General features: G+C 43.2%; 60 protein-coding genes and 1 pseudogene (1 of these 61 only partly in view). 30 read left to right on the forward strand and 31 right to left on the reverse strand.

Annotation, left to right across the window (positions count from 1 at the left end):
* Positions 1-406, forward strand: partial view of an NO-inducible flavohemoprotein gene (hmpA, locus tag J7384_RS11190; protein WP_209114027.1) — the 3' portion only. Its footprint begins 821 nt before the window's first position; only the last 406 of its 1,227 coding nucleotides appear in the window; its start codon lies beyond the left edge, outside the window; it ends in the stop codon at positions 404-406.
* 14 nt (positions 407-420) lie between these two features.
* On the opposite strand, the gene J7384_RS11195 is transcribed toward hmpA, so the two are convergent.
* Positions 421-1,128: an ABC transporter permease gene (locus J7384_RS11195; RefSeq protein WP_209114029.1), complete on the reverse strand. Its 708-nt coding sequence runs from the start codon at positions 1,126-1,128 to the stop codon at positions 421-423.
* 75 nt (positions 1,129-1,203) lie between these two features.
* Here J7384_RS11195 and J7384_RS11200 point away from each other — a divergent pair.
* The 3 genes and pseudogenes from J7384_RS11200 to J7384_RS11210 form a co-directional block, all read left to right on the forward strand.
* A pseudogene (locus tag J7384_RS11200) lies at positions 1,204-1,416 on the forward strand (YjbQ family protein); the annotation flags it as partial.
* 397 nt (positions 1,417-1,813) lie between these two features.
* Positions 1,814-3,166 (forward strand): hypothetical protein, encoded by a 1,353-nt coding sequence (locus tag J7384_RS11205; RefSeq protein ID WP_209114033.1) that lies wholly within the window; start codon positions 1,814-1,816, stop codon positions 3,164-3,166.
* Positions 3,167-3,294: 128 nt separating this feature from the next.
* A complete protein-coding gene (locus J7384_RS11210; protein ID WP_348523865.1) occupies positions 3,295-3,552 on the forward strand; it encodes a YjbQ family protein in 258 nt (85 codons plus the stop codon).
* On the opposite strand, the gene J7384_RS11215 is transcribed toward J7384_RS11210, so the two are convergent.
* The 7 genes from J7384_RS11215 to rpmE all read right to left on the reverse strand — a co-directional run bounded on the left by J7384_RS11215 (position 3,545) and on the right by rpmE (position 9,654).
* On the reverse strand, positions 3,545-4,024 hold the full coding sequence (locus tag J7384_RS11215) for a hypothetical protein (RefSeq protein ID WP_209114037.1): 480 nt from the start codon (positions 4,022-4,024) through the stop codon (positions 3,545-3,547). The genes J7384_RS11210 and J7384_RS11215 overlap by 8 nt on opposite strands.
* 194 nt (positions 4,025-4,218) lie before the next feature.
* Entirely contained in the window at positions 4,219-5,364 is a 1,146-nt protein-coding gene (gene alr, locus J7384_RS11220; protein WP_209114039.1) for an alanine racemase, read from the reverse strand.
* A 3-nt stretch (positions 5,365-5,367) separates the two neighbouring features.
* Positions 5,368-6,780, reverse strand: coding sequence for a replicative DNA helicase (dnaB, locus tag J7384_RS11225; protein ID WP_209114040.1), 1,413 nt, complete (start codon positions 6,778-6,780; stop codon positions 5,368-5,370).
* A 207-nt stretch (positions 6,781-6,987) separates the two neighbouring features.
* On the reverse strand, positions 6,988-7,971 hold the full coding sequence (locus tag J7384_RS11230) for a DUF4097 family beta strand repeat-containing protein (protein WP_209114042.1): 984 nt from the start codon (positions 7,969-7,971) through the stop codon (positions 6,988-6,990).
* Positions 7,972-8,036: 65 nt separating this feature from the next.
* Positions 8,037-8,639, reverse strand: a complete 603-nt coding sequence (locus J7384_RS11235) for a hypothetical protein (protein WP_209114044.1) — start codon at positions 8,637-8,639, stop codon at positions 8,037-8,039.
* Positions 8,632-9,207, reverse strand: coding sequence for a sigma-70 family RNA polymerase sigma factor (locus J7384_RS11240; protein ID WP_209114046.1), 576 nt, complete (start codon positions 9,205-9,207; stop codon positions 8,632-8,634). The genes J7384_RS11235 and J7384_RS11240 overlap by 8 nt, the downstream gene beginning before the upstream one ends.
* Positions 9,208-9,441: 234 nt before the next feature.
* Positions 9,442-9,654, reverse strand: a complete 213-nt coding sequence (gene rpmE, locus J7384_RS11245; RefSeq protein ID WP_209114048.1) for a 50S ribosomal protein L31 — start codon at positions 9,652-9,654, stop codon at positions 9,442-9,444.
* Positions 9,655-9,860: 206 nt separating this feature from the next.
* On the opposite strand from rpmE, the gene priA reads away from it, so the two are divergent.
* Positions 9,861-12,164: a primosomal protein N' gene (gene priA, locus J7384_RS11250; protein WP_209114050.1), complete on the forward strand. Its 2,304-nt coding sequence runs from the start codon at positions 9,861-9,863 to the stop codon at positions 12,162-12,164.
* A 53-nt stretch (positions 12,165-12,217) separates the two neighbouring features.
* On the opposite strand, the gene J7384_RS11255 is transcribed toward priA, so the two are convergent.
* The 3 genes from J7384_RS11255 to J7384_RS11265 all read right to left on the reverse strand — a co-directional run bounded on the left by J7384_RS11255 (position 12,218) and on the right by J7384_RS11265 (position 14,553).
* A complete protein-coding gene (locus tag J7384_RS11255) occupies positions 12,218-13,126 on the reverse strand; it encodes a sterol desaturase family protein (protein ID WP_209114052.1) in 909 nt (302 codons plus the stop codon).
* Between the two features lie 11 nt (positions 13,127-13,137).
* Complete coding sequence (locus J7384_RS11260; RefSeq protein WP_209114054.1) at positions 13,138-13,830, reverse strand: hypothetical protein; 693 nt, start codon at positions 13,828-13,830, stop codon at positions 13,138-13,140.
* 138 nt (positions 13,831-13,968) lie between these two features.
* Positions 13,969-14,553, reverse strand: a complete 585-nt coding sequence (locus tag J7384_RS11265) for a TetR/AcrR family transcriptional regulator (RefSeq protein WP_209114056.1) — start codon at positions 14,551-14,553, stop codon at positions 13,969-13,971.
* A gap of 101 nt (positions 14,554-14,654) precedes the next feature.
* Here J7384_RS11265 and J7384_RS11270 point away from each other — a divergent pair, with 101 nt between their 5' ends.
* From J7384_RS11270 to J7384_RS11290, 5 genes are all read left to right on the forward strand, one after another.
* Complete coding sequence (locus tag J7384_RS11270; protein ID WP_209114058.1) at positions 14,655-14,891, forward strand: hypothetical protein; 237 nt, start codon at positions 14,655-14,657, stop codon at positions 14,889-14,891.
* 195 nt (positions 14,892-15,086) lie between these two features.
* Positions 15,087-15,641: an SPOR domain-containing protein gene (locus J7384_RS11275; RefSeq protein ID WP_209114060.1), complete on the forward strand. Its 555-nt coding sequence runs from the start codon at positions 15,087-15,089 to the stop codon at positions 15,639-15,641.
* 170 nt (positions 15,642-15,811) lie between these two features.
* The gene (hslV, locus tag J7384_RS11280; protein ID WP_209114062.1) at positions 15,812-16,330 is read left to right on the forward strand and encodes an ATP-dependent protease subunit HslV; all 519 of its coding nucleotides are present in this window, start codon (positions 15,812-15,814) and stop codon (positions 16,328-16,330) included.
* 18 nt (positions 16,331-16,348) lie between these two features.
* On the forward strand, positions 16,349-17,677 hold the full coding sequence (gene hslU / locus J7384_RS11285) for an ATP-dependent protease ATPase subunit HslU (protein ID WP_209114064.1): 1,329 nt from the start codon (positions 16,349-16,351) through the stop codon (positions 17,675-17,677).
* A 31-nt stretch (positions 17,678-17,708) separates the two neighbouring features.
* On the forward strand, positions 17,709-18,113 hold the full coding sequence (locus tag J7384_RS11290) for a gamma-butyrobetaine hydroxylase-like domain-containing protein (protein WP_209114066.1): 405 nt from the start codon (positions 17,709-17,711) through the stop codon (positions 18,111-18,113).
* Between the two features lie 17 nt (positions 18,114-18,130).
* On the opposite strand, the gene J7384_RS11295 is transcribed toward J7384_RS11290, so the two are convergent.
* Complete coding sequence (locus J7384_RS11295) at positions 18,131-18,370, reverse strand: hypothetical protein (protein WP_209114068.1); 240 nt, start codon at positions 18,368-18,370, stop codon at positions 18,131-18,133.
* 184 nt (positions 18,371-18,554) lie between these two features.
* On the opposite strand from J7384_RS11295, the gene J7384_RS11300 reads away from it, so the two are divergent.
* The 3 genes from J7384_RS11300 to J7384_RS11310 all read left to right on the forward strand — a co-directional run bounded on the left by J7384_RS11300 (position 18,555) and on the right by J7384_RS11310 (position 19,902).
* Complete coding sequence (locus J7384_RS11300) at positions 18,555-18,815, forward strand: helix-turn-helix domain-containing protein (protein WP_209114070.1); 261 nt, start codon at positions 18,555-18,557, stop codon at positions 18,813-18,815.
* 18 nt (positions 18,816-18,833) lie between these two features.
* Positions 18,834-19,547, forward strand: a complete 714-nt coding sequence (locus J7384_RS11305) for a hypothetical protein (RefSeq protein ID WP_209114072.1) — start codon at positions 18,834-18,836, stop codon at positions 19,545-19,547.
* 169 nt (positions 19,548-19,716) lie between these two features.
* A complete protein-coding gene (locus J7384_RS11310) occupies positions 19,717-19,902 on the forward strand; it encodes a hypothetical protein (protein ID WP_209114074.1) in 186 nt (61 codons plus the stop codon).
* Positions 19,903-19,964: 62 nt separating this feature from the next.
* Here the strand turns inward: J7384_RS11310 and J7384_RS11315 are convergent, their stop codons facing one another.
* From J7384_RS11315 to J7384_RS11330, 4 genes are all read right to left on the reverse strand, one after another.
* Positions 19,965-21,824 carry a methyl-accepting chemotaxis protein gene (locus J7384_RS11315; protein WP_209114075.1) on the reverse strand — a complete coding sequence of 620 codons (1,860 nt, stop codon included), beginning with the start codon at positions 21,822-21,824 and terminating at the stop codon, positions 19,965-19,967.
* Positions 21,825-21,961: 137 nt separating this feature from the next.
* Positions 21,962-23,302 carry a diguanylate cyclase gene (locus J7384_RS11320; protein WP_209114077.1) on the reverse strand — a complete coding sequence of 447 codons (1,341 nt, stop codon included), beginning with the start codon at positions 23,300-23,302 and terminating at the stop codon, positions 21,962-21,964.
* The gene (locus tag J7384_RS11325; protein WP_209114079.1) at positions 23,292-24,236 is read right to left on the reverse strand and encodes a cytochrome c peroxidase; all 945 of its coding nucleotides are present in this window, start codon (positions 24,234-24,236) and stop codon (positions 23,292-23,294) included. The genes J7384_RS11320 and J7384_RS11325 overlap by 11 nt, the downstream gene beginning before the upstream one ends.
* Positions 24,237-24,328: 92 nt before the next feature.
* Positions 24,329-26,329 carry an EAL domain-containing protein gene (locus J7384_RS11330; protein ID WP_209114081.1) on the reverse strand — a complete coding sequence of 667 codons (2,001 nt, stop codon included), beginning with the start codon at positions 26,327-26,329 and terminating at the stop codon, positions 24,329-24,331.
* Between the two features lie 151 nt (positions 26,330-26,480).
* On the opposite strand from J7384_RS11330, the gene rraA reads away from it, so the two are divergent.
* Positions 26,481-26,966, forward strand: a complete 486-nt coding sequence (gene rraA / locus J7384_RS11335; protein WP_209114082.1) for a ribonuclease E activity regulator RraA — start codon at positions 26,481-26,483, stop codon at positions 26,964-26,966.
* A 30-nt stretch (positions 26,967-26,996) separates the two neighbouring features.
* On the opposite strand, the gene J7384_RS11340 is transcribed toward rraA, so the two are convergent.
* A complete protein-coding gene (locus J7384_RS11340; protein WP_209114084.1) occupies positions 26,997-29,114 on the reverse strand; it encodes a GGDEF domain-containing phosphodiesterase in 2,118 nt (705 codons plus the stop codon).
* Positions 29,115-29,190: 76 nt separating this feature from the next.
* Positions 29,191-30,432 (reverse strand): imidazolonepropionase, encoded by a 1,242-nt coding sequence (gene hutI / locus J7384_RS11345; RefSeq protein WP_209114086.1) that lies wholly within the window; start codon positions 30,430-30,432, stop codon positions 29,191-29,193.
* Between the two features lie 162 nt (positions 30,433-30,594).
* Between hutI and hutC the strand changes: the two genes are divergently transcribed.
* From hutC to J7384_RS11385, 8 genes are all read left to right on the forward strand, one after another.
* A complete protein-coding gene (gene hutC / locus J7384_RS11350; RefSeq protein ID WP_209114088.1) occupies positions 30,595-31,302 on the forward strand; it encodes a histidine utilization repressor in 708 nt (235 codons plus the stop codon).
* 5 nt (positions 31,303-31,307) lie between these two features.
* The gene (gene hutU, locus J7384_RS11355) at positions 31,308-33,026 is read left to right on the forward strand and encodes a urocanate hydratase (RefSeq protein WP_209114090.1); all 1,719 of its coding nucleotides are present in this window, start codon (positions 31,308-31,310) and stop codon (positions 33,024-33,026) included.
* Positions 33,027-33,031: 5 nt separating this feature from the next.
* Positions 33,032-34,570: a histidine ammonia-lyase gene (gene hutH, locus J7384_RS11360; protein WP_209114222.1), complete on the forward strand. Its 1,539-nt coding sequence runs from the start codon at positions 33,032-33,034 to the stop codon at positions 34,568-34,570.
* Positions 34,571-34,877: 307 nt separating this feature from the next.
* A complete protein-coding gene (locus tag J7384_RS11365; RefSeq protein WP_209114092.1) occupies positions 34,878-35,570 on the forward strand; it encodes a helix-turn-helix transcriptional regulator in 693 nt (230 codons plus the stop codon).
* A 157-nt stretch (positions 35,571-35,727) separates the two neighbouring features.
* Positions 35,728-35,949: a hypothetical protein gene (locus tag J7384_RS11370; RefSeq protein WP_209114094.1), complete on the forward strand. Its 222-nt coding sequence runs from the start codon at positions 35,728-35,730 to the stop codon at positions 35,947-35,949.
* A 66-nt stretch (positions 35,950-36,015) separates the two neighbouring features.
* Positions 36,016-36,468 (forward strand): NfeD family protein, encoded by a 453-nt coding sequence (locus tag J7384_RS11375; protein WP_209114096.1) that lies wholly within the window; start codon positions 36,016-36,018, stop codon positions 36,466-36,468.
* Positions 36,469-36,540: 72 nt separating this feature from the next.
* Entirely contained in the window at positions 36,541-37,464 is a 924-nt protein-coding gene (locus J7384_RS11380) for a slipin family protein (RefSeq protein WP_209114098.1), read from the forward strand.
* Positions 37,464-38,408, forward strand: coding sequence for a stomatin-like protein (locus J7384_RS11385; RefSeq protein WP_247741759.1), 945 nt, complete (start codon positions 37,464-37,466; stop codon positions 38,406-38,408). The genes J7384_RS11380 and J7384_RS11385 overlap by 1 nt, the downstream gene beginning before the upstream one ends.
* Positions 38,409-38,480: 72 nt before the next feature.
* Here J7384_RS11385 and J7384_RS11390 read toward each other — a convergent pair whose 3' ends face one another.
* The 5 genes from J7384_RS11390 to J7384_RS11410 form a co-directional block, all read right to left on the reverse strand.
* On the reverse strand, positions 38,481-38,744 hold the full coding sequence (locus J7384_RS11390; protein WP_209114100.1) for a GrxA family glutaredoxin: 264 nt from the start codon (positions 38,742-38,744) through the stop codon (positions 38,481-38,483).
* A gap of 272 nt (positions 38,745-39,016) precedes the next feature.
* Positions 39,017-39,265 carry a hypothetical protein gene (locus J7384_RS11395; protein WP_209114102.1) on the reverse strand — a complete coding sequence of 83 codons (249 nt, stop codon included), beginning with the start codon at positions 39,263-39,265 and terminating at the stop codon, positions 39,017-39,019.
* Positions 39,265-40,116, reverse strand: coding sequence for an NAD(P)H-binding protein (locus J7384_RS11400; RefSeq protein ID WP_209114104.1), 852 nt, complete (start codon positions 40,114-40,116; stop codon positions 39,265-39,267). The genes J7384_RS11395 and J7384_RS11400 overlap by 1 nt, the downstream gene beginning before the upstream one ends.
* A 24-nt stretch (positions 40,117-40,140) precedes the next feature.
* On the reverse strand, positions 40,141-40,656 hold the full coding sequence (locus J7384_RS11405; RefSeq protein WP_209114106.1) for a nuclear transport factor 2 family protein: 516 nt from the start codon (positions 40,654-40,656) through the stop codon (positions 40,141-40,143).
* A 39-nt stretch (positions 40,657-40,695) separates the two neighbouring features.
* Entirely contained in the window at positions 40,696-41,592 is an 897-nt protein-coding gene (locus J7384_RS11410) for a bifunctional GNAT family N-acetyltransferase/hotdog fold thioesterase (RefSeq protein ID WP_209114108.1), read from the reverse strand.
* Positions 41,593-41,883: 291 nt separating this feature from the next.
* On the opposite strand from J7384_RS11410, the gene J7384_RS11415 reads away from it, so the two are divergent.
* The gene (locus tag J7384_RS11415; protein ID WP_209114110.1) at positions 41,884-42,369 is read left to right on the forward strand and encodes a hypothetical protein; all 486 of its coding nucleotides are present in this window, start codon (positions 41,884-41,886) and stop codon (positions 42,367-42,369) included.
* Positions 42,370-42,466: 97 nt separating this feature from the next.
* Here J7384_RS11415 and J7384_RS11420 read toward each other — a convergent pair whose 3' ends face one another.
* From J7384_RS11420 to J7384_RS11435, 4 genes are all read right to left on the reverse strand, one after another.
* The gene (locus J7384_RS11420) at positions 42,467-43,636 is read right to left on the reverse strand and encodes a hydroxymethylglutaryl-CoA reductase (protein WP_209114112.1); all 1,170 of its coding nucleotides are present in this window, start codon (positions 43,634-43,636) and stop codon (positions 42,467-42,469) included.
* A 334-nt stretch (positions 43,637-43,970) separates the two neighbouring features.
* Positions 43,971-44,408 (reverse strand): D-aminoacyl-tRNA deacylase, encoded by a 438-nt coding sequence (gene dtd, locus J7384_RS11425; protein ID WP_209114114.1) that lies wholly within the window; start codon positions 44,406-44,408, stop codon positions 43,971-43,973.
* Positions 44,409-44,464: 56 nt separating this feature from the next.
* Positions 44,465-45,424 carry a prolyl aminopeptidase gene (pip, locus tag J7384_RS11430; RefSeq protein WP_209114116.1) on the reverse strand — a complete coding sequence of 320 codons (960 nt, stop codon included), beginning with the start codon at positions 45,422-45,424 and terminating at the stop codon, positions 44,465-44,467.
* Positions 45,425-45,470: 46 nt separating this feature from the next.
* Positions 45,471-46,370 (reverse strand): virulence factor BrkB family protein, encoded by a 900-nt coding sequence (locus J7384_RS11435; protein WP_209114118.1) that lies wholly within the window; start codon positions 46,368-46,370, stop codon positions 45,471-45,473.
* Positions 46,371-46,453: 83 nt separating this feature from the next.
* On the opposite strand from J7384_RS11435, the gene J7384_RS11440 reads away from it, so the two are divergent.
* On the forward strand, positions 46,454-46,678 hold the full coding sequence (locus J7384_RS11440; protein WP_209114120.1) for a hypothetical protein: 225 nt from the start codon (positions 46,454-46,456) through the stop codon (positions 46,676-46,678).
* The gene (locus tag J7384_RS11445; protein ID WP_247741760.1) at positions 46,675-47,325 is read left to right on the forward strand and encodes a DUF2959 domain-containing protein; all 651 of its coding nucleotides are present in this window, start codon (positions 46,675-46,677) and stop codon (positions 47,323-47,325) included. Before J7384_RS11440 ends, J7384_RS11445 begins: the two co-directional genes overlap by 4 nt.
* Positions 47,326-47,363: 38 nt before the next feature.
* Here J7384_RS11445 and J7384_RS11450 read toward each other — a convergent pair whose 3' ends face one another.
* From J7384_RS11450 to mpl, 4 genes are all read right to left on the reverse strand, one after another.
* Positions 47,364-47,525, reverse strand: a complete 162-nt coding sequence (locus tag J7384_RS11450) for a hypothetical protein (protein WP_209114123.1) — start codon at positions 47,523-47,525, stop codon at positions 47,364-47,366.
* A 374-nt stretch (positions 47,526-47,899) separates the two neighbouring features.
* Positions 47,900-51,169, reverse strand: coding sequence for an amidohydrolase family protein (locus J7384_RS11455; RefSeq protein WP_209114124.1), 3,270 nt, complete (start codon positions 51,167-51,169; stop codon positions 47,900-47,902).
* Between the two features lie 204 nt (positions 51,170-51,373).
* The gene (locus tag J7384_RS11460) at positions 51,374-52,033 is read right to left on the reverse strand and encodes a flavin prenyltransferase UbiX (RefSeq protein WP_209114126.1); all 660 of its coding nucleotides are present in this window, start codon (positions 52,031-52,033) and stop codon (positions 51,374-51,376) included.
* Positions 52,034-52,095: 62 nt separating this feature from the next.
* A complete protein-coding gene (gene mpl, locus J7384_RS11465; protein WP_209114128.1) occupies positions 52,096-53,502 on the reverse strand; it encodes a UDP-N-acetylmuramate:L-alanyl-gamma-D-glutamyl-meso-diaminopimelate ligase in 1,407 nt (468 codons plus the stop codon).
* A 160-nt stretch (positions 53,503-53,662) separates the two neighbouring features.
* Between mpl and J7384_RS19705 the strand changes: the two genes are divergently transcribed.
* The 5 genes from J7384_RS19705 to J7384_RS11490 are packed head-to-tail and all read left to right on the forward strand — an operon-like array spanning position 53,663 to position 57,438.
* A complete protein-coding gene (locus J7384_RS19705) occupies positions 53,663-54,481 on the forward strand; it encodes an MOSC domain-containing protein (RefSeq protein WP_209114130.1) in 819 nt (272 codons plus the stop codon).
* Between the two features lie 34 nt (positions 54,482-54,515).
* Complete coding sequence (locus tag J7384_RS11475; protein ID WP_209114132.1) at positions 54,516-54,776, forward strand: 2Fe-2S iron-sulfur cluster-binding protein; 261 nt, start codon at positions 54,516-54,518, stop codon at positions 54,774-54,776.
* 3 nt (positions 54,777-54,779) lie between these two features.
* Positions 54,780-55,535 (forward strand): 5-oxoprolinase subunit PxpA, encoded by a 756-nt coding sequence (locus J7384_RS11480; RefSeq protein ID WP_209114134.1) that lies wholly within the window; start codon positions 54,780-54,782, stop codon positions 55,533-55,535.
* A 12-nt stretch (positions 55,536-55,547) separates the two neighbouring features.
* The gene (pxpB, locus tag J7384_RS11485; protein ID WP_209114136.1) at positions 55,548-56,330 is read left to right on the forward strand and encodes a 5-oxoprolinase subunit PxpB; all 783 of its coding nucleotides are present in this window, start codon (positions 55,548-55,550) and stop codon (positions 56,328-56,330) included.
* On the forward strand, positions 56,323-57,438 hold the full coding sequence (locus J7384_RS11490) for a hypothetical protein (RefSeq protein WP_209114138.1): 1,116 nt from the start codon (positions 56,323-56,325) through the stop codon (positions 57,436-57,438). The genes pxpB and J7384_RS11490 overlap by 8 nt, the downstream gene beginning before the upstream one ends.
* Positions 57,439-57,551 lie beyond the last annotated feature (113 nt).

Raw genomic sequence — 57,551 nt, forward strand, 5'->3', positions numbered from 1 at the left:
TGCTGGTGTTGGTGTTACGCCAATGCAAGCAATGCTTGAACAACTCAACGCAGAAGCCAACAAAACCGGTGATGATAAACCTCAAGTTCACTACTTACACGCCTGCGTAAACAGTAAGCAACACAGCTTTAAAGGGCGCAGCTTAGAGATTTGTCAGCAGCAGCAATGGCCGCTACACACTTGGTATCAAGAAGCTGACACAATTGAGCAACAAAGCGATCAATACGAGCGTGTTTACCAAGGTTTTATCGACTTTGAACAGGCAAAACTACCACTGCAAAGCGGCCATTTCTACCTGTGTGGTCCCATCGGGTTTATGCGTTTTGCAAAACAAGCACTACTGACACTTGGCGTAGATGGACAGCGCATTCACTACGAAGTATTTGGCCCGCACGCAGATTTATAATCGCTGCACTACTATCAGCAAGGAGGCTGTTCTGTGCGATTTCGGCTGAGCAGCGATAACATGATCGCAGCGCCTAAGCCAGTAGTACCGAGCACCATTGTCATGATCATAATTTGATAGCGCACAGCTATTAACGGCGACACACCAGAGAGAATTTGTCCGGTCATCATCCCCGGTAAGGCGACTAAGCCCACCGCGAGCAAGCCGTTTATTTGTGGGATCATAGCAGCGTGAAATGCGGTTAACCTCGCTTTATCATAGGGCTTTTCATCAGTTAACTCTGAATGAAAGCGTTCAGCCGCTAAACTAATCGCATTCATGGTATTAGCCAAATACATACCTGCGAGCGGGATCAGTAACTGTGGCTCAAACCAAACATCTACCCGCAAAACCAATAACAAAGAAATCACCAAATGTAAGCCCACAGATATCACTAGTGCTGTTACCGCTGGCACTAAGTAACCGCGGTAGTGACGAACAGGCCGAATCGCAATCCAAGCAGCTACCACTAACATCAAGGAAACAATGATTAAACTCAGCCACGGTGAAGGCTTGGCAAAAATACTAACCAAGACATAACCAACGGCAATTAGCTGCACCGCCATCCGTCCAGAAGCATAAAATACCTCGCTCGGTTTGCCTTGCCAACGCCAATAAATGGCAGCCACCAAGACAACGGGAATTGCACACCAAGCCAAGTCGAACCATGAAATAGTTGTCATCGTTTTGCTCTATCAATCAACCTGATATAGTTGAGTTATAATTTAATTAAACCTTATTTCAGAACAAAAAAAACGATGTGGCAACAAAAAACCATTCAGCTGAACGCGCGTAGCCGTGGCTTTCACTTAATCACTGACGAAATCGAACGAGCTCTACCTGAGTTAGCTGAAGTGGGTATTGGGATATTACACCTGTTTATTCAACATTCGTCGGCATCACTGACCATCAATGAAAATGCCGATCCAACCGTGCGCAACGATATGGAAAAACACTTTAATCAGTTTGTTGGGAGTAGTAAGACCTAGGCTTTACAAACTTATACTTTTCTCTCTCTCGCCAATAAAATACAAGGTCTTGCCGAGTCCTCTTTAACTACTGTTCAAGCGCTTTAACCTACTGCTCTTGCTAGAATAATTTTTGATCGTAAACGTCATTGTTACTTTGGCATTTAACTCACTTACAAAGGCTACTGTTAGAGAGCTCTAACCGCTTCTCTATGCTCGCAACAAAATGACCTTTTCTGAAAGTGCGTAGGGACTGATATATTAAACTCTTCAGGAAATCTTTTGGCGCTTATTCTTTGCCTAGACACAAAGTTTACAACTTATTTGTGTCTAGAAAAGTCGGGACGATTCAGGTAGCTTATAGTGTTAATATACTTTATTCATTGGATGGAGATAAGTCGTGATAAAAGGACTATTAATGTTTGTAGGCGTTAGCCTACTTATCAACACCTCCCAAGCTGAAACGCAAAATCACGCCGAATTTCTCGAATTCTACCCAGATTGTGGTTTTGAGATTGTTGATACTGTAAAGCACTCAGGAATGATTCGAAGCGATTTTACAAAAAGTCCGAAGTTTTACATATCCGAAAAAATGAAAAAACTTCACCAAGATATTCTATCGAAAGCAGAGAAAAATGGTATTCACTTTCTCGTTGTAAAAAGCAGAAAACTATCACCGGCTTACGACGAATCAATGCGGTTTAATGTGACTGTCGAATATTTAAAAACTTGCAGTGATCCTCACAAACGCGGTGGAAAGGCAGCTAAGTTTGACGCCCTAGGGCAAAAGCTTGCAACATTTGGACAAATCAAAGTAGGAAAAAACAAAACTATCACTTTCGATCTTCCTCACTCAATTGTTCGCACTGAACTTAGCGACAATTTTACGGTCTCGCTTGACGGTGGATTATATGGAATTAAACTAGGCACGACGATAGACGAGGTAGTCAAGACTTTCGGTACACCTTCATTTTGGTCAAGCAATCAAGAAGGTATGGAAATCGTTGCATACGGTAGACGTCACTGGTTAACATTTGAAAATAGCGTATTGATCGCCGCTAAATTTGGTACAAGTATTTTCGACGTAGAGTTGATGAACCATTTAGACTTTGACGAACGATTTGATGATCGCAAATGGAAAGTAGAAAACTCAGTACAGCGTGATGATGCCCTACCCAATACTGATAAAAGTTCAATTCCCATGTTTAACAATCAGTCTCAGTCTCTACTCCTTGATACTGAAGTTATGCTAGAAAACAGGCAAGAAGAAAAAAATCGCAGAGTTATTGGATTTGAATTGAAAACCAATCACGCAAATTCATTTTCTTTCGATAATACTCAATTATCTCAATCAAACAATCAAGATTACCTCTTTAAAACCCTATCTAGCATAGGAGAATCTGCCGAAATTGACGTGAAACCATTACTTCAATCTGTTCTGGGTAAAACGCCAAAGAAAAATGGACAGCAGTTTTTACTCATAGATGGGAATACCTTAGTAAAAGCCTCAGCGAATTCTGTGACAAAAATTTTGCTTTCTTCAGGTTATGTCGATGGGGCTTCCCCAACCTGGCATTTTGGTCCATTTTACGCAGGTCAATCTTTGGATGACGCACTAGCTGTTGCAGGAGATAGTGCATTACATATGTTAGATGTCATTGAAATTGAACACAACCGATTCACCATGAAACTGTTCGCCTCTGAAGAAGCAAACGGCGTACAAATATATGCAATGGAAGTTTCAATTTATTAATTTTAACAAAGTCACTACTCAAGGCTACGTTGTGCTTTTAACATAGCCTTTCCCTTTTGTTCGAGGCATGCCATATAGCGTCGAATTGATAGTAGAAATGCTTTAAATTGCTTGTTTTCAATCTACTAGTGAGTACTAACCAGATACCATCTCAAATCAAAACCAGTACCTTAGGTTCAAGTATTAGTATTCCAATCACCAAAGGCTGTCTTAACTTGGGTACCTGGCAAGGGATTTATTTGGGAGAACATCGAGATTACGGCTGCAGTCGCACTCTGATCGCGACCATTCAAGGGCAAAAACGAAAAACTCACTGCATCTGTAAAAGGTCGATAACAGCTAGTCATAGTCGAAAGAGCTTATTTTATTGGTTAGAAATTATTTGACCTGACAGTTATTAAAAAATTGTTGAATGTTCAAACAAACTGTCTCTATTTCTTCTTCTAGGTAAGTATCGTCATCTTCAACTAGGTCATGTCTAATTCTGACGAATTTTGCGTCAGATACTTCTTGAGTTAACTTTACAAAATAGGGATCACCACTCCCCTCAAGGCAACTACCAACTGGCAAATATCCCATTCCCACAACAGCTACACCAGGATAATACTCGAACAACTCATCTATCATATCCTGAGGAGTTTTCCATTTTAACATCACGCCCATCTCTGATTCGTCATACTGCTCACTTAAAAACAAATAACTTCCGATAAGTTTAAAGTCTGTTATTAATTTTACAAACCATGATGGCAATATCATCTCGCCTAACTTATTTGTTAATAAATCGACGTCATCTTGTGATGCTTGTACTCCGCTTAAACTATTTATGAACTGCTGAGACAACTTGATATTATTATTCATCGGCACTTTTCGCTTAAGGTTAAACGATATAGATTAGCAGAAACGATCTTCACCTCAATACCTTTACTAGTTCGTTATACGTTTTGAGGTGGAGCTAATTGTTTTCTAACTTAGGCGAACTAAGCGCATATAGCCCTTGTTATTAATGCGGCTACATACAAAACGCGCTAGCATAGTAAGGTCGACTAGCTCAGCTAGTTAGTAAGCATTTGTACTCTGCGGGTGATATTACAAAGTAGTTCATAAGGAATGGTACCGGCGTGCTCGGCAATTTCTTCAACAGGTAAGCCTTGACCCCAAAGGGTGGCGACATCACCGAGTTGATCATTGGCGTTTGGTCCTAAATCAACGGTGATCATATCCATTGAAACTCGGCCCACTAATGGCACTCGGCGGCCATTTAACAACACTGGCGTGCCGTTGCCCGCGTGACGTGGATAACCGTCGCCATAACCGATGGCAATTACACCAATATGGGTATCTTGTTGCGCCTGCCACGCCGCGCCATAACCAACGGTTTCCCCCGCTTTCACCTGACGGATGGCAATCACACTGGCTTTTAAGGTCATCACAGGTTTAATAGCTAATTCGGTGGCATTTTGCTTGAGCATAGGTGACACACCGTAAAGCATTAAGCCCGGCCTTAACCATTGATAATGACTGTTAGGCCACGCGCAAATACCTGCCGAGTTTGCCATGCTGCGCTCTTCAGCAAGGCCAGCGGTCAGCTGATCAAATTGAGCAATTTGCTCGCCGCTAAATTGGTTGTCGGTATCATCGGCACAGCCCATATGGCTCATCAAGACAATCGGTTTTTGCACGTTTGGCTGCGCGCTCAAGGTTTGATAAAAATGCTGAAATTGCTCGGGTGCGATACCCAAGCGATGCATACCGGTATCAATTTTGAGCCATACCTTTAATGGCTCATCGAGCTTGGCCTGACAAATCGCATCGAGCTGAGCTTGGTTGTGTACTATGGTTTGTAGGTTGTTAACCGCGAGAATATTAATTTCTTCAGGGGCAAAAAAGCCTTCGAGCAAAACAATCGGTTTAGTGACACCTTCAGCGCGCAAACTAAGTGCCTCATCAATACGAGCAACGCCAAAGGCATCCGCCTGTGGCAGTGCTTTAGCTATGGTTGCCATACCATGGCCGTAACCATTGGCCTTGAGTACCGCCAACACTTTTGAATGTGGCGCGAGTTTTTTTATGGTGGCAAAGTTGCTATTGAGTGCATCTCGGTCGATAACCGCAGTCGCAGTTGTGACTTTAGTCTCACACTCAGGCTCAGCAGATAAACTCGTTGCATTATCTGACTTGACGATAGCAGTCACGGTCATGGCTTAATCTTCTTCCAAGACATGCGGACCTGCGTAGTTATCAAAGCGCGAGAATTGACCTTGGAACGTCAACGGCACTCGACCAATAGGGCCGTTACGCTGTTTACCAATAATGATTTCAGCCATGCCTTTAAATTCAGAATTATCGTGATAAACCTCATCGCGATAAATAAACATAATCAAATCAGCATCTTGCTCAATCGAGCCCGATTCCCTCAAGTCTGAGTTTACTGGGCGTTTGTCAGCGCGTTGCTCCAAGCTACGGTTAAGCTGAGAAAGGGCAACCACCGGCACTTCTAACTCTTTCGCCAAAGCTTTTAACGAGCGGGAAATTTCTGCAATTTCCAAGGTTCGGTTATCGGCAAATTGCGGCGCCCGCATCAATTGCAAGTAATCGACCATAATCAAACTTAAGCCGCCGTGATCACGGGCAATACGACGAGCGCGCGAGCGCACTTCCGTTGGCGTTAAGCCAGCGGCATCGTCGATAAACATTTTGCCCTTTTCAATCAACAAGCCCATGGTTGACGAAAGTCTTGCCCAATCTTCGTCGCCTAGTTGTCCGGTACGAATTTTAGTTTGGTCAATGCGGCCTAATGACGCCAACATCCTCATCATAATCTGCTCTGAAGGCATCTCAAGACTGAAAATAAGCGCAGGCTTATCTGCGGTCATGGCCGCGTTTTCAGCGAGGTTCATGGCGAAGGTGGTTTTACCCATTGAAGGACGTGCCGCGACAATAATTAAGTCGGACGGCTGCAAGCCCGCGGTCATTTTGTCGAGATCGGCAAAACCAGTGGAAACACCTGTAACACCATCGTGTGGCTGCTGATAGAGCTTTTCGATGCGATCTACGGTTTTTTCCAACACAGAGTGGATATTTTCCGGCCCTTCCGATTTATTAGCACGGGCTTCAGCAATTTGGAAAACCTTAGTTTCGGCAAAATCGAGTAGGTCAGCACTGGTGCGGCCTTGGGCGTCAAAGCCGGCTTCGGCAATTTCATTAGCAACGCTGATCATTTCACGCGTTACTGCACGTTCTCGCACGATACCCGCATAAGCTACGATGTTCGCCGCACTTGGCGTGTTTTTCATCATTTCAGCGAGGTAAACAAAACCACCGGCGGCGTCCAATTGCTGGTCGTTTTCCAAGGCTTCGGACAAAGTGATTAAATCAACGGGATCGCCAAGCTCAATTAACGCGCCAATGGTTTCAAAAATAATCCGATGTGAGCGACTGTAAAAGTCTTGAGCAACCACCGCTTCGGCCACTCGGTCCCACGCTTCGTTGTCGAGCAACAAACCACCGAGTACCGACTGTTCGGCTTCTAATGAGTGCGGCGGTACCCGCAACTGTTCAACTTGTTGGTCGTGTTTTTTTTGCTGATTTTGATTAGCTGGCTTGCGATCTGCCATGAAACTACTCGTGCTGATGTTTACGAAAATTAACAGCTGCTAACAATAGCAAAAATAGGATGGAATTAATATTTTAATAAATAAATCAGCCTGACAATTCTCTTACTTCGCCAGTAACTTTGTCTGGGCAAATAAAAATGCCAACCCAGCTAAGGTTGGCATTTTCAGTTTTAGTAGTCGCTAAACGAGATTGTTAGCTTAGCTAGATTATTGCTCCGAGACTCGAATGCGCCCGCTCACGGTATTGCCTTTAACCGAAGCGCTGCCATTGCCCGTGGTAAAGCGCAATTTTGATTGCGGGCCATATTTGGCTTTTTCAGCTTTGTCACTGGTTAGCTTATTGACTAAATCGCCACCGGCGCTAGCGTGAAAACTAAAGCTCGCTGACACTTTGTCAGTAAATACTAAATCGAAATCACCACTAACACTTGAATAGCGAATCTGGCCATTGTCGAGCAATGCTAATTGGCTATCAATATCACCGCTCACGGTCGTGATCGACAAGTCTTCCACCTGCGATAATCTCAATTCAATATCGCCCGATACCGCTTCTGCTGATACTTCAGTTGCTTGTGATTCAATATCGATATCACCGCTGACCGCCTTTACCCGTAAGCGCCCATTTGAACCTGAATCTCGAATCACACCGCTTACGGTATTCAGGTCAATTTTCCCTGTTAAATTAGTACTGCGCACATCGCCACTCACAGTATTGAGTTCAACATCACTAGCGAGGTTTTCCGCAGTTATTGTGCCGCTAACTGAGCGAATTTCAACGGCTTCGGTAAAACCTTCTACTTCAAAGTCGGATGAAACACCGTTGGCATCAATACGAACACTTGCTGGCGCATACACTGTTAAGTCGGAACCGGTGTTTTTATTACCGTACCAGTTACCTTGATTCGGTACCTTAACTTTGAGGTTAACCACTGAGCCACTTTGCTCAAAAATCAGTTTTTTAACTTTGTCGTCGAGCTCGCCGGTCACCTTTATTTCATCTTTATCCCACGCGACAATTTTGACCTCGCCACGGCGATTATCAATGTTGAGTCGGCTGACATTATCAGCGCTAAGCGTGCGGTCAACGCGCTCACCTGCCAATGCCGGGTTAAATAATAAAGGCGGCAAAAGAGCTAATAAGCTTAGAGAAAGTGTTTTGTTCATCGCGGTTGCCTTAATCTGTTTCATCATAATTTTTCATTCAATATCGTATAAATTCGTTCGCACTGTACGCTTGCGTTTATATGCTTTGCCGCTTATATCGTTTGCCATGAAGGCGTGTACAGCTGTTCTAACAGGGCTAACTCTTGTGCTTGAGTCCAGCGCAACAAATTAATCAATTCAAGATTATCTGGGTCATCGTTAAGCGCTTTAACAATAGTCGCTCTTGCACTGGCCAGCTGATTTAACTGCTCTTGCATATCTGGCGGTAGCTCTGACAGCTTCGGCGTACCAAAACTCACCAACATCGCTCGTTTTTGCGCGGCAAAGTCTTGTTCAAGCACTTGCACCACAGGCTGCACCTTACTTCCAAACGAATGGTTGCCAAACGGGCTGTTGGGTAACAATACCGTTAACAATATCGCGGCGACAAAAAACGATGCTGCCATCGGTATAACCGTTCGCATTGACCATCGACTCTGCTCTATTACTACCGTATTCGTCGCACCTGAGCTGTGCTGACCACTAGGCTGACCACTAGCGCTTCGGTTAGTGTGGTTATCAGCCAGCGTTTGTTGGGCAATCGCCCTTTCAATGCCAGGCCACAAATCACGATTAGGGGTCATTTCGTAATTCAGCTTAGCCAAGTGCTCATTGAGTACTTGTTCTGTTACTTTATTTGAATCTTGCTTACTCATCGCTAATCGACTCTCTTAATAAATTTCTTGCTCTGTGATACTGGGCTTTGCTGGTACCAACCGCCATTTTTAACATGCCGGCAATCTCTTCGTGGCGATAGCCTTCTACGGCAAATAAAACAAACACTAAACGCGCTTTTTCCGGCAGTTTCATAATGTGTTTGTCGAGCTCCGGCAAATCAGGCATTTCGCTACTCGGCTCAATAGATTCACTATTTTGACTTTCAATACTAAAAACCCGCTGAAGCCAATTTTTATTCTTGCGCAAATGGCCTAATACGACATTAGTGGCAACACTGTGCAGCCAAGTGCTAAATTTGCTATCGCCGCGAAAGTTACCTATTTTCTGCCAGAGCTGGACAAAAACCTCCTGACAAACATCTTCCGCTGATTCAACATTCGCCAGTATTCTGAAACACAAGGCGTAAACACGCTTGTGATGCAGCTGGTAAAGCTGATAAAAAGCCTCTTGGTCGCCTTGTTGTGCCCGACTTACCAGCTGTTTTTCGCTGGCCTCGTTAAAAACACTTTTGGCGTCAACTATGGTTGAGCTATTCACGTCATCCATCTTGTTAATTGTTATTGTTTTACTTTATTGGTGATTTGCTTAGTTAGATACGATAACAGGGAAAAGGGTTTAAAGGAGTAAAAGATTTTTATTAACTTTTTATCACCGCTGAATTTAGACGACAAATACCAAGGTTAAACTTAGCCAAATAAGTAAAAAGAGTGCCGTAAACAAATTTCAGGTACAAAAAAAGCGCCCTTAGGCGCTTTCTTATCAAAACAAGTTATCAAAAACTTATTTTTTGCCAAGCATACCGAAACGCTTGTTGAATTTGTCAACACGACCACCAGTTTCAGCAGCTTTTTGCTTACCAGTGTAGAATGGGTGACATTCTGAACATACGTCTAAGTGTAAGTCTTTTGCTACAGTTGAACGTGTGTTGATAACGTTGCCACAAGAACAAGTTGCTTTGATGTCAACGTAATTAGGGTGAATACCGTCTTTCATGGGATAACCTCAGTTAAGGCCGCATCGCCACTTAGTCAGCTACTTTTGCTGCTAAGCACCATACGAGTTAAAAATATTGGACGCGAATTCTACTGGAACACCAAGTCGATCACAAGTACAACTGGTGAAAAATTAGCATTTTTTGCAAATAATCGGCAAAAACTCAGCCAAAGCGCTAAATCATTAGTTTTACCGCGATTTTATAGTTGGCAAAGGCGACTGATTCAGGCCAAAATATCGCTATTCATCTAGAGGACTTAACGCTTATCGTGCCCGCATCCGAACAATATTTACAAGTTGCTATTCCCGTTCCAATGCGGCAAAGCTTCACTTACTTGCTACCGGCGACACTAGCAGGCAACCCGATACAAATTGGTGAGCGCGTTATAGTTCCGTTTGGGCCAAGACAGCTGATAGGCATAGTGTTATCGGTGTCAGATACGCTAACAAACAGCGACATTGATGCTGCTAAGCTCAAAGCCATTATTGGCCGAGTTAGTGATAACTATCGGTTAAATGACAAGTTGCTAACACTGCTAAAACAAGCGGCGAGTTATTATCATCATCCGATTGGTGATGTTATCCAGCAATCGTTACCCGTTTTACTACGCAAAATTGAGCAACCTAACTTAGCGCCTGAACTTGTTTACCATTGCCAACAAGAGCTACCGCCGGAAGCTCTAACCAAGTTAGAGAAAAAAGCGCCCAAGCAAGCCCAGCTCTACCAACTATTAAGCCAACATCCAAAATTGTCTTGGCCTGAACTTAGAACCCTCGCGTATAGCAAGGCACAGCTTAACGCATTAATTGATAAAGACATTGTTGCTCAAGCACCCAGAGAGCTAAAGCCCTACCAGTACTGTGCTGATGATATTAATTGCGATAACAAACACACTTTGTCAGCCGAGCAAGCGGTGATTGTCGCTGGGCTCAAACAGCGCTTAAATCAATTCAGTTGTCATTTAGTTGAAGGTGTCACTGGTAGTGGCAAAACCGAGGTTTACCTACAAACCATCGAAGCCGTTTTGGCTAATGACAAGCAAGTGTTAATTTTAGTGCCTGAAATTGGCCTAACACCACAAACGCTTAGCCGTTTCGAACAGCGCTTTAGCGTACCGATTTACTTGCACCACTCGGCACTCAATGACACCGAGCGCTTAACGACCTGGCTTGCCGCTCACAATGACCAAGCAGCAATTGTTTTAGGCACCCGCTCTGCGGTATTTAGCCCACTCAATAAACTTGGCTTGATCATCATTGATGAAGAGCATGATGGCTCGTTTAAACAACAAGACAGTTTCCGTTACCACGCCCGTGATATTGCGATTTTGCGTGCAAAACAATTAAATATTCCAATTGTCTTAGGCAGTGCAACACCCAGCCTTGAAAGCTTGCAAAACGGGCTTTCTGGCAAATACATTCACCACCAATTACTCAGCCGTGCCGGCGTTAGCCAGCAAGCTAAACTCGCTTTACTCAATGTTGCCGAGCAGCAAATGGATAATGGTTTGTCGGGTAGTTTAATCGCAGCGATGAAACAAACACTGGCGAAAAATGAGCAGGTCTTAGTCTTTTTGAATCGCCGTGGTTATGCGCCAGCGCTAAGTTGTAATGAGTGTCATTGGCGAGCTGACTGTTTGCGCTGTAACAAACCCTACACCTTGCATTTTGGCGCTCAACAACTGATTTGTCATCACTGTGGCGACCAACAATATCTACCTAGACAGTGTCCGAGCTGCGGCAGTATTCGCTTGTCAGGCTTGGGGTTGGGGACTGAACAGTTAGAATTAAAACTCGCTGAATTATTTCCAGAGCACAGCGTGGTGCGAATAGATCGAGACAGCACCAAACGCAAGGGCGAGTTAGCAAAACGGTTGCAAGCAATTAACGATAAAGAACATCATATTTTGCTCGGTACGCAAATGTTAGCCAAAGGCCATCATTTCCCTAACGTTACCCTAGTGGCAATTTTAGAGGTTGATTCTGCCTTGTTCAGTTTTGATTTTCGCGCGCCCGAGCACATGGCACAGTTGCTGATTCAAGTTGCGGGGCGCTCAGGCAGAGCCAGTAAACCGGGGCAAGTACTGATTCAGAGCCAATACCCCGAACACCCACTTTTACAAGACTTGGTTAACAATGGTTATCAGCACTTTGCTCGTTACGCCTTAACTGAGCGCCAACAAGCCCAGTTACCGCCCCATAGTTTTCAAGCGCTGATCAGAGCCGATGCTAACTATCCGTCTTATCCAGAAAAATTTTTAACTGATGTTGCCAACCAGTTCAGACAGCAAACAGCGATTCAAGCGGTTGATTGTTGGCTTGCTGGCCCCATGCCAGCAGCCATGGAGAAAAAAGCGGGTAAATACCGTTATCACTTGTTAGTGCAAGCAAAGTCGCGAAAACTGCGCCACCGTGCAATCACAGAATTGTTGGCAATCGCACCATCGAGCGAATCGCACAATAAAGTGCGCTGGTCTGTTGATATCGATCCGTTAGAGCTGACTTGGTAACACGCATTTTTGGTAATAACTGTTTGTACAAGGCAGCCCTTATCAATAAAGATCTAGGACTGTTGACCTTTTAATTTGGCGGCGTTTTCTTGTTGCCATGCCCAAGTGGGTGATTTAACCAATAACTTGAATCGATAACTCCAACTCGGTGCATGCCATAATCGACTGCCGAGTTTAACAAAGCCTTCAAAAAACACTTTAATTGGATTAACACTGTTTATTCGAGGGTAAACACCATAACTGACTTTTTCTTTCTCCTCGGCAAAAGTACCAAACATCTTGTCCCAAATAATAAAGACACCCGCGTAGTTTTTGTCGAGATACTGTCTATTGGTCGCGTGATGCACACGATGGTGAGACGGCGTATTCATCACTGCTTCAATAAATTTTGGCAACTTGCCGACGCGCTCAGTGTGGAGCAAGGTTTGATAAATTTGTACCAAGGCTTCAGCCAAGAACACAACAAATGGGTGAAAGCCCATCATAACTAACGGTAGATGGAAGAAAAGTGGGAAGAAACCATCCAGCGGGCCAAAGCGATAGGCCACCGATAAATTAAAATACGGTGAACTGTGATGAACCGTATGCGTGGCCCAGCCTATGCCAGTCATGTGCATAAAACGGTGTTCCCAGTAGTAAACTAAGTCAGCCAAAACAATACAACAAGCGACTGTCCACCAAGTAATCGGCATGTGCCCTAGGGTAAAATGTTCATAAACATAGAAAAAAACACCTAGGTAGAACAAGGCACCGATAATAATATTAATACCGCCAAAAGCTGCCAAAGTCACAAAGTTAGTAATACTGTCACCAACCAAGTTCCAGGTAAGCTGCTTTTTAATCGCAATAACCAATAGTTCTAAAGCAAACAGAGTCATGGCTAAAACAAAAAACCAATCGCCAATAAAAAGTTCCCAACCATAGATTTCCATCTCGTTAATTTGGGCAAATAAAGTATCCATTGGTTGCTCCTCTATTTACTTGGACTAAATTGAAAATCTTGGTAAATCACATCGACCGAGACTAGGTCTTGCTCAGCATCAATTTGGTGACGTTCGATAACCGCAATAATTTCGCGACTGTAATCGATGTTCTGCCACACTGATGCTATGGTTAAATCATTGTGTTGACCCGATGCTAATAATTGAACCCGTTTACCAACAGGTAGGCTCGCAGTCACTTTGACTGAATCATTAAGTGCTGAACGTTGATAGCCAATATCGAGATCTGCTTCGGTAAAATTGTTGTTAAAATTGCGGTAAACAGCATAAACATCAAATTGGTTACTTTTAAGTGCGCGTAGCAAGTGCTGATTATCGCGAAATGATTGCCACACTTGATTGACTTGAGTCAGTGCCACTCGTTGACTAACACCAACGAGTTCGACCGGTTTAATTGACGTAGCTGGTTTTACTGCAGTGTTTTCGACAATAGATGTTGCAATACCTTTGACACTAACTTCAGACTTATCTTTTTTCACTGAAGTCATCGCCTTTGTATTTGATGACGTTTGATGGTTTGACGACTGTATGGCCGGTTGGTCTTGCATCGGTGCACTATTTCCTAGTGCACTATTTCCTAGTGCACTGTTTGCCATTGCATTGGGTTGCAACCAAACAACAAACCAGACAGCAACGGCTATCGCGATCGATGTAAAAATTGACATGGTTAAGTTCATCCCGTTAATTTTCCCAATAAAGAATAAAAGAGATAATCAACAAACTCGCATGATGCGAGTTCACTGCTGCTTATAATTGCGGCATTATTCACACCAAACCATTAATTGTCAATATGAAAATAAACACTAATTCATCGTCATAACCGAGCAGATTAACTTAGCTGCCTGTTTTTGTTTAAATAATTCATCAGACATTGCTAGCGGCAACAGTGAAATAAACATCAAATAATTTGCGTAAATACCGTGAGCGGCAACTTCTTTAATTGATTGTTCTGCATTTGGGTATTCATTGCTAAACTCGGCCATTAAGACATTGATGAACTCATTCATCACCTCTTGCTGATGCGCTTTTATCGCATCTAAGCGCTTGGCCTCTGAAAATATTGCTTCACCAATAATGGCGTCGCTAACCATGTCTTTAGAGCCAACGGTAAATAAATTGTCTAGCAAGGCCGCGACCCGATTGTCCTTCGGCAGCCAGGTGAGCAGTTGCTGCCACTGCTCTAAATAACGCTGACGCCAGCGCTCACTCAAAGCAACTAAAATATCGTCTCGATTACCGATATAGTGGCGCAAAATAGAGCGCTTCATCTGCGCTTTTTCTGCCAAATATTCCAATGATGTTGCTTGAATGCCTTTTTCTAAAATACACAATTCTAACGCGTCGAGAATTTCTTCTCGGCGCTGTCCAGCCATGCTTGGTCTCGCCATTTTATAACCTCGTAATACTAACTGTATTCAATATATCAAACGAGATTAAATTTTCATATTGACAATATAAAATTTAACGTAATAGGATATAAATTATCAGCATGAAAATTTATATTCTACAGAATTGGAGTAACAGACCGTTGTTTGACTTACCTTGGAGCTATTACTTGGGTGCAGCGCTCATTTTGTGGCTACTATTCGATTTAGTGCGCGGAGTCGCTTACATTTGGCAACCTTATCGACGCGACAGTGAGCCACTAATGTATTGGTTTACTATGCTAATTTGGGCGGTAGTAGCGGCTAGTTGTTTTATGTATCCTCATTGGCCAAGTGTCTAAAGCCATTACACCACATTCAATGACCATCAGATAAGGAGCGACTACTGAGGTTATAAAAACACCCAGTACTGCAAATATCCTATTAAATTGTCACTAGTTTGCGGTTCTTGAACCGTTACTAGTGTTTTTTCACTTTCATTTCGCTAGAATATTGACTCATTTTTGTTGTATTTCGCTAATAGATGGCCCCGGTAAATGGCACCACAAGATTACGTTTCTCGTTCTGCAAATAAAAAAAAGAGTCCTTACAAAAAAGCGCCACCAGCTCCTGCTGGCCTTCCGCTGAAGACTAAATTAATTATCCTGTTCACGTTGGCCGCAATAGCGGGTTTTAGCTATTTACTGTGGTCAATAAAAGATCAAGAACCCGCACCTGTTGCAACGCCGCCAGTTAAGCAAACAACTAAGGCAAGTAACAAAAACAAATTGCCTGCACCGCCAAAAGAAAAGTGGAGCTACCCCACTGACTATGAAAACAAGGAAATAGAAGGCAGTAAGTACGAAGTTAAAAAAGGTGGTCCCTACCAAATGCAATGTGGCTCGTTTAGAACCCAACAACAAGCTGATGCACTCAAAGCACAAATTGCATTTACAGGCTTAGAGTCGCAAATTCGCCGTACCACAGGTAAAAACGGTGTTTATTATCGGGTTATTTTAGGGCCTTATGAACGCAAACGACTAGCCGAACAACACAAACACAAGTTACAAGCCAACAATGTTTTAGACTGTCAAATTTGGCTTTGGCGTTAATCATCCCATCGTCAAGCTATCGAAAATAAGCCAGCTCAGATAAATTTAACCGTTTGGCTGGCTTAAACTCCATTCAGTGACTTGAAAAGCGCTGATCTTGCCCCACTTAATAATCCATAGTCGATGCTGAAGGCCGAAATTGCCATCAGCCTTATCTTGAGGATTTTTTCGTGACTACAATTGTTTCTATTAGACGTAATGGCAAAGTTGCCATTGGTGGTGATGGTCAAGTATCACTTGGCAATACCGTAATGAAAGGTAATGCCCGCAAAGTGCGTCGCTTATACAACAACAAAGTACTCGCCGGTTTTGCTGGCGGTACCGCTGATGCTTTCACCCTATTCGAGCGCTTTGAAAGTAAACTAGAGCAGCACCAAGGTCATTTAACCCGCGCTGCCGTTGAGCTTGCCAAAGATTGGCGCAGCGATCGCGCATTGCGCAAACTCGAAGCTTTATTGGCAGTTGCCGATGAAGAAACATCGCTAATCATCACAGGTAACGGTGATGTTGTACAACCAGAACACGACCTTATTGCCATTGGTAGCGGTGGTAATTTTGCTCAAGCTGCGGCGATTGCCATGGTTGAAAACACCGAGCTGTCGGCGCGAGAAATCGTTGAAAAATCATTAAAAATTGCTGGTGATATTTGTGTATTCACCAACCAGTCTCACACTATTGACGAACTATAACCAGCAAGAGGAATTATTATGTCGAATATGACTCCACGTGAAATTGTTCACGAGCTAGACAGCCACATTGTTGGTCAAGCAGATGCCAAGCGCGCCGTTGCTATTGCTCTGAGAAATCGCTGGCGCCGCATGCAACTCAACGATGAGTTGCGCACTGAAGTTACCCCGAAAAACATTTTAATGATCGGCCCTACCGGTGTTGGTAAAACCGAAATTGCTCGTCGTTTAGCAAAACTTGCCAACGCGCCTTTTATCAAAGTGGAAGCGACTAAGTTCACCGAAGTTGGCTACGTTGGTAAAGAAGTAGAAACCATTATTCGCGACCTTGCTGATATGGCCTTTAAAATGACCAAAGAGCAAGCCATGGAGCGCGTTAAACACCTTGCTGAAGAAGCAGCAGAAGAGCGCGTGCTCGATGTGTTATTGCCAAACCCTCGCGATAGCTTTGGCAACGACGAGCAAACTGACAACAGCAGTACACGCCAAGTGTTCCGCAAAAAACTGCGCGAAGGCAAGTTAGACGACAAAGAGATTGAGCTTGACCTAGCCGCGCAACCAGTCGGTGTTGAAATTATGGCACCTCCGGGCATGGAAGAAATGACGTCTCAGCTTCAAAACATGTTCCAAGGCATGTCAGGTGAGAAAAAACAAACCCGCAAATTGAAAATCAAAGATGCATTAAAATCTTTGCAAGAAGAAGAAGCGGCGAAATTAGTTAATCAAGACGATATTAAGCAACTGGCGCTAGAAGCGGTTGAACAAAATGGTATTGTCTTTATCGATGAAATCGACAAGATTTGTAAGCGTGGCGACAGCTCAGGTCCTGACGTATCGCGCGAAGGTGTTCAGCGTGACTTGCTGCCATTAGTTGAAGGCTCTACCGTTAGCACTAAACACGGTATGATCAAAACCGATCACATTTTGTTTATCGCCTCAGGTGCTTTCCAAATGGCCAAGCCTTCTGATTTAATCCCTGAGTTACAAGGTCGTTTGCCAATTCGCGTTGAGCTACAAGCGTTAAGTTCAGAAGATTTCGTTCGTATTTTAACTGAGCCTAATGCTTCCCTTACCGAACAGTATCAAGCGTTAATGGCCACTGAAGGTGTTGAAATGAGCTATACCAAAGACGGTATTGAAGCAATTGCTAAAGCCGCTTGGCAGGTTAACGAAACCACTGAAAACATCGGCGCTCGTCGTTTACATACGATGATGGAACGTTTAATGGAAGACATTTCATTTAACGCAAATGATCGTGCCGGTGAAAGCTTTGTTATCGATCGCGCTTATGTTGAGAAAACCTTAACTGAAGTGGTTGAAAACGAAGACTTAAGTCGCTTTATTTTATAAAGCGACTATTTGCTTAATACAGGATTGTCACTTGCAACAGACTCACACGCAAAGCGTTACTCAATTTACCCTCGACAATAGCTGCAACAGTTTATTAGTCGTTTTTGAAAACGGCCAAAAGCTCTCGCTACGTTATGAGTATTTACGGGTATGTAGCCAGTGGCAACCTAGTTCAGATTCCGACAAGCACTCAAACCACTCAGCGAAAAAAGTCGTTTTGCCGAGTAATCACAAAGGTGTTTTACTCAAGCGTATTGAGTCTGTTGGTGAACATGGTTTTAGGCTTTGTTTCGACGACAACTATCATTTTATCGCGACCTCTGAGCAGCTCCAGCATTTGCACAGCCAACACAATCACTACTGGCAAGCTTATCTAGCCGAACTAAAAGCTCAAAACCTCACTCGTGAAGCGAGTATCGCGATAAAGCTAGTTTAGAGCTTATTCCCAGCTAACTAATTATTACTTAAAAACTCGTTAATCAACTGTTCCAACTCGCCATGTTCAGTCAAATCAGTGTGGCCATCAAAACAATTTCTATACCGAGAGACCATTGAAGCAAATGCCGCACGACGTTTCGGACTCGGATCGATTAATCCATCTTGAAGATCAACAACATAAGTCAGTACATACTGACTGGGAAATATAGACACCAATTGCTTGAATTCCGTTACGGTAATGCCATCGCTAAGCATTATTAATATCCTATTATTTAGTTGTTTTTTTGCCAAGCTAGGTTTATTTTAAAGGTAATAATGTGGTTTGTATTACACAAACTAGTAGTATTATTCAGCACTGCATGCAACTTATTTGACTTCAAAGGAGTACTCTTAGTTAAAAAATGCATTCATCAGTGTTTTTGGGCAACAAGGAACAACAATGTTTAAATATGACAAAGCTGAGATGGCCTCAGACTTAAAACAAATGCGAATCGACGCAGGGTTAACACAGAAAGAGCTTGCCGACAGAATAGGTTTGAGTAGAGAAACCGTGGTAGCAATTGAAAATAAACATCAAGGAACCATAGCAACACTGAAGATGGAAACGGTTAAACGCTGGTTTAGAGCTTGTAAAAGTCACGCACACTCATCTTTATTAGCAAAATTTCGGCAAGGAATAACAAGTTACTTTGGCATCTAGCCATGTACAATCCAATATATGTTTATAAAAGCAATTTCAGAGCGTGTGCTCACCATTACTATCGCCAGTTTACTCACCGTAGCTGGCGTTTTTACTTTTGACAATCCATTTTGGTTTGATTGGCTTTACTTCGCCACATTAGCTTTTGTAGTCGTACTAAATCCAAAAAATATCAATATCGCAGGTTTAGTAGCAATACTACTCGTTGCCAAACTACTGGATGAAGCAGGTTGGTACATAGTCGCGGAAAGAGAGAGTATACAAACAAAAGCCTTAGTTTATCTCGGTTTACTACTAACACTAATAAAAATTAAAGAAGAAGAGTATCGCACTCCCCTCCTTGTTCTTTTAGCTATCACGCTAGTCGCTGAACTGTATTGGTATTTAACCAATTACAAAGATCTGAGATTAGATTGGTATTGGTTTCAAATTAATATTTTGGTGCTCGCCAGACACTTTGTATTCACACGAGTGTTTTTAACCAGTCAGTATTTTCCCAAACAATCAAAATCATTAACATTAGATTTACATGTACATGACTTGATGAGTGCCTTTATGTTTTTGCACGCTCTTATCCTTGTCGAATACTATGTTCGTCATATACTCGTGATTAACGTAGTTGTTGTTTGGTCACTAAGTATTTACTTCTTTCACACGCTCAAAGTTATAAATATTTACCTGTTAATTACGGGAGCAACTAAACTGGCACTCGCCAATAGAATAAGCGCCTAATTTTCTTTCTAACAAATTGTTCAAAAAGTCTTCATAATCTATTAGTCAATTTAGTCAACAAAGTTGCTTTGACCGCACAATAAAGTGGATTTCAACCCACATCGGCAGCCGTAACTCTCAAACTAGCTTGACTACTAATCAATAAACTACGTTTCTTATGGAGCAAATTATGAACAAATTAATCGCACAAAAAACACTATTACTAAGCATTTTGACTGTATTTTTATTAACGTTGGCACCAGCAAGTAATGCTACTGTTGGTGGAAAAAGAGTCCCACCTATGGCGCAACAAGCAGCCCAACAAGATAACAGCTGGTGGCAAGATTTATTGTTTTACTTCAACCTGAATGGTTAGTGATAGGTAGATAAAAAAGGGCGCAAGTTTGCGCCCTTTTATTTTGTATATAGTGTCGAAAATTAGACTTTAAACTGACTCACTTCAGCCTGTAGGCCTTGCGCTTGTTGCGATAGCTCTTCACTCATGCGTGCGTTATCACCTGCAGAAATACCGGATTGCTCAGCGACGTCACGGATATTAATAACGTGTTTATTAACATCTGCTGCAACTACACTTTGTTGATGAATAGCAGTTGCTATCGCGGTATTCATATCAGAAATTGTCGCAACACCACTCGCTATCTCTTGCAATAATTCACCAGCACTGCTGGCTTGGGCAGCACTATCTTGGCCTTGCTGACGACAGTCAGACATCTGCTGAACAATGGTTTTAGTGCGGCGGCGCAATGATTCAATGATATTTTCAATTTCTTGGGTTGACTCTTGCGTTCTGCTCGCCAAGGTTCTCACTTCGTCGGCAACTACGGCAAAGCCACGCCCTTGCTCCCCAGCTCGAGCCGCTTCAATTGCCGCATTTAAGGCAAGTAAATTGGTTTGTTCGGCAATACCGCGAATCACATCAAGCACAGTACCAATAGTTTCACTGTCTTGTGCCAGTTCTTGTACCACTTGCTCTGAATCACTAAGCTGAGTCGATAACAGTTCTATTTGACTGAGTGTTTGGCTAACACTGTGCTGACCTTGTACCGCATTAGTATTGGCAATCTCTGCGCGTTCTGCGGCTTGAGTCGTGTTGTTGGCGATTTCTTCAACTGTCGCCACCATTTCAGTAACCGCGGTTGCGACTAAATCCGTTTCCTGAACTTGAGTGTTAACCCCTTGGTTGGTGAGCTCAATATTTCGAGCGAGATTGACAGTTGCGGTATTAACCGTGGTTACCGATTGGTTCACCTCGCCAATTAAGTGTCTGAAATTAGACAGCATCTTATTGAATACTACTGCCATTTCTGCCAATTCATCATTACCCTGCTCAGACGCTGATATCGACAAATCTTGGCTAGAAGCAACCTGTTCCATTGCGAGTTTAAGTTGCTTAATTGAACGGTGAATCTTGCGACTTATATACCAAGCAAGAGCCAAGACCAAAAGAGTAATTACAGAGAAAATAGCGAGCGCAGTAACAAAGACAAAGTTTCTATGAGCATCATTTTGCTCTTGACTCGCAGCCATTAAGTTTTCGAGCTTACTGTTAACCTGATGAACTGTTGCCCGCATTTGCCCTTGAATGCCCTGCTCTGCATTATAACCAAGACGTTCTTGCTGCTCGGCAAGATTTAAAAATGCTTGTCGGTAGCTCTTGAGCAGTTGTTCAATGTTCGCTTTGCGCTCGGCAGCTAATTGACTCTGTTGCGTTAAACCAATCAGTTTATCGGTGTTGTTATTTAATCTCGTGACGTATTTGTTGTCCAAGCGCAACATAAAGTCTTTTTCATTGCGCCTAAGTTGTAACATACCACTTAGCAACTCAAAATCGTCTTTACCGATCAAGGTTTCAACTTCGTGTACTCGTTGCCTAAGTTCACCATATAGGCCGTCTTTAGCGTGCAAACCAATCACTTGTTGGGCACTAACTAACTGGTTGAAGTAGTTGAGGTACTCACTGAAAACAGACTTTATTTCATCAATTTCAGATAGTGAAACAGAAATACTAGCAAAATCTTGTTCGAGCTCGTCAACATTGTTATTTAACGCAGTCATCTCGCTGCGAAACTTTTCAACATACTTGAGATCTTTGCGCGCCAAAAAGTCTTTTTCATGACGCCTTAACTGTAAAACACCTGATTCAACCGAAGTAATACCTTTAGCTATTTTTAAGTCAGTGTCTGACGCATTGAGAGTAAACAGCAGTAACGCCAGCATAAAAAGTAGCGCGATAATACACACCGCAGTATTAACAATTAACTTATGCTTAATTAACATAAAGCCCTCAATAAAATGATAAATTTAACAGCTATTAACAAGACAAAAGCCGCTTTGAAGTTTAACTTCTAAGCGGCTTAATATTGGCATATTAATCTGTTTTTATGACAGATTTATGACAAACATTTCCCTTACTGCTATGGCATTAATCGGTCGATTTCTATGCGGTTTCGACCTAGAGATTTAGCTTGGTACAAACACTTATCAGCGCGTTTAAAAATACCGTACTTGCCATCTTTACTACGAAAATCAGTTGCGCCAATACTAATGGTGATATGGCCGACGTCAGTAAACACAAAGCTCTCTACAGCGCTACGAATACGCTCTAGTTGGCTGTCTAGGTTTTCGACATTTGTTGAAATAATCGCAAACTCTTCACCGCCGTAACGGAATATCTGATCATGCCCGCGACTGTTGGCTTTTAATATCTCTACGACTTCTTTAAGAATGATATCACCGATATCATGACCGTAATTGTCGTTAACTTGCTTAAAGTGGTCAATGTCCAACAATACCAAGGCGTGTTTAACTTCTTGCTGTTCAAACGCCGTAAGCGCCCTATTCATCGAGAGTTCGTAAGCTTGTCGGTTATTTAGCTTGGTTAAATTATCTCGCTCTGACAGTACTTGATATTTTTTCTGATCAATAAAGAAGTAAATCATCAACAGTAAGGTAAACACTAAGTAGCCGATGATCAGCCAATAGACAATGCTTTCTCGGCTCTGCTCGCGCTGTAAAAACTCAGTTTGCTGAATTTGAATATAATTAATTAATTGCTCGCGCTCATTTTGCATAAGGGCTTGATAAATTGACAGTAGACTCGGGTAGTTATCGATAAAGTGCTGACTGTGTTGATAGAATGAAGCAACTAATGTGTGACTGGTCTGACAGTCACTTAACTGACACAAACGCTCACTCTCTTGGTTGATTCCTGGCAACAGGCTGATATCCATCGTTGCCCGCACTTGCGTTATTCCCGCTAACACCGAATACATACTGCGCAATTCAGCCGGTGAAAACTGCTGGTCTGCAAATTCATCAGAGTATTCAACTAACAAGCGAGTTAAAAAGACAAAAGAGTTTTTAGTGGTTGCATTGTAAGCTCGAAAATCATCAAGCTGTTGAGTCAAACTCGTCAGGCGCAACTTGTAATGGGCAAAGTCAGCCATCACCTGGCCCGACAATCGATCTTTACTTTCAAGCTCTTCCAGCATTGCTGCGATTGCATCGCGACTTTCATTGAGTTCAGTGAAATGTTGATTGAGCGCATCAAAACTGTAGTAAAAAACAAACATATTACTCAATACCTCAGCTTTAAACTGGCTATCGATAATCTTGTTTTGATTGGTCAACTGATTCACTTTAGCCGCTAATTGCTGGTTCAAACTGCGCTGATACCCGTAATCGACAATCAAAGCGACACCCAGCAAAATGTAGAGTACAACTAAAATATTGGAGAAGTTATTCTTATTTATCATTTGCTAAAATATCAGGTAATTGACCAGTTAACGTTTTGAGAAAAGCTTCGATACTCTTGCGTTCTGAGGCTTCTATTTTTCTTCCCAAATTAATTTGTGCCATCACATCAATGGCCTTATCGAGTGTTTTAGCTTTACCGTGATGAAAGTACGGCGCTGTTTTGGCCACATTCCGTAAACTCGGTACTCGGTAAACGTACTTGTCCTTGTCACGACCACTAATTTGGAATCTATCGACAACCTCTTGATTCCATTTACGCTTTTTAAAGACCCCGTATTTCTGAAAAGAATTTCCACCAATATTGATACCATTGTGGCAAGACGCGCAGCCGTATTGTTTAAAGAGCTTATAGCCCATGGCTTCTTGTTCTGTTAAAGATATCTCTCCGCGCAGGTATTGATCAAAACGCGCGTTTGGCGTCACCAATGCCTTTTGAAATTCTGCCAACACATCGAGTACCTGTTCAAAGCTGACTTGTTTTTTGCCGTATAGCTTTTCAAAGTTTGCGCCATACTTTTCAGTGACACGTTGTTCAACAGTACTTCGATCAAGTGCCATTTCATTGTTAGATAAAATGGGAAAACTGCTTTGCTCCGCAAGCGTTTTACCACGACCTACCCATGAGAAAATTTGATTAAAGCTGACGTTGTAAACGGTGGGAGTATTTAAGCGAGCAAACTTTTGCTGATAGCCAGGGGAAAACGCTCTCGTGTCGGCACCATTGAAGTAAATATTGTGGCACGACAAACAGGTATAATTTTGATCTTTAGACAGTATTGGATCTAAAAACAGCAACTTACCCAACGCGGCTTTGTCTTCGTTATAGTTAGCTTGCTCAGGTAGCGGAAAAAAAAGATTACTGTTTTGTGCCAATACCGCCGAACTAAACATAGTATGAAATAACAACACACTAATGACGATAATGAACTTCAAGTAACCTCCTCTGCTTACTAAACGACCAACTTATATTCTAACCGAGTTTATTGTCACAAGCTAGTCGAGAGCTATGACAAAAGTTACGGAAACTATTTACGTTCTAAATACTTAGCAAGCGCCTCAGTCGGCATAGGTTTAGCGATAAAGTAACCTTGAACGGCATCACAACCAAGACTTTTTAGAATACTGAGTTGGCTTTCATCTTCGACACCTTCAGCCAGTACTCGCTTACCTAAGCCATGAGAGAGCTTTATCATGGATTTCACAATGGTGATATCCGAGTCGTTATTGGCAACGTCTTTAATAAAACTGCGATCAATTTTAATTTTATCTATTGGCAATTCTCGCAAGTAGGCAAGTGAAGAATAACCAGTACCAAAATCGTCAATCGAAACACTGATACCCATGTTTTGCAATACAACTATGGTATCCATAACCGTTGCAATATCAGTAATAACGACATTTTCAGTAATTTCTAGTTCTAAACACTTGGGCGGTATTTCGTACTTAAACAACAAGCTTTGAATCGTTGCAATTAGCTTGGGATCTTGAAACTCCACGGCGGTTAAATTAACCGCAACAGTCACACGTCGTTGATATTCTTGATACCAAGCGGCTATTTGCTGACACGCCATATCTAAAACATAGTTGTCGAGTTCGCTACTGAGGCCAAGCTTCTCAATATCGTCTAAAAAGTCGCCCGGAAATAACAGGCCATTTTCAGGGTGTTGCCACCTTACCAAAGCTTCTACGCCCTCTAAACGGTTAGTATAAAGGTTGAGTTGTGGCTGAAAGTGAAGCACCAGCTGATGATCTTGCATCGCTTGCTTTAACTCTTTTTCTCGCGCCAACAGCTCTTGGCTTTGCGCCTCCATGCCCGGTTGATAAGCCAATCCTGAAATATTCGTCACTTCCGCTTGGTGCAGCGCTATATTGGCTTTTTGCAATAAATCTTCTGCAACATCGCCGTGGGTAGGAAACGTCGCGTAGCCGGTGGTTGCTTGAATCAAAATGCTTTCTTGCCCTATTTGATAAGCGCGACTAATCACCTCATGCAAATGGGTTTCAACGACCTTAAGCTGCTCTTGCTGGTAAACTTCCACCGCGTAAATAAACGAATCGCCACTGAGTCGACCAACGATATTCGGCATCAAAATACTTTGTCGTAAACGCGTTGCAACTTCACCTAAAACTTGATCACCTGCTTTTAAGCCATAAGTATTGTTAAGAAATTTAAAGTGCTTAATATCAATCAGAAATAACGCAAGCTCACTGCCATTATCACGCGCTTGTTCCATCGCAAGTGGTAACTTTTCCATCACTTGTTCACGATTTAAGGCACCGGTTAACGAGTCGTGTTTATCAAGATATTTAGCCTTGTTTTTAACGTGATCAGTTTGATAACGTTCGGCTTCCTGCAACCATATTAACACTATAAAACCAAGTACCATGTGACCACCGGCATCTAGGTATGGCAGCACCAATAAAATGCTGCGAAACCAGTCGGTAGCTAACACGATGACTGAACCAAACGCGAACAGCAAATAACGCAACGTAAACCACGCCGCTAGAGTTATCATCACCCTGCGCGTAAAGAAGGCCGTGCGAATCATCCACAGGGAAATACCAACGAACAAAAAGCTACAGCCGTAAATTAAGGAAACCAGGCTTTCGCGCAAGTAAAAACGGCTATACAAGGCGGTGCTATCGGTGGCATAAGCGATAACACTAAATGCCGATAAAATGACAATAAAGGCACTGCTCAACACTAGCCATTTAAACCCAACCCGATTTCGGCTGCGGGCAATATATATCGCAAATAACAAGAAAAGTAAGTGGAGATATTTGCTCGCGACAATCAAAAAAGAGACGAGGAGGTATTGCGAACTCGCTAAGCTGACGATACCCAACCACGACTGTATGGCTAAACCAACGAGGCTAGTCGCTAGAAAGAATAAGCTAATGGTTAAGAGCTTAATAAAAGTGACACCTGAATCTCGGTAAAACAGCAGCACGAGAAAACTCAACACTAGCATCACTAGTGCTTCAACTGAGTATAAGGTTGAAAGTCCGAGTAAGGTGGCCGCCATTCAGGCTACTTTTTTTAAAAATAATTAGCTGTATTAAATAATGTTTTATTGACTAATACAAGTAGATTTCCCCGGGAACAACCGCTTGTGCTAGCTTGTTAAGCCGTTATACTAGCAGTGACTTTTGCTTCAATACGAGTGCGAGAACACTATGGAATATAATACCTCTGAGCTTTGTGATATTTACGCCGACTTAATTGACGTGGTAGAACCGATTTTTAGTAACTATGCCGGCCGAAATTCATTTGGTGGTCAGGTGGTTACATTAAAATGCTTCGAAAACAATGGCTTAATCCAGCAAGTATTGAGCAATGACGGTACTGGCAAAGTCCTAGTCATCGATGGCGGCGGCTCTACTCGTCGAGCCCTTATCGATATTAGCTTAGCTGAACTTGCGGCTGAAAACGGCTGGGAAGGTATTGTTTGTTACGGCAGTGTTCGCGACGTCGATGCCCTAGAAGAGATTGATTTAGGCATCCAAGCACTGGTTTCAATCCCCGTAGGTGCAACCGATGAAGAAATTGGTGAAAGTGATGTTGCCATTAACTTTGCCGGCGTTACCTTCTTGCCTGAAGATCACATTTACGCCGACAACACGGGTATTATTTTATCCCCTGAACCATTAGATATTGAGTAACACGTCAAACGGTTCGGTTACTCCAACAAATCAACGACTCGGGTGCTGGCGCTGCCAGCTCTCTAACCAAGGTTCAATTGCATCTAGTTCAACACCATCTTCAATCATTTTTCCTTGAAGAACCCTGCCACCAACTTCTTGAAAAACTTTACCGGTAGCGGCGGTATCAACACCATAGCCAATTAACGGTAGTTTCATTACTTGTGCAAGATTAACCAAAGCGTTAGCGATTGCTTTGTCTTCTTTGTGTTCTAGACTGGCAATATTGTGACAATTAACTTTAACTTGCTGAACCGTTAATCGGCGCAAATAGCGCAGTGCCTCATAGCTTCCTGAGAAATCACTAATACAAATACGAACACCGAGTACTCGCAGCTGATCAATAATCAACTTAGCGCGCTCAGACGCGTTTAACAACACAGTTTCATTGAGCTCAATAACAAAGTATTTTGCCGACAACGAGTAATTGCTGAGCTGCTGTTCGATATAATCAACAAGGTCTGGCTCTAACAATTCTTGGCTCGACAAATTAACTGAAATGGGCTGATAAACACCGGCTTGGTGAATGCGATGCAATGCATGAAAAGCTTGCTTTAACATCGTCCGCGTAAGTCGGTAGAGCTCACCACTAAACTCAGCAATTGAGACAAATTCATCCAAAGCCAACAGTTGCTCTCGTTGGTAGTGCCAAAACACCTGCAATTCAAAACCTTTGAGCGCCTTGCTTGATAACTCAACCTGAGGTTGTATACGCCATGTTAAATTCTCTTGTTCAATATCTTGTTTCAAACGTTCCATTTTCAATAACTGACGCTCGTTATATAAAATAGATTCTTGATCAAAATAGGCAATGGTTTGATGTTGCTTTTCACCCATCAATAAAGCGTCCCCAGCATTGGCAATCAACTGTTCAGCGCTATCGCCATATTCGTGTAAAGCCACGCCAAATGCCAACTCAAAGTTTAGTGAGAAGCTTTTAAAACTCATCGCTTCTGGCACGACAGCAACCAATTGCTGACACAAACTTTCAATGACCGAGCGTTCAGGGTGATATTCATCGGTTAAATCAAGCACTACTAAAAAATTCAAACTTTGCAAGCGCGCCACTCTAATCGCTGAAGAAGACTGAGCAAAATTAAGCAAACTCGAGTCGTGTTCTAAGTGCTTTTGCAAACAGTAAGCAAACTGAAGCAGGAGCAAATCTGAGTTTTGGTGGCCCAGTACTTTGTTAACCTTTTTAAAATTTATCGGCTTAAAAACAATTGCCGCGCAACTTTTGTGTTCGTCATCTTTGAGAAACTCGCCAAAGCGCTCAATGGCATGAGCATAACTAGGCAAGTTAGTAATCGGATCATAAATAGAGGGTTTAGCAACGAGGTAAGCATTCTCTTGTTTTTGATGTTCAATTTCTTTTCGCTGCTGGCTAATTTTTTTTACAATACTCCAACTGGTGTTGAGCATTGCCATCAAGTAAGCGAGCATCGCAGAAACCACCAGCCAAAGAATACTCACTTGTACCGTTAACCATAAGTAAAGCGCCGTTGCAAAAACACAGGCTAGCAACCAAAGGGCAACATTTCGTGCAATAGAAATTTTATACTTTGCCGTGATGATAATCAGTCGACTAAATGCCAACAGTAAAATTAATCCACTGACTAACAGCCACACTAAATAGGCGTCTAGTTTCGGGTAAATGAACAGTGTTGCGATATATCCAAACGCGCTAAGAGCAATGCCGCCAACGATATAATTGGCCGACGCAATTTGATACTCCTCACTGGCGCTAGTTAAAATCGGCCACACCGACAGTATCGAGAGAAAAACAACACTAGACGCCAGAATAACCAGTTGTTGATTATCAGAGACATGATTACTGGCATAGAGTAAAGTGAGCAAGCTTATTACTAACACTACCGGGTAGCGCCAGCTCGCTTTCATCGACTTTTTCGCCAAACTCGTCAGTAGCAATAACGGTAAGCTCAAGCCCAACAAGAAAGCAATATTGAATTCAATAAAAGAAAATGTATTAACCTTGGCTGCTGCCGGAAAGCTAAACAACAGCATCAGTAAAGCAACAAAGGGTTTGTTACATACTGATAACGAAAAAGCCCGACGATTATCCATTTTGGCATTTGCACTTATATTCACTACGACTCTCCTTAGCCTATAATAAAATTGCGATGATTGTACAGGCAACGCCTGAACAAAAATCAGTCAATTGTGATTAATTTATCGTTATTTTGCCGCCAATCATTAATTTAGTCAGTGGATTAACACCAAATTGGTAACTGAGCTCTGCCGGTTGACTAATTTGCCAACAAGCAATATCGGCATCAAGCCCAACTGCCAACTGGCCTTTATTACTTGCTAACCCCAATGCTTTAGCACCAAAACAAGTTACCCCTGCCAGTGCCTCAGCTGGTGTAAAACGAAACAGCGTACAGGCCATGTTGAGCATTAATTGAATAGAATGAATAGGTGACGATCCCGGATTGGCATCGGTGGCAATCGCCATAGGTACTTGATGTTTGCGCAGCAAATCAATTGGCGGCAGTTGCGTTTCTCGCAAAAAGTAAAACGCTCCCGGTAAAATCACCGCGGTCATATTGGCGTTTTTCATCGCGATAACGCCCTGCTCCGACAAATATTCAACATGATCAGATGACAACGCCTGATACTTAGCAGCCAAAACACTGCCTCCTAAATCAGACAGTTGCTCAGCATGCACTTTTATCGCTAAACCATGTTCTTTAGCGGCGACAAAAACCCGTTCGGTTTGCTCAAGGTTAAAGCCAATGTTTTCGCAAAATACGTCAACCGTATCTGCTAAACCTAGTTCGGCAACCTGCGGAATCATTTGCTGGCAAACTAAATCGATATAGCCATCGCCATCGTCTTTAAATTCAGTTGGCAATGCGTGCGCGCCCAAAAAGGTTGGTTTAATCGTCACGGGAAAATGTGCTTTAAGTTCATTAGCAACCCGCAGCATTTTTAGCTCATTAGCGCAATCCAAACCATAGCCCGACTTAATCTCAATAGTGGTAACACCCTGCCTATAAAGCGCATTTAATCTCGGTTTAGCACTTGCCAATAGATCTTGCTCACTGGCGGCACGAGTTGCGGCAACCGTTGAAACAATGCCACCGCCGGCTTGTGCTATTTCTTGATAGCTTTTACCTTGCAGGCGCATTTCAAACTCATTGGCCCGTTGGCCGCCGTAAATAATATGGCTGTGACAATCAATCAAGCCCGGTGTTAACCACTGCCCCTGGCCATCTATCACTTGTACTTTTTCACTGTCGTATGTGGGTAAATCAGACTGTTTACCAAGCCAAGCTATTTTATCGTCTGCGATAGCAAGCGCACCGTTTTCAATTGCGCCGTAACTGTTACTGCCGTCAGTCATCGTCGCTAAATGCACGTTAATCCAAAGAGTTTGCCAGTGTGTTGTCGGTGAAAATGTCATTTGGGTTGAAGTCTTATTGTCACATTGAATAGTGAGACTGTAATCAGTTTACTCAGTGAAAGCAAGAGTTGTATATACAAGCATTGCTTTTAGCTAAAAAACATGAGATTGTATAGACAACTAAATTCACCAAAAACACTCAACAATCTAGAGCAATAACTAATGGCGCCAGCGAAATTTACCCAAATCAAGCAGTTTATTTGTGATCAAATCGAATCAGGTCAATGGCAGCAACACAGTAAAGTGCCATCAGAAAATGAGCTCGCCGAGCGTTTTAACGTTAGTCGCATGACCGCTAGACGGGCACTACAAGAGCTAACCGAACAAGGGTTATTGGTTCGCAGCCAAGGTGCTGGTACTTTTGTCGCGACCTTTAAATCGCAGTCGTCGATGTTGGAAATAAAAAATATTGCCGTTGAAATAGAAGGCCGTGGTCATCAACACCACGCGATATTGCTCGAACTTAGCAGTCGTGAACTCGATCGTGAATTGGCAATCCAGTTAAACTTGAACCCCGGCGATCAAGTTTACTACTCGGAGATCTTACATTGCGAAAACGATCAACCGCTGCAACTTGAGCAGCGTTATGTTAACGCCAATGTTATTCCCGGCTACAACAAACAAAACTTCAAAAAAATAACGCCGCATGAGTACCTTTCGGCACAGGCACCACTGACTGAAGCAACACACGAAATAGAGGCAATTTTGCCTTCGCAAACCGTCGCAGACTTTCTACAAATCAGCCAACAACAGGCTTGTTTACAAATCAAACGACGCACCTGGTCAAATCAAGGTGTCGTCAGTTTCGCTATTTTGACCGCGCCCGGCGACAAGTATCGCCTTGGTGGTCATTTAACCTTTCAGGAATAATCGTCATGACAAATACAGCAAATAACAGGCTCGATCCGAGCCGTAATATTCGCGCAACACGTGGCAGTGAAATTACCGCTAAAAGCTGGTTAACCGAAGCCGCTAAGCGCATGCTAATGAATAACTTAGACAACGAAGTTGCCGAACATCCACAAAACTTAGTGGTATATGGTGGCATTGGCCGCGCCGCTCGCGATTGGCAGTGCTTCGACAAAATCGTCGAAACCTTAGACCGACTAGAAGATGACGAAACGTTATTAGTACAATCAGGCAAACCAGTTGGCGTTTTTCGCACCCACAGCGATGCGCCACGCGTGTTGATTGCTAACTCAAACCTAGTGCCAAACTGGGGCAACTGGGAACACTTTAACGAGCTCGATAAAAAGGGCTTGATGATGTACGGTCAAATGACCGCAGGTTCTTGGGTTTACATTGGTTCACAAGGTATTGTTCAAGGGACTTATGAAACCTTTGTCGCCATGGCCAAGCAGCACTTTAATGGGGACGCCAAAGGTAAGTGGGTACTTACAGGTGGTTTAGGTGGTATGGGTGGTGCACAACCACTAGCGGCGACAATGGCGGGTTTTTCAGCATTAGTGGTTGAGTGTGATGAATCGCGTATCGACTTTCGCATCAACACGCGCTATGTCGATGTTAAAGCTACCGACTTGGATGAAGCACTGAATATCATTAATGACGCTTGTGCCAAAGGCGAAGCCATTTCAGTTGGCTTACTCGGCAACGCCGCCGATGTATTCCCTGAATTAGTCAAACGCGGTATCACACCAGATGTCGTGACTGACCAAACCTCTGCCCACGATCCACTAAACGGTTACTTGCCGCAAGGTTGGAGCATGGAACACGCAGCAGAAATGCGCAAGCAAGATGAAGCTGCAGTGGTAAAAGCGGCAAAACAGTCTATGGCCGTGCAAGTGCAAGCCATGCTTGCTCTACAAGCAGCCGGTGCAGCAACCACCGACTACGGCAATAACATTCGCCAAATGGCATTAGAAGAAGGCGTAAATAATGCCTTTGACTTCCCAGGTTTTGTTCCTGCTTATATTCGCCCATTGTTCTGCCAAGGTATTGGTCCATTTCGTTGGGTAGCACTTTCTGGTGACCCTGAAGATATCTACAAAACTGATCAAAAAGTTAAAGAACTGATTCCAGACGATGCTCACTTACACAACTGGCTTGATATGGCCAAAGAGCGCATTGCCTTCCAAGGTTTACCTGCTCGTATTTGTTGGGTCGGCTTAAAAGATCGCGCTCGTCTTGCATTAGCCTTTAACGAAATGGTTAAAAATGGCGAACTTAAGGCGCCGATTGTTATTGGCCGTGACCACTTAGACTCAGGTTCAGTTGCTTCGCCAAATCGCGAAACAGAGAGCATGTTAGATGGCTCTGACGCAGTATCAGACTGGCCGTTATTAAACGCATTGTTATCAACCTCTGGCGGCGCCACTTGGGTGAGCTTACACCACGGCGGTGGCGTTGGTATGGGCTTTAGCCAACATTCAGGTGTGGTGATTGTCGCTGACGGCAGTGATGCCGCAGCAAAACGCTTAGGTCGTGTATTGTGGAACGACCCGGGCACTGGTGTTATGCGCCATGCCGATGCCGGTTACGACATTGCCATTGATTGCGCCCGCGAACAAGGTTTAGACCTGCCGATGATTGAAGGTGCCAATGGCGCTGCTAGCCAGAACAAAAACGAGGGCTAATCATGATTGATAAATTAGTAATAAAACCAGGTCAGTTAACATTAGCCGAGTTGCGCGCCGTTAGTCAGTTTGACGGCATTGAATACAGCTTAGATAGCAGTGCTTTCGACGCCATCAACAAAAGCGCTGACGCGGTTCAAGATGTAATCAAAAAAGACCAAGTGGTCTACGGTATCAACACGGGTTTTGGTTTATTGGCCAACACCCGTATTAAAGCCGACGAATTAGAGTTGTTGCAACGTTCAATCATACTCTCTCATGCCGCTGGTTTTGGCGAGTACATGGAAGACGCCACGGTACGGTTAATGATGGTGTTAAAAATCAACTCGTTGGCGCGTGGTTTTTCAGGTATTCGCTTGTCAGTGATTCAAGCGCTTATTCAATTGTTGAACGCAGAAGTTTATCCGTGTGTGCCGAAAAAAGGCTCAGTAGGTGCTTCAGGTGACTTAGCGCCGCTTTCTCATATGGTGTTACCACTGTTGGGCGAAGGAGAAATGTCTCACAACGATGAGATTATTCCAGCCGTTGAAGGCCTAAAAATTGCTGGCCTTGAGCCGCTGACGCTGGCAGCAAAAGAAGGTTTAGCCCTGTTAAATGGCACTCAAGCGTCAACGGCATTCGCTTTAGAAGGCTTGTTTGCCGCTGAAGATACTTTTGCCGCTGGTGTGACTATCGGCGCAATGTCGGTTGAAGCCGCAATGGGGAGCCGCGCGCCATTTGACGATCGCGTCCACCAAGCCCGTGGTCAAAAAGGTCAAATTGACACGGCCATGGCTTATCGTCATATCTTAGCGGATAGCTCTGCCATCGCCGAGGCTCACGTTGATTGTGAAAAAGTTCAAGATCCTTACTCGCTGCGTTGTCAGCCACAGGTAATGGGCGCTTGTTTAACCCAAATTCGCCAAGCAGCAGAAGTACTGCACACGGAAGCTAATGGTGTTACCGACAACCCACTGGTATTCGCCAACGAAGGTGACTTTATCTCGGCGGGTAATTTCCACGCTGAGCCCGTTGCCATGGCGGCAGATAACCTAGCGCTGGCTATTGCCGAAATTGGCGCGCTGTCTGAGCGCAGAATGGCATTATTGATTGACGCTAGCTTGAGTAAACTACCGGCATTTTTAGTGGAAAACGGCGGCGTAAATTCAGGCTTTATGATTGCCCAAGTAACTTCGGCAGCGCTTGCATCTGAAAACAAAACACTGGCGCACCCCGCATCAGTTGATAGCTTACCAACCTCAGCTAACCAAGAAGATCACGTTTCTATGGCAGCGTTTGCCGGAAGACGCCTAATGGATATGGCAGAGAATACTGTCGGCGTACTTGCGGTTGAGCTGTTAGCGGCAGCCCAAGGCTTAGATTTTAGAGCACCGTTGAAAGCTAGTGAGCACATTGAAGACGCTAAGGCTATCTTGCGTGAATATGTGAGTTACTACGACAAAGACAGATATTTCGCCCCGGATATTGCCGAAGCGGCTGGCATTATTAGCGATGGTGAGTTTAACCACTTAATGCCTGCATCATTATTGCCAAGCTTTCATTAATTGGACATTTGATCCTTTAGCTCGATAAAAGCGCTAGCTATCGCGATCAAAATTAACTCGACATAAAAAACCAACCAATCACTGATATTGGTTGGTTTTTTGTTTTTATTGCTCCAATCAATAGAAATTCTTGAGTTTTCAACCTCAGTGCATATCTTCATCCTTTCTCTGAAAACCTTGTTTTTACTGAGCTGTCGTAATAATGTCAGCTAAAAGTCACCCTAAATAGTTTGGCATTTTTGCCAATAGTCTTGATGCTAGCGACGAAACCTTGCCAATGGTATTACAAGGCAAAATAGGAAAACCAATGAAAGTATCCGCAGAAAAAATAAAACAACTTAGAAAACAACAATCGTGGTCACAAGAGCTATTAGCTAAGGCATCAGGCTTGAGCTTGCGAACCATACAACGAGTTGAAAAAGACAGTAATGCTTCCTCGGAAACACTGCTTGCTTTAGCTGCTGCTTTTAACCTTTCGCCCAGCCAATTGTGCAATGTTTCTGTTGAATTAAACGCTCATTGGAAATGGAGAAATATTATGCAAAATGCGCTAGCGCTTACCGTGATGATTTGTGCCGTTGTGTTCCTGTTATTTTTAGCAGCCCCACTGCACATATATATAGACAAGGTGAGTATTCTTTTTACACCATTATTTATGCACGCCTGCACTATTATGGCATTTGGTAATTCGGGTCTTATAAAATCACTCTCGGGTTTAAAGCATTTGTTTAGCCAACAGGTTGAATACTCAAGTGCAAGTGTCCAGTTAAGCTCGATATACGATAAACAAATTCAATTCATCTACGGTGGAGCATTCATCGCAGTATTAGTTGGTACCGTAGCCATTCACGGTAATATTGATTTACAGGACGATCTCAAATTTCATCACGGCTACGCCGTTAACATTCTGGTTTTCTTTTACGCCGCAGTTTTTGCTGAAGGCGTCTTACGCCCGTTAAAAACCAAACTGGTCGCCAATCAGAGCTTATCGAGTAGTTAACTAAATCACTATTAAACCAATTAGTTAATTGAAAGCCTTAGTTGTTTAACACAACTAAGGCTTTTCAGTACTATCGCTTCACCCTGAAAAGCTTGACATATTATGTCGTAACAATTAGTGTAATTGCATTAATTAAACAGGTACATCGGAGGTTGTTATGAAAAGTATTCCGACATGGATAAAAGTGGTTGCCTTACTATTGGTTGCTTTTACCTGCTACGCCATGAGTGTTGAAGCAGGAATATTAGCTTTATTTATTATTGGTTTAACTGCTGAATTATGTGCGTGGTTTGTACTTGGCCGCAAAACCAGTCGTGCTTCGCGATTAAAAAAGGCCAGAGCATTTCTCAATAGTGAACAACTCAGTAAACACCACTAGCTCGATTGGCTTTTTATCAATCGGTATAAGAGTTGATCATCACTTAATTACACAGGAGCTGCAACTATGGATATGCTATTAAACGTCGAACTCTGGTTAGTGCTAGGTTTAGTGTTGGCACTAGCCGAAATCATTATTCCTGGCGGTATCTTAGTTAATCTTGCCATAGCCTCATTTATCGTCGCTTTTGGCGTCGGTTTCAATTTACTCACCACTTGGGTAGCAGCGCTAACCACTTGGTTTATCTCAGCGAGTTTGCTGTTATTTGTCATTTACTTTTTTACCGACAAGCTGTTTAAATCTGGCCAGCGAGTCGACAACGTCTATGAAGAAGTCGACATTTACGGCAAAGAAGTTCTGGTCACAGAAACCATTGGCCCAGGGCAACACCAAGGCCGCGTTGAGTTTCAAGGCACCAGCTGGACTGCGCTGAGCGACGGCAGTGAAATCAGTGCAGGCAACACTGCAACCATTGTCTGCAAAGAAAATATTTCACTGATTGTTGAAGCCAAAAAATAACGTTTACTAATAAGCATAGATAATTGCTATTAGCGTAACCCTACTAATACGGATTTTTAACTAGGAGTTTTTATGTTAGCCACCTTAACCTTTGTCTTGCTCGGGCTGATATTTATTATCAGTAAACTGATTTTAATCGTCCCCATGCGCGAAGTTTGTATCGTTGAACGCTTGGGTAAATTTAAAGCGGTGATGCAGCCGGGATTGCACTTTTTAATCCCATTTATCGATCGGGTTGCCTATCGCCATGAAATTCGTGAACAAGTGCTCGACATACCAGCGCAAAGTTGTATTTCTCGCGACAATATTCAAATCGACGTCGATGGCTTGGTTTATATCCAAGTGATGGATGGTGTTAAAGCCAGCTATGGCATTGAAGATTATCGCCGCGCCAGCGTTAATTTAGCGCAAACCACGATGCGCTCTGAAATTGGTAAATTGAAACTGAGCCAAACTTTTTCCGAACGCGACACTTTAAACGAAACCATAGTTCGCGAAATCGACAAAGCTTCAGATCCTTGGGGCATCAAAGTACTGCGCTATGAAGTGCGCAATATCACGCCGTCGGAAAACGTTATTCATACCCTTGAAAAACAAATGGAAGCAGAACGGCAAAAGCGTGCGGAAATCACCTTAGCGCAGGCGGAAAAAGAATCGACCATTAACCTCTCAGAAGGTGAGCGCCAAGAAGCGATAAATTTATCGGAAGGCGACAAGCAACGACAAATAAATGAAGCCTATGGCCGCGCCAAGGAAATTGAAATTCTCGCCAATGCCACTGCTGAAGGCATCAATTTAGTCGCCGAAGCGGCGTCAAAGCCAGGTGGTAAACAAGCGATAAAAATGCGCTTATTAGAGCAGTTTATCAAACAAACAGGAACGGTATTAGACACTGCTGATGTCACCGTATTGCCGACAGAAATTGCCAAGTTAGAAGGTTTTTTTGAAGGTATGGACAAAGTCACCCAAGCTGCTAGCCAACAAGGAGTGAAGTAATGAACTTAGCTAATTTAACCGACTTCGCCTCGATGGACTTAATTGTCCTGTTTATTTGGGCCACTATTTTCTTAACCTTGGCGTTTAAATTTATTAAAGCGATTTGTTTAGTGCCGACTAAATCTGCCTATGTCGTCGAGCGCTTAGGTAAATACCGTTGTACCTTAGAAGCGGGCTTTCATGTGTTACTGCCGTTTATCGACAAAGTCGCTTTTATTCAAGACTTAAAAGAAGAAACCATTGATGTACCGCCACAAGAGTGTTTCTCGAAAGACGAAGTTAAAGTGGAAGTTGATGGCGTTATTTACATTCAAGTGGTTGATGCGGTTAAAGCAAGCTATGGTATTACCGACTACCGCTTTGCCGCCATGCAACTTGCGCAAACCACCACTCGTTCAGTGATTGGTACTTTGGATTTAGATCGCACCTTTGAGGAGCGCGATATCATTAGCGCCAAAGTTGTTGATGTTTTAGATAAAGCCGGTGAAAGCTGGGGCATTCGCGTTCATCGCTATGAAATTAAAAATATCACGCCACCGCTAACGGTAAAAAACGCAATGGAAATGCAGGTCAATGCCGAGCGAGAACGCCGCGCTATTTTAGCCAAGAGTTTAGGTGATAAAGCTGCTCGCATTAATCGCTCAGAAGGCTTGATGACAGAAATGATCAATATTTCAGAGGGTGAAAAACAGCGCCGCATTAATGCCGCCGAAGGTAAAGCAGAAGAAATTTTAGCCATTGCCCGCGCGACAGGTGATTCAATTACCAAAGTAGCAACGGCTATCGAGCAGCCCGGCGGTCAACGAGCATTAGATATGCAATTGTCAGAGCAGTATTTGGCTAATTTTAAAGGTTTGAGCAAAGAGAATCGCAAAGTGATATTGCCAGCTAATTTGCTCGACTTTAACCAATGGCTTAAAACCCTTGGCGTAGAGAATAAATAGCAAATTTACACTCTCACCTAAAAAGACAAAAGCCGGTAGTTAATATAACTACTGGCTTTCTCGATTTTACGCTTAGGCGTATAAACCTAAGTTTTCTTTCGCGTGAGCTTCAAATTCCGTGCAGCCACCAATGTGCTCTTGATCTAAAAAGATTTGCGGTACAGTATTTACTGGCTTACCTACTGTTTTTTCTAAATCCGCTTTTGAGATGCCCTCGGCTTGGATATCAACATAACGGAATTTAAAATCATCGCGTGTTTCAGTTAATTGCTCTGCTACTTGCTTCGCACGCACACAGTAAGGACAACCAGGACGACCAAAAATTACAGCAAACATTATCTTCTCCTCAATAAAATTTGTTTCACTTAATTAACTTGATGTGTGCAGTTTAACCAAGGCCTAATCAACAATAAAATTAATTAAATAGATAGCATTAATTGAAAAAAACTATACAAGATACTTTCTGATTAATGCGGTGAGTGAAACCAATCGATAGAGTAAAAGAACGCAATTAGGACAAAAAACGTTCAGAATAAAGCATAAAAAGTATTACTGTATGCTTATGACTAAAACGCTAAGATTTAAGTGCTATCGCTTAAACACTATCACTAAGGCATTCGAGCTTTAACTTTATTAATAAGTTGTTCTGCGCAGTAAAAACAAAGCACTGCTGTGACGGCAGCAACAATATGCGTTATTAGAGTTAAGCCATCAAGGCTTTCTTGCCACAGAAAAACAATGCCGTTGTAACCGATAAAGGCAAAGTTAAGTAAAGTAATGTGCAGCCACAGAATAACGAACAACCCGAGCGCCTTGCTTTTTGTAATACGATTGTCAGCCCTATGCGCACCAGCCATTAATTTACCTCAGTTAACCAAGTAGATAAATCGTCGTATTGATAGTCATATTCAAGCTGGGCGCGAGTCCAATCATCGGTGATCACTTTACCTGTGCGCTCACTTTGCTCTTGGCTGAATTTAGGCGTCGGTCTGCCAAGTGCTGCTGCCGCCGCTCGATAATATTCGCGTCGGCTTAAATGGGTTTGACTGACACCGTGATAAATACGGTGTTCACTATCTAACTTACCGCTACTACCTAGGCTACCTTTGTTTAACATCGCCAGCAACAAGCCAATAACATCAGCTTGATGAATAAGATTAACCGGCTGCTCTGGCGCACTGAACTCTCTTTCAGGAGAAATAAACCGCCCGGGATGACGCTTAGGACCAACTAAGCCAGATAACCTTAAAATTTGGGCGTCGCCAGTGAATTTGAGCAATTCATTTTCTGCCTCAGCCAAAATCGCAACCTTGTCAGCTGTTAGGTTTAGCTCAGTAAACTCATTAACTTCGCCTTCTAAACCATTGGCAATAGCGGTACTGTTAAGCAAAATAATTTGTTTAACGCCGGAAATCTCGGCGGCACTGACTAGATTGGCGATCTTCTCTGGGTAATCAGCTTTGCCGCGTTTTATCTGTGGCGGAATTGCAATAATCAATACACGCTGTTGCAACGCCGGCAGCTTTGCCAAAAGCTCAGGACGTTGCGGTAAGCTTAGCTGGTGATGGTTCAGGTTTAACTGAGCAAACTCTGCCAAACGCTGCTCAGACTGCCCCGTTACCACAACATCACAGCCTTGTTCAATTAACGTTTGTGCTAATGGCTGTCCTAGCCAACCTGCACCAATAATACCAATACTTTGTTTCACGCTGTTTGCTCTCAGTGATTCTTCTTATTGTGTTTTGTCATTTGTTAACTGCTGACCAAGCGTTGCTGGTTGCTTGGTGATTGCCAGTACTTGCTTAGCTAACTCATTCGGTACCATCAATGACAAGCTATATTGCTTAATTAACCAATGTTGACCAGTTTTTACCATGACACCGCTGCCTCGACACCAACCATACTTATCGTTCCACAAGAGTTCATCGAACATTGCAGTATCTGATGTCACTAAATCAATATGACGTTGCTTAGCGATATACTGCCAACCTATACCGCGTTCAAAATAAGGCAGTACAAATTCAGTAAAAGCAGGTTTAGTCCAGCGCTCGCTAGCGTCAGTACCTAAAAATACCGAATCATCCGCCATTAGCCCTAAGTACTTCTCGGCATTAGCATTTGCGGCGGCAGAGTGATAGTTATCTAACTGCTGAGCAATGATCGATTCTTGATCTATCTGCTTAGCATAAACAGCTGACACCAGTGTTAGCCAAGTAATAACGCTCAACATCAAAAGTCGGTTCAACATAGTATTATTTCCTTGTTTGTTATTGTTATTTTTGCTGTTTTAGCTGTTGTTTTTCACCAGTGCAAAATAATTGCCACTAAAGGTTGCAGCCAAGGTATCACCGCAGAAGACTTCAACTGTTATCAATACTCTCACTTTACCTTTTTCGCTCAATTGTTCAGTGTCGAGTTTAACGGTATCACTATCAACTTTTGCATAAGCAACACCCGCCAATGGCGCGTGATATCGGATATCGGCTTTACCTAAAACAATATCAGCATTGAGATCCTGCTTTGCCAACATCAAATGCAGCCAGCCCCAGCCAGTCAATGTTGCTAGCGTATAGATACTGCCAGCAAACATCGTATTGTGCAGGTTCTTGTTAAATTTGAGATCACAATGACACGACAAGCCATGCTCAGAAAAGCTCGCTACCACCAAATTCATCGCCGTACTCATCGGAATAGTTCGATGCCAAGTCTGCTCTAGCTCTTTCACTAAAGCCTGCTCCGTTAAGACGGGCGTAAGTGCTTTCGACATTTGATAATGTTGAATACTACCGTATAACAAATGAGATTGACCGAGGTTTTGATAATTGAGGCGCTGATAAAAAGCCAACGCTTGTTCGCGCGCATTGAGTTGAATTTCTCTAAACCCTACCTCTACGGCAACTTTTTCCAGTGCCGATAATATTTTTTCGCCCAGCCCCTGTCCCTGATATTCAGGTGCAACGGCCATATATCGAACTTGCGCTGTGAATTGGTCAACACCGTGCAAGCGGCCAACGGCAATCACTTGGTCATTCTCATCGACAATCATGCGATGAAAGCTCTGTGATTCTAACTCGTCCTGTTCAGAGCCTTTAGCTTGCTGCCATGGCTGCCTCAATACACGCCAGCGCAACTGGTAATAACGTTCAAACTGCTGCTCGCTATTTGGGGATATTAATTTCATCATCACTTATACTTATTATTGTCACTGTTGGTCAGGAGTTACTATTTAACGTGCCCCTATTACAGCACTTGCGATCAGAACGGTTAGTATACTGCTGGCGCGATCAACACACTAGTATTGCGATAGAACAAAACAGAGATTATCTGTGGCTCACTATCAACAATGTAATACAAAGTATTATGTTACGCCGTCAACCAAGCAGGTTAACACTGCCTCATCAGACAGCGATATTGCTGCCGCTGGTTTATTTTAATCCTGAACACGTAATCGAATTGGGCTTGGGAGGTGGCAATATTGTCCGTTTTTATCACCAGCTCAACGGCCGAGGTAAATTCGTCAAATCCGATAGTTATTGACGTTTTTCAACGCTATTTCAACCCAGAGCAAATTGAATTTTTCATCGTACAGAGACTCGATTCACTCAAGTTTGACCGGACTAACACAAATAGTTGTTGGATGATCAATGATATTTACTGCGAACAACACGACACTCAGCGTCAGCTATTTCAGCAAATATCTGATCGAGTGGCATCGCTTGAAAGACAAGACTTGTTTTCTATTAACTTGAGTAATTATCAGCCTAAAGACATCAGGTATTGGCATCAGTTGCTTAAGCAGCGCCAGCAAGCATCACTTTATTATTTCAAAATTCCCGGCTACCAGAATGTAGTCATTCATTCACTACCAAACGATCGCCGTTATCATCACGCCAGTATATTGCCGGCAAGACTTTATAAACGTTGGCGGCAGTTTTGGCGTTACCACCAACCACTTTATTAAAGCGCAAATATCACTTATTTAGCAGCTGATTTAGGTACAAAAAAACGCTGCTAAAGTAACAACTTGAGCAGCGTTTTTAACTATATTTAAGATGAGCCTATCTATTTCGACCTAATTGGTCATGACTGCTGACCCAGTGACCTGAAATAACTGCTGATTTCAGTGAAATATCGCCAGCTAATACGGTTGCAGCAACAATTTCAGCAAATTTATTGGCTTTGTCTTTGCCAACACAACCTAACATTTGTAAACATTCATTCTGTGTTGGTAAACCTGTGCCACCACCAAAAGTTGCCACGATTAATGAAGGTAAAGTGACCGACAAGTACAAGTCACCATTGTCGAGTAACTGATGCGATAACAAACCAGCGTGGGACTCAACAACATTAGCTTCATCTTGACCTGTAGCAATAAACAGCGACGCAATACCATTGGCCGAATGTGGACCGTTGTAGGCTGAATTCGCCATCATCGCACCAGTGTTTGCCATCACACAGCCATCGGCAAATTGTTTAGTGCTGACCTTCATCACCTTTTGTAAAACTTCGTCTTTAATCACAATTTCAGCAATGACTCGTTTACCGCGTGAATGCAGCATATTGAGGTGTGAATGTTTTTTATCGGTATCCATGTTACCAGACAACAAGTAGCGACACTCAAATGGCGCGTTGGCAATAATCCATTCACACGCGGCAAGAGTTGCTTTACCTACCATATTTTGGCCAGCAGCATCGCCTGTTGTAAAATTAAAACGCAAGTAACGGAAACGAGATACAGACCACTGCTGAATATGTTCGAGTTTGCCGACCGAAGTTGTCGTTTCTGAAATTTCTTTAATTGAATCGAAGTTTTGCTCAACCCATTTACCGAACTCTCTCGCTTCGCGGGCACTGTCAAAAATAAAAGCAGGTGCGCGCTGCATAAAGCCTTCAACAACAGTAGTTTTCACACCACCACACTCGTTGAGCAAACGCATGCCTCGGCTATAACTAGCAACTAATGTCCCTTCAGTTGTTGCCAGTGGCACGTAAAATGAACCTTGAGCGTGTTCCCCATCTATTTGTACTGGCCCGGCAACCCCAACAGGCATTTGGACAATACCAATAAAGTTCTCAATATTACCGGGTAACACATCGGTGCTAATACTGTATTGGCCTGTATGTTCAAATTTGGCACCGGTTTTTTCTTGAATGAAATCACGGCGAACTTTCGCCATTTCATCACTATAATCATTCTCAGAACTACGAGGAATTTTGCTCTCTGTCATGTCTACCATCCATTTGTTTAACTTCGTTATGTTACGTTGAGCAATGACTGAAATAGCAAGCTATCAGCCTTGAAGTTTACTAAGCAGTTTCAACTAACTCAGCAATACAACGACAATCGCAACTGGTGCGCAATTGCTCGGTATTTAATCTATCTTCATTTGAAAATTCATACAAGCGTTTAAATTTCAACTATCAGTTGAAATAAAACCGGTCAATCAAAAAACAGTGTAAAGGCCCTATTATTGCTGATTGATAAAATTTGAGAATAGTCGACATAAAACAAAAACCAAACAAATTAATTGGTTATTTGTACAAAAAAATTAAACCACCGAGTTACACTTTTAAACTGAATGTTACTGGGCCATCGTTGACTAAGGCCACCTTCATATCAGCACCAAAAATGCCCGTTGGCGCACTAAATCCAAGCTCTCGACACTGCTGAGTAAAATACTGGTAGAGCTTTTTACTAAACTCAGGTTCAGCGGCACTGGTAAAACTTGGTCGCATACCTCGAGTCGTATCAGCAGCGAGAGTAAATTGGGAAACCACTAATACATCGCCGCCAATTTGACCAACATTTAGATTCATTTTTCCATGGTCATCTTCAAAAACTCGGTAGCCAGTCACCCGCTCTGCCATGCGCTTGGCTTTTGCTTCATTGTCTTCTGGTTCTATTGCTAGCAACACTAGTAAGCCTTGACCAATTTCGCCAGTAATTTGGTTATCAACCGTCACGCTCGCTTGAGTAACGCGTTGAATCAATGCGATCATAAATTTACGCCTATATTATTTTGAATAGTTGAAAGTTGGCAGTTTCGCCTATGCACTCAGTCACGCTCAGTTAAAAAAGTGGCAATGGTGTCTGTCGCCTTACAAAAGGCATCAATGGTTTGACTTTCAAAGCCGCTATGTCCGGCAAAAGGTAAAACTTGCAACTGTGCATTTGGCCACTGTTGCGCAAGCTGATGAGCAATGTCGAGCTGACACACCATATCGTAGCGACCGTGAATAATAATCGCCGGAATATCGCGAATTACCGCCAGTCGATCAAGCAGACCCACGCCGTTAAAAAAGCAATGGTGATTAAAGTAATGACTTGATATTAAAGCAGTGCAATGGGCGACATGTGCATCATCTACAACTAAGGTACTAAGGTGATGTTCAATCGAAGATAACCTCAACTCCCATAAAAACCAGGCTTTACTGGCGGCTAATACCGCTAATTCATTTTCAGAGGTCAGCAGTTGGTAATAACCTTTTAACGGATCCGATTGATGTTCACTAGGTAAAACAGAAAGGAAATCTTGATAGTATTCAGGAAAGAATCTCGCGGCGCCTTCTGGCTGATAAAGCCATTGGTATTCTTGTTCAGTGCCCAAGAAAATACCGCGCAAGATAAACGCTAGTACTCGATTAGCGTGCTCAATACCGTAGGCTAACGCCAATGTCGTGCCCCACGAGCCACCTGCGACTAACCATTGCTCAATATTGAGGTATTCTCTGATCGCTTCAATATCGTCAATTAAATAATCTAGGTTATTGTCGTCAATACTCGGTGATGGTTTTGACTGACCACTACCGCGCTGATCAAATAAAATAATATGGTATAGCTCAGGGTCAAAATAACGGCGATGATTTTCACTACAGCCGCCGCCTGGACCACCATGCAAATAGATAACCGGAATACCCTTGGGATTGCCACTCGTTTCAACATAAAGTTGATGGTTACCAGCAACAGGTAAATAAAAAGTCTGATTAGGCGTAATTTTCGGGTACAAAGATCTCATATTACTGATTCATCACGGTTATATTAATTAATGTGCTTTACTAAGCTTAGTTGCTATCTGAGTGATTGCCCTGAGTTTCACTTTGCTCTGTCTGCTTTCGCTTTCTGTCTTCGACAAAATTTTCTAACGAAACGGTAAACATAGCGCCAAATAAAACCACGAGCCACGACAAATAGACCCACAGAAATAAGATAGGAATACCGGCCAAAGCACCGTAAATAGCTTTGTAAGATGGCAGCTGAGTGACATAAAAAGCAAAACCCTTTTTGGCAATTTCAAACAAAATCGCCGCGACCGTTGCCCCTGAAATCGCATATTTGAATGGGATTTCTTTGTTGGGTACCACCATATACAAAATCAGAAATGCAGCAATGGATGCAAATAAGGGTAAAGCTCTCACTAAAATATTGGCAATACCCAGTAAGTCGTAGTCACCCAGCGAAACCAAAGATACGATATAAGAAGTCGCAGCAATACTGCTGCCAACGAGCACTGGCCCTAAGGTCAGCACCATCCAATACATAGAAAACGCCGTTATTACTCTTCGTTTCTCGGTGACCTGCCACAGTTTATTGAGCGATTTATCAATCGCTGAAATTAATAACAAGGCAAACAAAAATAAGAAGCTAATTGCAACCGCAGACATCTTTGAGGCGTTTTCAACAAAGCCACTAATGTGCTCTTGCACCACATCACCCGACGCAGGAACAAAATTTTTGTAAACGAAATTTTCAATCAACTCTTTGATATCAGTAAAAATAGGAAATGCCGTCATCACCGACAACATGACAACAATTAGTGGCACTAATGACATCAAGGTCACATAAGACAAATAACCCGCATTAACATGCAATTGCTGTTTTACAACATTTTTACTAAAAAATGCCAAAAACTGACCGCTTACTTTTAGAGAAGGTTTGTTACTAATCAAGTGCTGAAAACTCATAAAAACAATGGCTATTTCAAGTGTTTGTTCTTATATTATGCGTATTGATTTGAGAAAAAAATAGCATTTTTTAAGGGGAAGATATGTCGGGTCAAGGTTCAGGTGGCAATGTGATTGCTGCAATTTGTAGTTTTTTTATTCCAGGTTTAGGTCAGCTCGTACAGGGAAGAATTTTAGCGGCAATATTATTCTTTATAGGTATGGCAATATCTTGGGTCTTAGTTTACGTAGGTATTGGTATCTTTCTAGTTCCTATTGTTTACATATGGTGTATTGTCGATGCAGCAAAATTTAAGGCCAAGGGATGATGAAACAATTACTCACCGTTATTGGCCTAACTTGCACTCTTGCCCTTTCGGGTTGCCAATCAACCTACTATAGTGCGGTTGAGAAGGTCACAGGCCAACATAAGCGCGATATATTAGTTTCTCGCGTTGAGTCAACTAACGAAGCTCAGCAAGAAGCACAACAAGAATTTAAAGATGCGTTGACCCAACTCAGCGAGTTAATCAACTTTGACGGTGGCAAACTGGCCGAGCAATACGATGCCAGCAAAGCTCACTACGAAGATAGTTTAGCTGCTGCTGAAGATGTTCGAGGCCGAATTGATGGTATTGAGAATGTCGCGGAAGCACTGTTTGACGAATGGCAAGAAGAAATAGACCAGTTCACCAACGCCAAGTTGAAAAGCCAAAGCCAAGGACAACTGCGACAAACCCAACGCCGTTACAACAGTGTAATTAAAGCCATGCACAAGGCCGAGAGCCGTATGCAGCCAGTACTAGATGCACTAAAAGATAATGTTTTGTTTCTCAAACACAACCTCAACGCGCAAGCCATTGGTGCCCTACAAGGTGAGTATCAGTCGATTAAAAACGATGTTGAATTGTTGATTGGGGAAATGAATAAGGCAATTGAACAATCAAATGCGTTTATCGCTCAGTTAAAAGAATAATCACTAGCTATAATTCATATGCCAACAGCCGTCGAAGCTCAATAAGGTTTCGATGGCTTATTTTTATCTAAATGTTTTTCTTGCTCTTTATTGAGGTTATCTAATAAGCCCGATAGGCGCTTGATATGCTCTGAATCCACTCGACCTTTTTGGAATCTTTGACTCAATTCCATCAGTTCGGCAAGCTCTTGCGGTGTCATGACAACTCCTTCGTTGTTCGCAATTTAACCACCATAGTAAAGCCAAGTTTTTACTGAAAGTCAAATGCACCTCCAAAAATAGTTATTGTAAACAAAAAGATAAGTTGCCGACATGGATGTCGGTACTGAAAGATTTGCAGGAGCATAAATCTAGTGCCGATAAGGATGTCGGTACTTAAACTTTGTCGGATACAAAAAGCCTGGCCGTACACCCTCGGCCCGGGCCTCCTGCTTCGCTCTACCTCGTAATTCCATTTACTCGTATACATATGCGCTCTTTGCCGTCCATGGCACCGCGCTATACCGCACATCCTGTACATAAAAGCCCGTTAACTTTTCAGTTAACGGGCTTTTTTGCAACAAATTTGAGCTATTTATTTTTCGAAATAAAACGGCTTGCGTTTGCTGTCGTAGTTGCCCACTTCATTCATGGTTTCGGCATTATATAGTCGGCCATTAACCATGGTGTAAACCACTTTGTCAGATAGGCGAATATCTTTGGTAACATCGCCGTCAACGACAATAATATCGGCTAATTTACCCTGGCTAATTGAACCAAGTTGCTTGTCTAAACCCAGGGTAATAGCAGGGTTTAAAGTGGCGGTGCGAATAGCCTCAAGTGGCGTCATACCACCTTGCGCCATCATCCACATTTCCCAGTGCATGGCTAAACCTTCGCGCTGACCATGGCCACCCGCGTTTACTTTAATACCCAAGTCGTTAAGCTCTTTAGCGCCTTTGGCAACATTAATGTGGTTGTAATGATGGTGTGGCGCTTTAGTGCGACGCATTGAGCGCGGGTCTAAAAACTCACTTGGTACATACTTGCTCAAACGGGGATGTAACCAAACGTCAGTGGTGTCGTACCAGAAGTGTTCACCCGAAATACCGCCGTAAGCGACGCCCATGGTTGGTGTGTAAGCCATTTCTGATTGCGACCACAATTGCTTGATATCGTCGTATATTTTCGCCGTTGATAACGAGTGTTCTAAAGTTGTGTGACCATCGACGATCATACTCAAGTTGTGCTCAAGTAATGAGCCGCCTTCTGGTACCACTAAAATACCCGCTTCACGCGCCGCTTGAATAAACTGCTGACGCTGATTGCGACGCGGCTGGTTGTAGCTCTTGACACTAAAGGCACCAGCTTTCGCTAAGCGCTCAACGTGAAACTTAGCATCGTCTAGGTTATCAACATGTGAAGTGTAACCGGCAAAGGTCGCACCGTATAAAATAGTGCCTGTTGAAAATAAGCGAGCGGCGGTAATATCACCGGCTTTTTGCATTTCACTGGCGGCAAAAAACTCTGTCGTATCGTTTGACGGATCGTGAATCGTAGTAACACCTAAAGCTAAACCAGCGTAATTTTTCCAGTTTTGTTGAGGGATAATCTCTTCACTACCTTGCGGACCATGAGCATGAGCGTCGATTAAACCCGGCATAACGGTTTTACCGGTAACATCAACAACTTCAGCGCCTTTTGGTATAGTCACTTGATCTTGTTTACCGACCGCGACAATCTTGTTGCCACGAACGACAACGACACCGTTATCAATCACGGTTTCTGGGCTAATGCCATCACCGGTCATAGTCACCACTTTACCACCAACAAGTGCAACTGTGCCTGAAGGCGCATCTGCTTTGTGTTTAAAGCCCAAGTAAGTCGTTTTAACATTCGATTCTTGATCTTGTTTGGCGCTATCTTTTTGCTCGTCATATTTAGCAGTAACGTCAAATAAGCCGGATACCGACGCTTGATATAAATCAGGTCCTAAGCTCCAGTAAAGCTGATTTGATTTCGCGTTCCAGCTAATGTTTTCACCCGCGCGCACTGACAATTGCTTCACTGGTAGGTTTTTCGCTTTCGGACCAGTATCAATAACATCGCCGCGTTCAACCATTGGCGTGACAAACACTTTAAAGCGCTCAGCAAACGCTAAATATTCGCCGTCTGGCGAAACTCGATATTCAGTAGCAAATTTACCTTGATACAAGGTTTTGTCATGCTGACCGTCTAAATCAACCCGCGCTAGGCTTGGCATTTTACCGCCGCGTAAAACATAAATGCGATCGTTACGAGCACCAAAATGCGGTTTAACGCCTGACTCTGTGATCAGTTTCGCATTGCCGCCTTTGGCTGAAACCTGATAAATCCCCGGGTTCAAACCCCATACTGGGTCGGTAATAAAGCCGCCACTAAACTTGCGGAAGACAACGGTTTTGCCGTCAGGTGAAAAACTTGGCTCAACGTATTTACCCGGTGTTTTTACTAAGGTTTTACCCTTGCCTCCGCGGCTTGACACTACCTTGACTTGGCCTTGCTTATCGTCTTGCCAGCTGACATAAACCACTTTTTTGCCATCGCGCGAAAAGCTAGGATAAAACTCAAAGTGATCATTTTGCTTGGTTAAGCGCTTTGGCTTGCCATTTGGCAAGGTACGGGTGTAAATGTGGCCCAAGGCTTCAAATACAGCGCGTTTGCCATCAGGTGAAATCTCGACGTTGCGCAGCATTTTTACATCGAACTCAGACTGGTCAATGTCTTGCTCAAATCGCAACGCGGTTTGGATTTGCTTTTGCGTTTTTACGTGAAACGGAATGGTTTTCGCTTGCTGTTTTGCGACATCTAAACGCTTGATGACACCGTCATCCCAGAACACCAAAGATTTACTATCAGGTGTCCACGCCATCGTAGTATAAACGCCGTGAATCGCCCAAGTTTCTTGCATGTCACGTTCAAGATCTTTATAGACCAAGGTTTCTTCACCGCTTTCTAAGTCATAAAGATATAAGTTTGAGGTAAAGTCGTCGCGACTGATAAAGGCAAGCTTTTTACCATCTGGTGAAGGCGTTGGTCGAATCGCACCACCTTTACCGCTCAGTACAACCTTAATTTCGCCAGTTTCTAATTCGAGGCGCTTAATTTTGTAAATGCCTTTTTCCGAATCTTTACTGTAGTGGAAAATCTTGCCTGGCGTGTCGTCTTGCGAGAAGTAAACGTACTTACCATCGTGTGAAAACGCAGGTTCACCTAAGTCTTTTTGTTGGTTTGGACGCTTGGTTAACATTACGCCACTACCGCCGGTTTTGTGGTAAAGCCATACTTCACCAGCACCTAGTGAGCGCTGTCCGGTAAAGTGCTTACGACCCACTAAATAATTGCCGTCTGGCGACCAAGCTGGGCTATTGAGTAACCGGAAAGTTTCATTGGTTACTGCTTGTTGATTGCTACCGTCGGTATTCATCAACCACAAGTTATCACCGCCGCCTTGGTCAGACGTAAAGGCAATGTACTTGCCATCGGGGCTGAACCTTGGCTGCATTTGCCAAGCGATGTCTGTCATTAGCGGCGTTGCTTCGCCACCGCTAATTGGCATAGTGTAAATGTCGCCAAGTAAATCAAAAGCAATGGTTTTGCCGTCAGGACTCACATCAAGGTTTAACCAAGTCCCTTGACGGACATCGATATCAACGGTTTTAAACTCACCTTGTGGCGCGTTGACCGACCAAGCTTTTTTTTCTTCTTTAGTTTCTTTTTTTTGCTCACTGACATCGACTTTGGCATATACGCTATGACTACCAATACTGGTAGCTAACGCAACCGACAACGCGATGCTTGATAGCATTGTTTTTTTTAACGACATAACTGTCACCTTATGTTTGCTCAAACAGCCAAACGCAACAGCTAGATTGCGCTTGAACCACAAAAAGTAGAATCAATTTACTACAACACAGTTGTTAATAAATTGTAAGAGGAATACGTTAGATTGAAATATAGAAAAGGTAAGCGACGATTTACAAACACTGATTCGTGCTAATCGTCACTTGTTAACTTGTTTTGCGATGACTTACTGATAACCCCAGCGCGGCATAATGGTTTGATCAATACCTAAATGATCGAGGATTCTCCCCACCATAAAATCAACCAAATCGTTAATACTTTGAGGCTTGTGATAAAAACCCGGTGCCGCAGGCATAATGGTGACGCCCTGCTGTGATAGCGATAGCATGTTTTGCAAATGAATGGTGGAAAAAGGCGTTTCTCTTGGCACCATAATCAACTGACCGCGCTCTTTAATGACAACATCGGCAGCGCGCTCAATTAAATTGTCACTCATGCCTTGGCTAATTGCCGCCAGCGTTCCCGTTGAACACGGACACACCACCATTTGCTTGGGTGCCGCCGAGCCTGAAGCAACAGGTGAAAACCATTGCTCTTTACCAAACACGGTAATTTGGCCATCACGGGCTTGATAACGCTCCTGAAACCACTTACTGGCGGCATCAGGTGAACCCGGCACTTTTAAGCCAACTTCAGTGTCGAGTACCACTCGGGCAGCACTGGAATAAAGCAGATAAACCCGATAATTAGCCGCTACTAAACACGCTAATAAACGCAGTGCATAAGCAGAACCAGATGCACCAGTTAAGGCTAGTGTAATGGTGCCAGTGAAATCAGCTCCGTTAAATTCAGCACCCTCTGGATGAGTGGTGTTCAATGCTGCCATGTATTTTTCCAATGTGATTATCTTGTGCTCAGGTTATTATATCGCGAAAACGATTAAAGACCTTATTTCTGGGCCAATGCCGCTAATAGTTTATCGTGAAAACCGCCAAAGCCACCGTTGCTCATCACTAAAACGTGATCTCCTGGGTTAGCTGCTGTCGCAACTTTTTCCACCAAACTGGCAATATCTTTTTCCGCGATACAAGGTTGCTGGCACTGAGCTTTTAACTCAGCAACTGACCACTTAACTTGCTCACCTTGAAACAAGTAAATTTCGTCGGCTTGCACCATCGATAGCGGTAAACTGTCTTTATGTACGCCAGACTTCATGGTGTTGGATCTCGGCTCCAGCACGGCAATGATTTTTGCTTGGCCAACATGAGCGCGTAAACCCGCCAACGTTTTACCGATCGCGGTTGGATGGTGAGCAAAATCGTCATACACTTTTACGCCAGCAACTTCACCTTTAAGCTCTAATCGGCGCTTGGTATTAACAAACTGACCGAGAGCTTCAATGGCAACATGGCTTGGCACGCCAGCATGACGAGCGGCGGCAATCGCCATCAAGCCGTTTTCAATATTAAAGTCACCAATCAGTGACCACTTTACCGTACCCTGTACTTCGCCGTTGAATTTAACAACAAACTCACTGCCGTCGGCTTGGCATTTTTCTGCTTGCCAACCCAAAGGTGTCGCGCGCTTGCTGTCGGTATTTACTTTATCTGTATTTGTTTTAGCCGCGCCAAAGCTTTGTTCAACCAGTGTCCAGCAGCCCATAGCAATAGTCTCGCTAACGGCATCGTCTTGACCCGGCGTTAACACCAAACCATTACTTGGCACCATACGCAGTAAGTGGTGGAACTGGCGCTGAATATCGGATAAATCATTAAAAATATCGGCGTGATCAAATTCTAGGTTGTTGATCACTAGGGTGCGCGGTCGGTAATGAACAAACTTAGAGCGCTTGTCGAAAAAGGCGGTATCGTATTCGTCAGCCTCAATAACAAAAAACGGTGCATTACCCAAACGAGCCGAACTGCTAAAATTCTGTGGTACGCCGCCAATTAAATAACCCGGTGCTAAATGAGCATATTCTAAAATCCAGGTTAGCATGCTACTGGTAGTGGTTTTGCCATGGGTGCCTGAAACGGCTAGTACCCAACGATGTTTCAAGACATTGTTCAATAGCCACTCAGGGCCAGAAGTATATGGAATATTTCGGTCGAGCACATATTCAACCATAGGATTACCACGGCTAATTGCATTGCCAATAATGACCATATCTGGCTGCTCAGCCAAATGTTCGACTAAATAACCTTGCTTTAACTCGATACCGAGTTGTTCCAATTGAGTACTCATTGGCGGATATACATTGGCGTCGCAGCCTGATACGCGAAAGCCCATTTCCTTGGCAATTGCAGCAATACCGCCCATAAAGGTGCCACAAATTCCTAAAATATGAATATGCATCTATTTTTCCTATTTTTCTAACTCGGCAACTATACCTCAAAGCAAATTATCTCGCCTTATGATTTAAGAAAAATTAAACCACAGTGAAAAAAGCCCTAAAAAAGTGCTATAAAGAGCTTCTTATTGTTGGTTCACTCATAAACTAAAGGCAGGGAATTCAGTGTCAATCACAGTTAGCAACCTTACTGTATATCCAATTAAATCTAGCGCCGGTATTGATTTGTCAAACGCTTGGCTTGATGAGCTCGGACTCAGCTTTGACCGCCGATTTGTTTTAACCGAAACCAATGGCCGTTTTATTACCGCACGTACCGATCCAAGAATTTGCTTAATTCAAGTCAACTTAACTGCCACTGGCTTAAAACTAATAGCCCCAGATATGCCGGTACTCGCCATTGAATACAACAGATTTAGCGATAATTATCAGGATATTCGAGTATGGCAAGACACCATTGCCGCACAACACTGCTTGGTTGAATACGATCGCTGGTTTAGCCAATATCTCGGCCGCGATTGCCAACTCCATTACTTTGGCGAACAATCGAAACGCCAAGTAAAAGACAAAGCCAATGACTTGAGCTTTGCCGATGGCTATCCGGTATTGTTGATTGGCCAAGCCTCGTTAGATGAGTTAAATACTCGGTTGCCAAGCCCAATTACTATGAGCCAATTTAGACCCAACATTGTTGTTGAAGGCACAGAGGCATTCCAAGAAGATGAATGGGCGCAAGTGAGAATTGGCGAAGTAGAGTTTGAAGTCACCAAACCGTGTACCCGCTGTGATTTCACTACAGTTGATCCAGATACCGCTGAATTCCACCCCAAGCGCGAGCCAATCAATACCCTTAAACAATATCGCAAAGCAAAAAAAGGTGGGATTTTGTTTGGCCAAAATTTGGTGCCGTTAAATCAAGGACAAATTAAGCAAGGCGATACGCTAACCATAGTGAGTACCAAAGCTGCGCCAGAGTTTGTCTAACCTGCTAACAGTGTAAGTAATAAGAGAGGTCGTGATGCAGATTGATTTTCAATCGTGGAACAAGGTCATTAACGCCAATAGCCAAGATACTATTTTAGAACAAGGCGAAGATGCCGGCATGATACTGCCATTTTCCTGTCGAGGCGGTTACTGCAGTGCCTGTAAGGTCAAACTGGTCAGTGGCGAAGTAAAACAATTGGAAACCGAAGGTTTAACTGACGAAGAACAAAAGCAAGGTTATATTCTCGCTTGTAGCTCAATACCACTGAGCGATATTACTGTGCAAAGGCAATAACCAATGAAACTAAATTGCGACTTAGGTGAGAGTTTTGGCCTGTGGAAAATGGGCTTAGACGCTCAAGTGATGCCCCATATAAATTTAGCCAATATCGCTTGTGGTTTTCACGCCTCAGATCCCCTCACCATGAGCAAAACCTTAACGCTGGCAAAGCAACATCAAGTGAGTATTGGTGCACATCCCGCCTACCCCGATTTAGTCGGGTTTGGCCGCCGTTCGATGGCGTGTAGTTCAGAAGAGCTGCAAGCACTGATTACATATCAAGTAGGTGCGCTGCAAGCGTTAGCGGTTGCACAAGGCTTAACACTCAGTTATGTCAAACCTCACGGCGCTCTGTACAACGACATGATGAAAGATATCAAAGTATTTGCTGATATTTGCCAAGCCATTAGTCGATACAACAATAAACTGACTTTGATGATTCAAGCGCTGCCGGACACCCGTCAATTCCAAGAAATTGCTGACAGTTATGGTATCACGCTTTGGTTCGAAGCCTTTGCCGATAGAAACTATCAAGACAACGGTTTATTGGTGCCGCGCAGCCAAGCCAATGCAGTTATTACTGAGCCGAAAGCGGTATTAGCTCGTTGTCAAACCTTACTGGAACACGGCCACCTACTCAGCGAAAATGACAAGGCAATTGAAATGCAAGTCGACACTTTATGTGTGCACGGCGACAACCCCAGCGCGGTTGATTTGGTTGTCGAACTCAGCACCTTGATCAATGGCCATAGCCAAAACCACAGCGCCGAATAGTTGTTCGACATCATGACAACTGGTGAGAAAATAGAGCTAAACAATACCAATATTTGCCTAAACGCGCTGAGTGAAAATGCCATTTTAATCACTTGGCCTGAGCGCGTCTGTCCACGCCAGCACAGGCAAATTACCGACCTAGAGCATGCGCTAATACAACACTTGTCTGTTAACCGATCGCATCCGATTATTATCGACACGGTCAGCGCCTACAACAGCCTGATGATTTACTATGATTTTTTTCAAATCAGCGCACAACAAATGTTACAGCGCTGCCAGCAACAATTGCACGAGCTACAGGCCAATTCGACTGAGTCAACCGAGCATCACGCAAAAAACCATTCAGCACTGATTGAGATACCGGTTTATTATGGTGAACAGGCCGGCATCGACTTACTTGATTGTGCTAGTAAATTAAACATTGAGCCTGAAAAAATTATCAGCCAACACACTCAGCAAACATTTCGCGCATACGCCTTGGGTTTTACGCCAGGTTTTTGTTACCTCGGCCAACTACCATCTTCATTACAACTGACTCGCCGAGCAACACCGCGAGCTAAAATGCCCGTAGGTGCAGTAGCTATTGCCGAGCAGCAAACCGCTGTTTACCCCAGTAACAGCCCAGGTGGCTGGCATATTATCGGCAGAACTCCTGTTGCTATGTATCAAATAAAGCAAAGTGATGACTCCAGTGTCGAGCGCCAATTTAAGCCACTGATTAGCCTTGGTGATCAGGTTAAATTTAACGCGATAGATAAAGCAACCTACCTTGAGCTTGGGGGTCATTTTGACTAAGCGCAACTTAGATACACAGCTCGCTAACTCAGCACTGCCTGAGCCAAAACCACCCGAAATCGACATTGTTGTTACTACTAATCAATGTAAAGGGCAACTCAGCATTCAAGATCTCGGCAGGCCCAAGGCGCAGCACTTAGGGTTTAGCGCCAGTGGTGCTGCTGATGAGTTCGCCCTGTTAACGGCGAACAAACTCCTTAACAAAACTGCGAATAGTGCGGCACTAGAAATCATTTTTGGCCAAGTGAAGTTGTCGGTCAGCAAAGCTTGTCAGTTTGTCTTAACCGGTGCCGACTGTCGGGCATATTTGTTGTCAGATGAATTATCAGGCCAGTTTTCTAACAGTACTAACGAGCAACAGGAAAAAAGCAATAGTAAGCAGTTACTCTCACTAAATAGATTGTATTTATTAAAACCAAATCAGTATTTAGTCTTACAACAACCTAAATATGGTTTAGTTAGTTATATCGCTTTTAACGGCCAATTAAATACACCAAGTTTTAGCAACAGCCAGTCGCAAACTTTGGCAGAACAATCACTAGGCCTAGTCCAAGCACCAATAGCTTCAGGCGATACATTGGCATTAACACCGTCAACCGAGTCAATCACCTCTAGCAGCGGCAACGAGACTGATACCAAAGCTGGCCAGTTGTTGCAAAAGTCGTTAGCGAACTTTTATCAATATTTATCGGAACAAGTACTTACACTGCGATTTATACCGAGTGAACTTTGGCAACAACTCAGTTCAGAAAAAAAGCACAAGATAATCAGTGCAGAAACCTACACAATAGGCGCCAGCAGCAATCGTATGGGCTACCAATTAAACCATTTATCAATACCACCTGAATTACTTGCGCAAGAGCACACCAAGCTGTCAAAACCCGTGTGCTACGGCACAATTCAGTTGCCAAATGCCAATAGTGCGATAGTGCTGATGAAAGAGCGCCAAACCATAGGTGGCTACCCAACGCTTGGCGTCGTGATTCAGATTGACTTGTTTAAGTTGTGCCAATTGAGGCCAGGGCAGAAAGTAAAGTTAATACCGATAACAATTAATCAGGCACAACAACAATTGATCAGCTTTTATCAAAAGTTTGATTGGACTTAGTGAACAAAAAAGCTCTGCTGGATAAAAAAAAGGGTGAATATCGCTATTCACCACAAGAAAAGACACTTGAACGACTGCCGGCCGACAGAATATAGCCGCTGTTCTTTATTGCA

The organism is Endozoicomonas sp. G2_1, assembly GCF_017744155.1.
Lineage (GTDB): Bacteria > Pseudomonadota > Gammaproteobacteria > Enterobacterales > Alteromonadaceae > JAGHQT01.

Excerpts from the sequence above, each read along its gene's own strand:
- J7384_RS11450 (WP_209114123.1), bottom strand. The coding sequence starts at position 47,525 with ATGACACCGCAAGAGCTTGCCGAACTGATGGAATTGAGTCAAAGATTC.
- J7384_RS11330 (WP_209114081.1), bottom strand. The coding sequence starts at position 26,329 with ATGGCGGCCACCTTACTCGGACTTTCAACCTTATACTCAGTTGAAGCA.
- alr (WP_209114039.1), bottom strand. The coding sequence starts at position 5,364 with ATGACCGTGACTGCTATCGTCAAGTCAGATAATGCAACGAGTTTATCT.
- hutI (WP_209114086.1), bottom strand. The coding sequence starts at position 30,432 with ATGACATTTTCACCGACAACACACTGGCAAACTCTTTGGATTAACGTG.
- dnaB (WP_209114040.1), bottom strand. The coding sequence starts at position 6,780 with ATGGCAGATCGCAAGCCAGCTAATCAAAATCAGCAAAAAAAACACGAC.
- J7384_RS11455 (WP_209114124.1), bottom strand. The coding sequence starts at position 51,169 with ATGTCGTTAAAAAAAACAATGCTATCAAGCATCGCGTTGTCGGTTGCG.
- dtd (WP_209114114.1), bottom strand. The coding sequence starts at position 44,408 with ATGATCGCATTGATTCAACGCGTTACTCAAGCGAGCGTGACGGTTGAT.
- hutC (WP_209114088.1), top strand. The coding sequence starts at position 30,595 with ATGGCGCCAGCGAAATTTACCCAAATCAAGCAGTTTATTTGTGATCAA.
- J7384_RS11405 (WP_209114106.1), bottom strand. The coding sequence starts at position 40,656 with ATGTTGAACCGACTTTTGATGTTGAGCGTTATTACTTGGCTAACACTG.
- J7384_RS11275 (WP_209114060.1), top strand. The coding sequence starts at position 15,087 with ATGGCACCACAAGATTACGTTTCTCGTTCTGCAAATAAAAAAAAGAGT.
- J7384_RS11195 (WP_209114029.1), bottom strand. The coding sequence starts at position 1,128 with ATGACAACTATTTCATGGTTCGACTTGGCTTGGTGTGCAATTCCCGTT.
- J7384_RS11480 (WP_209114134.1), top strand. The coding sequence starts at position 54,780 with ATGAAACTAAATTGCGACTTAGGTGAGAGTTTTGGCCTGTGGAAAATG.
- J7384_RS11385 (WP_247741759.1), top strand. The coding sequence starts at position 37,464 with ATGAACTTAGCTAATTTAACCGACTTCGCCTCGATGGACTTAATTGTC.
- J7384_RS11315 (WP_209114075.1), bottom strand. The coding sequence starts at position 21,824 with ATGTTAATTAAGCATAAGTTAATTGTTAATACTGCGGTGTGTATTATC.
- J7384_RS11365 (WP_209114092.1), top strand. The coding sequence starts at position 34,878 with ATGAAAGTATCCGCAGAAAAAATAAAACAACTTAGAAAACAACAATCG.
- rpmE (WP_209114048.1), bottom strand. The coding sequence starts at position 9,654 with ATGAAAGACGGTATTCACCCTAATTACGTTGACATCAAAGCAACTTGT.
- J7384_RS11305 (WP_209114072.1), top strand. The coding sequence starts at position 18,834 with ATGTTTATAAAAGCAATTTCAGAGCGTGTGCTCACCATTACTATCGCC.
- J7384_RS11240 (WP_209114046.1), bottom strand. The coding sequence starts at position 9,207 with ATGGATGACGTGAATAGCTCAACCATAGTTGACGCCAAAAGTGTTTTT.
- hutU (WP_209114090.1), top strand. The coding sequence starts at position 31,308 with ATGACAAATACAGCAAATAACAGGCTCGATCCGAGCCGTAATATTCGC.
- J7384_RS11235 (WP_209114044.1), bottom strand. The coding sequence starts at position 8,639 with ATGAGTAAGCAAGATTCAAATAAAGTAACAGAACAAGTACTCAATGAG.
- pxpB (WP_209114136.1), top strand. The coding sequence starts at position 55,548 with ATGACAACTGGTGAGAAAATAGAGCTAAACAATACCAATATTTGCCTA.
- J7384_RS11265 (WP_209114056.1), bottom strand. The coding sequence starts at position 14,553 with ATGGCGAGACCAAGCATGGCTGGACAGCGCCGAGAAGAAATTCTCGAC.
- J7384_RS11230 (WP_209114042.1), bottom strand. The coding sequence starts at position 7,971 with ATGATGAAACAGATTAAGGCAACCGCGATGAACAAAACACTTTCTCTA.
- J7384_RS11310 (WP_209114074.1), top strand. The coding sequence starts at position 19,717 with ATGAACAAATTAATCGCACAAAAAACACTATTACTAAGCATTTTGACT.
- hslU (WP_209114064.1), top strand. The coding sequence starts at position 16,349 with ATGTCGAATATGACTCCACGTGAAATTGTTCACGAGCTAGACAGCCAC.
- J7384_RS11395 (WP_209114102.1), bottom strand. The coding sequence starts at position 39,265 with ATGGCTGGTGCGCATAGGGCTGACAATCGTATTACAAAAAGCAAGGCG.
- J7384_RS11440 (WP_209114120.1), top strand. The coding sequence starts at position 46,454 with ATGTCGGGTCAAGGTTCAGGTGGCAATGTGATTGCTGCAATTTGTAGT.
- J7384_RS11255 (WP_209114052.1), bottom strand. The coding sequence starts at position 13,126 with ATGGATACTTTATTTGCCCAAATTAACGAGATGGAAATCTATGGTTGG.
- J7384_RS11475 (WP_209114132.1), top strand. The coding sequence starts at position 54,516 with ATGCAGATTGATTTTCAATCGTGGAACAAGGTCATTAACGCCAATAGC.
- J7384_RS11380 (WP_209114098.1), top strand. The coding sequence starts at position 36,541 with ATGTTAGCCACCTTAACCTTTGTCTTGCTCGGGCTGATATTTATTATC.
- J7384_RS11270 (WP_209114058.1), top strand. The coding sequence starts at position 14,655 with ATGAAAATTTATATTCTACAGAATTGGAGTAACAGACCGTTGTTTGAC.
- J7384_RS11295 (WP_209114068.1), bottom strand. The coding sequence starts at position 18,370 with ATGCTTAGCGATGGCATTACCGTAACGGAATTCAAGCAATTGGTGTCT.
- J7384_RS11215 (WP_209114037.1), bottom strand. The coding sequence starts at position 4,024 with ATGAATAATAATATCAAGTTGTCTCAGCAGTTCATAAATAGTTTAAGC.
- mpl (WP_209114128.1), bottom strand. The coding sequence starts at position 53,502 with ATGCATATTCATATTTTAGGAATTTGTGGCACCTTTATGGGCGGTATT.
- rraA (WP_209114082.1), top strand. The coding sequence starts at position 26,481 with ATGGAATATAATACCTCTGAGCTTTGTGATATTTACGCCGACTTAATT.
- J7384_RS11445 (WP_247741760.1), top strand. The coding sequence starts at position 46,675 with ATGATGAAACAATTACTCACCGTTATTGGCCTAACTTGCACTCTTGCC.
- J7384_RS11435 (WP_209114118.1), bottom strand. The coding sequence starts at position 46,370 with ATGAGTTTTCAGCACTTGATTAGTAACAAACCTTCTCTAAAAGTAAGC.
- J7384_RS11320 (WP_209114077.1), bottom strand. The coding sequence starts at position 23,302 with ATGATAAATAAGAATAACTTCTCCAATATTTTAGTTGTACTCTACATT.
- J7384_RS11420 (WP_209114112.1), bottom strand. The coding sequence starts at position 43,636 with ATGACAGAGAGCAAAATTCCTCGTAGTTCTGAGAATGATTATAGTGAT.
- J7384_RS11300 (WP_209114070.1), top strand. The coding sequence starts at position 18,555 with ATGTTTAAATATGACAAAGCTGAGATGGCCTCAGACTTAAAACAAATG.
- pip (WP_209114116.1), bottom strand. The coding sequence starts at position 45,424 with ATGAGATCTTTGTACCCGAAAATTACGCCTAATCAGACTTTTTATTTA.
- J7384_RS11410 (WP_209114108.1), bottom strand. The coding sequence starts at position 41,592 with ATGATGAAATTAATATCCCCAAATAGCGAGCAGCAGTTTGAACGTTAT.
- J7384_RS11370 (WP_209114094.1), top strand. The coding sequence starts at position 35,728 with ATGAAAAGTATTCCGACATGGATAAAAGTGGTTGCCTTACTATTGGTT.
- J7384_RS11260 (WP_209114054.1), bottom strand. The coding sequence starts at position 13,830 with ATGTCAATTTTTACATCGATCGCGATAGCCGTTGCTGTCTGGTTTGTT.
- J7384_RS11460 (WP_209114126.1), bottom strand. The coding sequence starts at position 52,033 with ATGGCAGCATTGAACACCACTCATCCAGAGGGTGCTGAATTTAACGGA.
- J7384_RS11375 (WP_209114096.1), top strand. The coding sequence starts at position 36,016 with ATGGATATGCTATTAAACGTCGAACTCTGGTTAGTGCTAGGTTTAGTG.
- J7384_RS11390 (WP_209114100.1), bottom strand. The coding sequence starts at position 38,744 with ATGTTTGCTGTAATTTTTGGTCGTCCTGGTTGTCCTTACTGTGTGCGT.